At 34.9% G+C, this 57,671-nt stretch carries 57 protein-coding genes (2 of these 57 only partly in view); 30 read left to right on the forward strand and 27 right to left on the reverse strand.

From position 1 onward, the window contains the following. Positions 1 to 214 carry the end of a sulfite exporter TauE/SafE family protein gene (locus CEY12_RS21715; protein ID WP_089029648.1) on the forward strand. 674 nt of this gene lie to the left of the window's left edge, so only the last 214 of its 888 coding nucleotides appear in the window; its start codon lies beyond the left edge, outside the window; the stop codon is at positions 212 to 214. An 86-nt stretch (positions 215 to 300) separates the two neighbouring features. Beyond that, entirely contained in the window at positions 301 to 591 is a 291-nt protein-coding gene (locus CEY12_RS21720) for a putative quinol monooxygenase (protein WP_089029969.1), read from the forward strand. 82 nt (positions 592 to 673) lie between these two features. On the opposite strand, the gene CEY12_RS21725 is transcribed toward CEY12_RS21720, so the two are convergent. After that, on the reverse strand, positions 674 to 1,963 hold the full coding sequence (locus CEY12_RS21725) for a T9SS type A sorting domain-containing protein (protein WP_089029649.1): 1,290 nt from the start codon (positions 1,961 to 1,963) through the stop codon (positions 674 to 676). Between the two features lie 208 nt (positions 1,964 to 2,171). Beyond that, entirely contained in the window at positions 2,172 to 2,939 is a 768-nt protein-coding gene (locus CEY12_RS21730) for a T9SS type A sorting domain-containing protein (RefSeq protein ID WP_157676879.1), read from the reverse strand. Positions 2,940 to 3,033: 94 nt separating this feature from the next. On the opposite strand from CEY12_RS21730, the gene CEY12_RS21735 reads away from it, so the two are divergent. The 9 genes from CEY12_RS21735 (at position 3,034) to def (ending at position 12,439) form a co-directional block, all read left to right on the forward strand. Continuing rightward, a complete protein-coding gene (locus CEY12_RS21735; RefSeq protein WP_089029651.1) occupies positions 3,034 to 5,136 on the forward strand; it encodes a TonB-dependent receptor plug domain-containing protein in 2,103 nt (700 codons plus the stop codon). A 13-nt stretch (positions 5,137 to 5,149) separates the two neighbouring features. Continuing rightward, complete coding sequence (locus CEY12_RS21740) at positions 5,150 to 6,265, forward strand: HmuY family protein (protein WP_089029652.1); 1,116 nt, start codon at positions 5,150 to 5,152, stop codon at positions 6,263 to 6,265. Positions 6,266 to 6,287: 22 nt separating this feature from the next. After that, on the forward strand, positions 6,288 to 7,169 hold the full coding sequence (locus tag CEY12_RS21745; protein WP_089029653.1) for a hemin ABC transporter substrate-binding protein: 882 nt from the start codon (positions 6,288 to 6,290) through the stop codon (positions 7,167 to 7,169). Further along, positions 7,153 to 8,193 (forward strand): FecCD family ABC transporter permease, encoded by a 1,041-nt coding sequence (locus CEY12_RS21750; RefSeq protein ID WP_089029654.1) that lies wholly within the window; start codon positions 7,153 to 7,155, stop codon positions 8,191 to 8,193. Before CEY12_RS21745 ends, CEY12_RS21750 begins: the two co-directional genes overlap by 17 nt. After that, positions 8,193 to 8,966 carry a heme ABC transporter ATP-binding protein gene (locus CEY12_RS21755; protein ID WP_089029655.1) on the forward strand — a complete coding sequence of 258 codons (774 nt, stop codon included), beginning with the start codon at positions 8,193 to 8,195 and terminating at the stop codon, positions 8,964 to 8,966. The genes CEY12_RS21750 and CEY12_RS21755 overlap by 1 nt, the downstream gene beginning before the upstream one ends. A 2-nt stretch (positions 8,967 to 8,968) precedes the next feature. Beyond that, the gene (locus CEY12_RS21760; RefSeq protein WP_089029656.1) at positions 8,969 to 9,619 is read left to right on the forward strand and encodes a class I SAM-dependent methyltransferase; all 651 of its coding nucleotides are present in this window, start codon (positions 8,969 to 8,971) and stop codon (positions 9,617 to 9,619) included. 10 nt (positions 9,620 to 9,629) lie between these two features. Continuing rightward, positions 9,630 to 10,658, forward strand: coding sequence for a hemin-degrading factor (locus tag CEY12_RS21765; protein ID WP_089029657.1), 1,029 nt, complete (start codon positions 9,630 to 9,632; stop codon positions 10,656 to 10,658). A gap of 246 nt (positions 10,659 to 10,904) precedes the next feature. Next, positions 10,905 to 11,777, forward strand: a complete 873-nt coding sequence (locus CEY12_RS21770; RefSeq protein WP_089029970.1) for a ChaN family lipoprotein — start codon at positions 10,905 to 10,907, stop codon at positions 11,775 to 11,777. A gap of 32 nt (positions 11,778 to 11,809) precedes the next feature. Beyond that, complete coding sequence (def, locus tag CEY12_RS21775; protein ID WP_089029658.1) at positions 11,810 to 12,439, forward strand: peptide deformylase; 630 nt, start codon at positions 11,810 to 11,812, stop codon at positions 12,437 to 12,439. A gap of 13 nt (positions 12,440 to 12,452) precedes the next feature. Here def and CEY12_RS21780 read toward each other — a convergent pair whose 3' ends face one another. From CEY12_RS21780 to CEY12_RS21790, 3 genes are all read right to left on the reverse strand, one after another. Continuing rightward, entirely contained in the window at positions 12,453 to 13,181 is a 729-nt protein-coding gene (locus tag CEY12_RS21780) for a hypothetical protein (RefSeq protein ID WP_089029659.1), read from the reverse strand. Between the two features lie 209 nt (positions 13,182 to 13,390). Further along, on the reverse strand, positions 13,391 to 13,825 hold the full coding sequence (locus CEY12_RS21785; RefSeq protein WP_089029660.1) for a MarR family winged helix-turn-helix transcriptional regulator: 435 nt from the start codon (positions 13,823 to 13,825) through the stop codon (positions 13,391 to 13,393). A gap of 33 nt (positions 13,826 to 13,858) precedes the next feature. Further along, on the reverse strand, positions 13,859 to 14,491 hold the full coding sequence (locus tag CEY12_RS21790) for an NAD(P)H-dependent oxidoreductase (RefSeq protein ID WP_089029661.1): 633 nt from the start codon (positions 14,489 to 14,491) through the stop codon (positions 13,859 to 13,861). A 208-nt stretch (positions 14,492 to 14,699) separates the two neighbouring features. Between CEY12_RS21790 and CEY12_RS21795 the strand changes: the two genes are divergently transcribed. Continuing rightward, on the forward strand, positions 14,700 to 15,917 hold the full coding sequence (locus CEY12_RS21795; protein WP_089029662.1) for an MFS transporter: 1,218 nt from the start codon (positions 14,700 to 14,702) through the stop codon (positions 15,915 to 15,917). 96 nt (positions 15,918 to 16,013) lie between these two features. Continuing rightward, positions 16,014 to 16,766 carry an SDR family oxidoreductase gene (locus CEY12_RS21800; RefSeq protein ID WP_089029663.1) on the forward strand — a complete coding sequence of 251 codons (753 nt, stop codon included), beginning with the start codon at positions 16,014 to 16,016 and terminating at the stop codon, positions 16,764 to 16,766. 3 nt (positions 16,767 to 16,769) lie between these two features. On the opposite strand, the gene CEY12_RS21805 is transcribed toward CEY12_RS21800, so the two are convergent. The 15 genes from CEY12_RS21805 to CEY12_RS21875 form a co-directional block, all read right to left on the reverse strand. Beyond that, entirely contained in the window at positions 16,770 to 17,078 is a 309-nt protein-coding gene (locus CEY12_RS21805) for a hypothetical protein (RefSeq protein WP_157676880.1), read from the reverse strand. Positions 17,079 to 17,151: 73 nt separating this feature from the next. Further along, positions 17,152 to 18,114: a protein-glutamine glutaminase gene (locus tag CEY12_RS21810; protein ID WP_157676881.1), complete on the reverse strand. Its 963-nt coding sequence runs from the start codon at positions 18,112 to 18,114 to the stop codon at positions 17,152 to 17,154. 287 nt (positions 18,115 to 18,401) lie between these two features. Next, entirely contained in the window at positions 18,402 to 19,439 is a 1,038-nt protein-coding gene (locus CEY12_RS21815) for a serine hydrolase domain-containing protein (RefSeq protein ID WP_089029666.1), read from the reverse strand. A 272-nt stretch (positions 19,440 to 19,711) separates the two neighbouring features. Then, on the reverse strand, positions 19,712 to 20,083 hold the full coding sequence (locus tag CEY12_RS21820) for a hypothetical protein (RefSeq protein ID WP_089029667.1): 372 nt from the start codon (positions 20,081 to 20,083) through the stop codon (positions 19,712 to 19,714). A gap of 18 nt (positions 20,084 to 20,101) precedes the next feature. Then, on the reverse strand, positions 20,102 to 20,827 hold the full coding sequence (gene lipB, locus CEY12_RS21825) for a lipoyl(octanoyl) transferase LipB (protein ID WP_089029668.1): 726 nt from the start codon (positions 20,825 to 20,827) through the stop codon (positions 20,102 to 20,104). A gap of 79 nt (positions 20,828 to 20,906) precedes the next feature. Continuing rightward, positions 20,907 to 21,641 carry a tryptophan synthase subunit alpha gene (trpA, locus tag CEY12_RS21830; protein WP_089029669.1) on the reverse strand — a complete coding sequence of 245 codons (735 nt, stop codon included), beginning with the start codon at positions 21,639 to 21,641 and terminating at the stop codon, positions 20,907 to 20,909. A gap of 134 nt (positions 21,642 to 21,775) precedes the next feature. Further along, positions 21,776 to 22,954, reverse strand: a complete 1,179-nt coding sequence (gene trpB, locus CEY12_RS21835; RefSeq protein WP_089029971.1) for a tryptophan synthase subunit beta — start codon at positions 22,952 to 22,954, stop codon at positions 21,776 to 21,778. An 11-nt stretch (positions 22,955 to 22,965) separates the two neighbouring features. Beyond that, positions 22,966 to 23,505 (reverse strand): GNAT family N-acetyltransferase, encoded by a 540-nt coding sequence (locus CEY12_RS21840; protein WP_089029670.1) that lies wholly within the window; start codon positions 23,503 to 23,505, stop codon positions 22,966 to 22,968. Continuing rightward, positions 23,495 to 24,010 (reverse strand): hypothetical protein, encoded by a 516-nt coding sequence (locus CEY12_RS21845; protein WP_089029671.1) that lies wholly within the window; start codon positions 24,008 to 24,010, stop codon positions 23,495 to 23,497. Before CEY12_RS21845 ends, CEY12_RS21840 begins: the two co-directional genes overlap by 11 nt. After that, the gene (locus CEY12_RS21850; protein WP_089029672.1) at positions 24,007 to 24,660 is read right to left on the reverse strand and encodes a phosphoribosylanthranilate isomerase; all 654 of its coding nucleotides are present in this window, start codon (positions 24,658 to 24,660) and stop codon (positions 24,007 to 24,009) included. Before CEY12_RS21850 ends, CEY12_RS21845 begins: the two co-directional genes overlap by 4 nt. Position 24,661: 1 nt before the next feature. Next, positions 24,662 to 25,441: an indole-3-glycerol phosphate synthase TrpC gene (gene trpC, locus CEY12_RS21855; RefSeq protein ID WP_089029673.1), complete on the reverse strand. Its 780-nt coding sequence runs from the start codon at positions 25,439 to 25,441 to the stop codon at positions 24,662 to 24,664. Between the two features lie 46 nt (positions 25,442 to 25,487). Further along, a complete protein-coding gene (trpD, locus tag CEY12_RS21860; RefSeq protein WP_089029972.1) occupies positions 25,488 to 26,474 on the reverse strand; it encodes an anthranilate phosphoribosyltransferase in 987 nt (328 codons plus the stop codon). 38 nt (positions 26,475 to 26,512) lie between these two features. Beyond that, entirely contained in the window at positions 26,513 to 27,112 is a 600-nt protein-coding gene (locus CEY12_RS21865; RefSeq protein WP_089029674.1) for an anthranilate synthase component II, read from the reverse strand. 61 nt (positions 27,113 to 27,173) lie between these two features. Further along, on the reverse strand, positions 27,174 to 28,595 hold the full coding sequence (locus CEY12_RS21870; RefSeq protein ID WP_089029675.1) for an anthranilate synthase component I family protein: 1,422 nt from the start codon (positions 28,593 to 28,595) through the stop codon (positions 27,174 to 27,176). A gap of 266 nt (positions 28,596 to 28,861) precedes the next feature. Next, positions 28,862 to 29,506 (reverse strand): hypothetical protein, encoded by a 645-nt coding sequence (locus tag CEY12_RS21875; protein ID WP_089029676.1) that lies wholly within the window; start codon positions 29,504 to 29,506, stop codon positions 28,862 to 28,864. 139 nt (positions 29,507 to 29,645) lie between these two features. On the opposite strand from CEY12_RS21875, the gene CEY12_RS21880 reads away from it, so the two are divergent. From CEY12_RS21880 to CEY12_RS21900, 5 genes are all read left to right on the forward strand, one after another. Then, a complete protein-coding gene (locus tag CEY12_RS21880) occupies positions 29,646 to 29,861 on the forward strand; it encodes a hypothetical protein (RefSeq protein ID WP_089029677.1) in 216 nt (71 codons plus the stop codon). Next, complete coding sequence (locus tag CEY12_RS21885; RefSeq protein ID WP_089029678.1) at positions 29,861 to 30,235, forward strand: c-type cytochrome; 375 nt, start codon at positions 29,861 to 29,863, stop codon at positions 30,233 to 30,235. Before CEY12_RS21880 ends, CEY12_RS21885 begins: the two co-directional genes overlap by 1 nt. A gap of 3 nt (positions 30,236 to 30,238) precedes the next feature. Then, complete coding sequence (gene rlmF, locus CEY12_RS21890; RefSeq protein WP_089029679.1) at positions 30,239 to 31,168, forward strand: 23S rRNA (adenine(1618)-N(6))-methyltransferase RlmF; 930 nt, start codon at positions 30,239 to 30,241, stop codon at positions 31,166 to 31,168. Positions 31,169 to 31,280: 112 nt separating this feature from the next. Then, on the forward strand, positions 31,281 to 32,978 hold the full coding sequence (gene lysS / locus CEY12_RS21895; RefSeq protein ID WP_089029680.1) for a lysine--tRNA ligase: 1,698 nt from the start codon (positions 31,281 to 31,283) through the stop codon (positions 32,976 to 32,978). Between the two features lie 100 nt (positions 32,979 to 33,078). Beyond that, positions 33,079 to 33,900 (forward strand): OmpA family protein, encoded by an 822-nt coding sequence (locus tag CEY12_RS21900; RefSeq protein WP_089029681.1) that lies wholly within the window; start codon positions 33,079 to 33,081, stop codon positions 33,898 to 33,900. Positions 33,901 to 33,904: 4 nt separating this feature from the next. On the opposite strand, the gene CEY12_RS21905 is transcribed toward CEY12_RS21900, so the two are convergent. Together CEY12_RS21905 and CEY12_RS21910 are read right to left on the reverse strand one after the other, a co-directional pair. Continuing rightward, complete coding sequence (locus CEY12_RS21905; protein ID WP_089029682.1) at positions 33,905 to 34,909, reverse strand: cytochrome d ubiquinol oxidase subunit II; 1,005 nt, start codon at positions 34,907 to 34,909, stop codon at positions 33,905 to 33,907. Further along, a complete protein-coding gene (locus CEY12_RS21910; RefSeq protein ID WP_089029973.1) occupies positions 34,906 to 36,249 on the reverse strand; it encodes a cytochrome ubiquinol oxidase subunit I in 1,344 nt (447 codons plus the stop codon). The genes CEY12_RS21905 and CEY12_RS21910 overlap by 4 nt, the downstream gene beginning before the upstream one ends. A gap of 301 nt (positions 36,250 to 36,550) precedes the next feature. Between CEY12_RS21910 and gyrB the strand changes: the two genes are divergently transcribed. From gyrB to CEY12_RS21940, 6 genes are all read left to right on the forward strand, one after another. After that, the gene (gene gyrB / locus CEY12_RS21915) at positions 36,551 to 38,485 is read left to right on the forward strand and encodes a DNA topoisomerase (ATP-hydrolyzing) subunit B (RefSeq protein ID WP_089029683.1); all 1,935 of its coding nucleotides are present in this window, start codon (positions 36,551 to 36,553) and stop codon (positions 38,483 to 38,485) included. Positions 38,486 to 38,605: 120 nt separating this feature from the next. After that, a complete protein-coding gene (locus tag CEY12_RS21920) occupies positions 38,606 to 40,498 on the forward strand; it encodes a DUF3857 domain-containing protein (RefSeq protein ID WP_089029684.1) in 1,893 nt (630 codons plus the stop codon). 2 nt (positions 40,499 to 40,500) lie between these two features. After that, the gene (locus CEY12_RS21925) at positions 40,501 to 42,429 is read left to right on the forward strand and encodes a transglutaminase domain-containing protein (RefSeq protein WP_089029685.1); all 1,929 of its coding nucleotides are present in this window, start codon (positions 40,501 to 40,503) and stop codon (positions 42,427 to 42,429) included. 66 nt (positions 42,430 to 42,495) lie between these two features. Beyond that, positions 42,496 to 42,909 carry a DUF5684 domain-containing protein gene (locus CEY12_RS21930; protein WP_089029686.1) on the forward strand — a complete coding sequence of 138 codons (414 nt, stop codon included), beginning with the start codon at positions 42,496 to 42,498 and terminating at the stop codon, positions 42,907 to 42,909. Positions 42,910 to 42,982: 73 nt separating this feature from the next. Beyond that, the gene (locus CEY12_RS21935) at positions 42,983 to 43,804 is read left to right on the forward strand and encodes an RsiV family protein (protein WP_089029687.1); all 822 of its coding nucleotides are present in this window, start codon (positions 42,983 to 42,985) and stop codon (positions 43,802 to 43,804) included. A 45-nt stretch (positions 43,805 to 43,849) separates the two neighbouring features. Next, positions 43,850 to 44,701 (forward strand): diacylglycerol/lipid kinase family protein, encoded by an 852-nt coding sequence (locus CEY12_RS21940; protein ID WP_089029974.1) that lies wholly within the window; start codon positions 43,850 to 43,852, stop codon positions 44,699 to 44,701. A gap of 77 nt (positions 44,702 to 44,778) precedes the next feature. Here the strand turns inward: CEY12_RS21940 and CEY12_RS21945 are convergent, their stop codons facing one another. Continuing rightward, complete coding sequence (locus tag CEY12_RS21945; RefSeq protein WP_089029688.1) at positions 44,779 to 46,059, reverse strand: dicarboxylate/amino acid:cation symporter; 1,281 nt, start codon at positions 46,057 to 46,059, stop codon at positions 44,779 to 44,781. Positions 46,060 to 46,201: 142 nt separating this feature from the next. Then, complete coding sequence (ggt, locus tag CEY12_RS21950; protein WP_089029689.1) at positions 46,202 to 47,890, reverse strand: gamma-glutamyltransferase; 1,689 nt, start codon at positions 47,888 to 47,890, stop codon at positions 46,202 to 46,204. A gap of 226 nt (positions 47,891 to 48,116) precedes the next feature. On the opposite strand from ggt, the gene CEY12_RS21955 reads away from it, so the two are divergent. The 3 genes from CEY12_RS21955 (at position 48,117) to CEY12_RS21965 (ending at position 52,871) form a co-directional block, all read left to right on the forward strand. Continuing rightward, entirely contained in the window at positions 48,117 to 50,963 is a 2,847-nt protein-coding gene (locus CEY12_RS21955; RefSeq protein WP_089029975.1) for a TonB-dependent receptor plug domain-containing protein, read from the forward strand. 104 nt (positions 50,964 to 51,067) lie between these two features. Next, positions 51,068 to 52,033: an NAD-dependent epimerase/dehydratase family protein gene (locus CEY12_RS21960; protein ID WP_089029690.1), complete on the forward strand. Its 966-nt coding sequence runs from the start codon at positions 51,068 to 51,070 to the stop codon at positions 52,031 to 52,033. A gap of 85 nt (positions 52,034 to 52,118) precedes the next feature. Further along, positions 52,119 to 52,871 (forward strand): polysaccharide deacetylase family protein, encoded by a 753-nt coding sequence (locus tag CEY12_RS21965; RefSeq protein ID WP_089029691.1) that lies wholly within the window; start codon positions 52,119 to 52,121, stop codon positions 52,869 to 52,871. Positions 52,872 to 52,873: 2 nt separating this feature from the next. On the opposite strand, the gene CEY12_RS21970 is transcribed toward CEY12_RS21965, so the two are convergent. The 3 genes from CEY12_RS21970 to CEY12_RS21980 form a co-directional block, all read right to left on the reverse strand. After that, entirely contained in the window at positions 52,874 to 53,701 is an 828-nt protein-coding gene (locus CEY12_RS21970; protein ID WP_089029692.1) for a class I SAM-dependent methyltransferase, read from the reverse strand. Between the two features lie 34 nt (positions 53,702 to 53,735). Then, complete coding sequence (locus CEY12_RS21975) at positions 53,736 to 54,941, reverse strand: metallophosphoesterase (RefSeq protein ID WP_089029693.1); 1,206 nt, start codon at positions 54,939 to 54,941, stop codon at positions 53,736 to 53,738. Positions 54,942 to 55,009: 68 nt separating this feature from the next. Further along, positions 55,010 to 56,077, reverse strand: a complete 1,068-nt coding sequence (locus CEY12_RS21980) for a 3-oxoacyl-ACP synthase III family protein (protein ID WP_089029694.1) — start codon at positions 56,075 to 56,077, stop codon at positions 55,010 to 55,012. Between the two features lie 100 nt (positions 56,078 to 56,177). Between CEY12_RS21980 and CEY12_RS21985 the strand changes: the two genes are divergently transcribed. The 3 genes in view from CEY12_RS21985 to CEY12_RS21995 are tightly spaced (at most 3 nt apart) and all read left to right on the forward strand, a layout consistent with a single transcriptional unit that may run on beyond the window. Further along, positions 56,178 to 56,747 carry a hypothetical protein gene (locus tag CEY12_RS21985; protein ID WP_089029695.1) on the forward strand — a complete coding sequence of 190 codons (570 nt, stop codon included), beginning with the start codon at positions 56,178 to 56,180 and terminating at the stop codon, positions 56,745 to 56,747. Next, a complete protein-coding gene (gene ubiE, locus CEY12_RS21990) occupies positions 56,744 to 57,475 on the forward strand; it encodes a bifunctional demethylmenaquinone methyltransferase/2-methoxy-6-polyprenyl-1,4-benzoquinol methylase UbiE (protein WP_089029696.1) in 732 nt (243 codons plus the stop codon). Before CEY12_RS21985 ends, ubiE begins: the two co-directional genes overlap by 4 nt. A gap of 3 nt (positions 57,476 to 57,478) precedes the next feature. Further along, positions 57,479 to 57,671, forward strand: the 5' end (the start) of a protein-coding gene (locus CEY12_RS21995) for a porin family protein (protein WP_089029697.1). 590 nt of this gene lie beyond the right edge of the window; the window shows 193 of its 783 coding nt (coding positions 1-193); it begins with the start codon at positions 57,479 to 57,481; its stop codon lies off the right edge, out of view.

Consider the following 57,671-nt stretch of genomic DNA (forward strand, 5'->3'; position numbering starts at 1 on the left):
TATTTTAACCATAACCGCCGCGGTTACGTTCTTTTTTACTTTAGGAATTCAGCATTGGAATATTATTCTTGGACTTTTAATGGGAGGGATCGTTACTGCTCCATTCTCTGCGATGCTTACAGCAAGGTTGCCTGTAAAAAGAATGTTTTTATTCATTGGATCATTAGTTATTATTATGAGTTTAATTACTATCTATAAATCTGTTTTCAAATAAGCATATGATTATTGTGGAAAAATAAAGACCCTAATGATGCGTTTGATTTTGAAAATATTTTACTTTTACATCATAATAAACGGAAAATGAATTTACATATCATTGCGCTTTTCAAGTTTAATGAAAACTATTTGATGGAAGCGGTAGAATTGTTTCAGAATTTGGTAAGAGAAACAAGAAAAGAAGAAGGCTGTCTGCAATACGACCTTATCGAAGATAAAGATAATAAGGGAACCTTCTTTATGATTGAACTATGGGAAACAGTAGAACACCATAATAATCATATGGGACAGGATCATCTTCTTAATTTCCGCAGGGATACTTCAAGAATGATGGAAAGTTCAACTGAAGTGTACAAAGGGTTTAAGATCTACTAAAAGAAAGATAATAAAAGGCTGCTTACGATTGTAAACAGCCTTTTTTAGAAAAAATAGAAAGTATTAAAATTTAAAATTGAAATTATTTTACAATTAACTTTTTGGTTTCTGTGTTTCCACCATAAGTTATTTTAACAAGGTACGTTCCTGAAGTAAGGGTAGATAAGTTCAGGTCTTGCTTATAAAAACCGGATTGATTCGTTAATTCAGCCTTATAAACTTGTTTTCCTGAAAGGTCATATACTTCAATATTTCCTTTGCTGTTTGCTTTTTCTTTTACATCAAACAGAACTGTTACTTTTTTATCAGCTCCTGTTGGGTTTGGATAAATACCAAAAGATGCTTTTGTACCAATCTCTTTAACCCCTAAAGTTGCTGTAATATTTTTGTACTTGAAATACATATTACCTGTAGTAGCACCTTCATTGGAGATGAAATACATTCTGTAATATTCAGATCCTCTTTTTACATAATAAACAGCATCGTTGTAAACCCCTGAAACAGGCTTCCATGAATGACCGATGGCGGTAATTTTATTTGAAAAAGCTCCAGCTGCCGGTAAGTTGGAAGTAGGTGTTGCCTGCGTTTCAGGTTGTACTTTTGCTACAGTAACCGATGGATTTTGGATAACCCCAGCCATTTTATACATCATGGATCCCCCAGGATAAGTGTAGTCAGTCCAGTATCTTGTAAACATAAGATCCCAATTAGCCTTTGATGGTTCAAGGTTAGCTACCTTGTCTTCTGTTGCGAATGAGAAATAATTGAAGTAAGCATCATCTGCTCCGTTAGCTATAGTTTTGGTTTGTGTAGTACCCCAAGCTGTTCCGTTCCATTTTGAATACTTAAAAGTATACCCACCGAAGTAATCGGTGATCATAAATTTAATATAGGTGTTTGTATTAGTCGCAGTGGTATACTTTAATACAAAGATTACTTTTCCATCTATATGATGAGTTGCACCATTGTAATCACCCCAGCCATAGGCTGCAGATCCCTGTTCAAATGCTCCTTCCTGAATAGAAGTGGTTTGATCCGGATTATACAAAATAGGTCCCCACGACGCTATATTGGCAATATTGATATTATCCCATTCTGCTGGTACTGCAGAAGCCTGATAGACTTCTACTCTTTGGGCATCATTAATTCTTGTCCCAAAACTCATACTTGAATTTCGAAAGAAGGCAATATCCCAGGTATTAGCGGGTTGAGATACAATATTGTTTGCACTAAAATCAAAAAATACACGATTTTGGTAATCCGCTCCAGTTGTTAAATTCACGGTACTGTATCCATTAGCATCTGTTTGTGCCAGTACTGTCTGCTGAACACTCAATGCAAACATTGAAGCCAAAAGTAGTTTTGTTCTCATCTCCTTATTGTTGTTATTTAGAATTATTCTACAAAAATATGTTTTTATTTTTAATGATTCTAAATAAAAACATGATTTTTATCGTGTTTTTATTTTAATTTTTATTAACATCTCTGTATTGATGAGTGTTTCGGGTGTTTTTGTAAATAAAAAAGGCTGACTTAGAAAAGCCAGCCTTAATAAAATGTAAGGTAATATCTAATAAATCTTACTTTTTTATAAATTTTGATTGTGTTATTGTTCCTTCAGCAGTTTGGATAGCGATATAATAAATACCTGTTTGTAGTCTGCTGATATCAAATCTTTGATTATTTAATTTTCCCTCAGCTACTTTTTGTCCTGCTGCCGAATAAACCTGAATATTTTTTGGATCTTTTTTAGCTACAAATTGTAAAGCAGTATTTTCTGTGTTGACAGCGAATCTAATAATGTTATCTGGTTTAAGATTGTCAGAGATTGCTAAAGTAGAGGTTGGAGCAAAGATCACATTATCAATCTGAAATGCAGAATGTATAGTTGATGGCTGAATCTTAAATGCTATAAATTTTGCGGATGTTGCAGGAATTGTATATGTATAAGTTTGAGAAGTTGATTGTAATGCAACCGGAGTTGTAATAGCAACAAAAGAAGATGCATCACCAGCACTGTTTACAGTTCCAACCTGTATGGTTCCTGCAGCTCCAGGAAAAGAACCTGTAGAGATTTGAGAATCAAATTTTAATGTTTGTGTCCCATTAATTATGATTAGTTCTGGAGTGATGATATATGTTGGATTTACAATATCTGTAGAACTATAAGCTTGAACAAAATTATTAGGTGATACTAGCGCATATGGACTTGGTCTATTAGAAGTCCAGTTATTTTGAGGAAGAGAGGCTCCTGAGAAAGTAGAGAAATTTTCATTAATCGTTGCTACTTGTGCAGTAGCAGTAATTGTTGAAAATAGCAAAGCTCCAAAAAGTAGTTTTATGTTCATAACTTTATTTTTATTTAGAATTATTTGACAAAAGTAATAAATTATTTTTAACTGTTCTAAATAAAGCATTATATTTGTCGAAAATTTTGCGTTTATGAAGAAGAAGGTGCTTTCTATACTTTCATTATCCACGGTCTTGTGGATAAATGCACAGGAAAAAGATTCTCTAAATCAAAAAAAAATAGAAGAAGTTGTCATTACGGGACAATATATGCAGCAATCCATTAATAAATCTATTTATAAAGTTGAGGTAATTGATGCAGAGCAAATAAAAAATATGGCGGCTACTAATGCTGCTGATGTTCTTAACCAAACCTTAAACATACAAATTACACCAAATACAAATTCCGGAAATTCTACCGCGAATATTATGGGATTGGGTGGAGACTATGTGAAAATATTGATAGATAATATCCCTGTAGTAGGAGATACTGGTTTGGGAAGCAATATTGATCTTACCAAAATCAGTTTGAGTAATATTGAGCGGATAGAAATTGTGAAAGGAAGCATGGGGGTTGAATATGGTAATGGGGCGTTGGCTGGAGTTATCAATATTATTACAAAAAAGAGCAGTAGTAAAAAATTAAGTATCAGAGCAGCTGTACAGGAAGAAACAGTTAGAGATGGTTATGACTTAAGAAAGAGAGGTAAGGGTAGACACATTCAGAACGTCAATGTTGGATATAATTTTAATGATCACTGGTTTACGAATATCAGCTTCAACCATAATCAGTTTATGGGATATCAGGGAAACAGTGAGGGATATAAATATTATGGACAGGATAATAAAAGAGGTCTTGAATGGAATCCTAAAGACCAATATGAGGCAACCGGCTTAATTAAATATACTAAAAATAAGACTTCAATTTTTTATAAGGTATCCTATCTAAGTGAGAAATTTAATTTTTATAATCCAAAAGTGGAGAGAATTTCTCTCAATGATGGGCAGGGTGGTGTAACTTATACAAGTACCGACCGGGAATATAATACAGAACGCTGGCTTCATCAGCTGAATGTTCAGACTAATTTAGGTGGGATTCGTTATACAGGAGACTTTTCTTATCAGAATCAGGACAGGAAGTATTTTGATTATGTTTATGATATACCTAGCAGAGCAAGAGATACAAATTTTGATGAAAGGTCTTATTACAAAACAGATGTATTCTATTCAAGAGGGATGTTCAGTAATTTTTTAGATAATAAGAAATTTGATTTCCAGCTGGGTTATGAATTAGATCATACCAATGGTTCAGCAGCGCTAATAGCAGGTGAATTTAATGGAGAGAATATCCGAAGAAAAATTTTCACTTATGGTAATTTTATTTCAGCAGAATGGAATGTATCAGATAAATTCTCATTAAGACCGGGAGCAAGGTTATCATTAAGTAATAAATTTGATAATCAATTTAATTACTCACTTTCAGCTCGTTTAAAGACATCTGAAAATTCAAATCTCCGAGGTATTTTCGGAACAGCTAATCGATATCCTACCTATGATGAGTTATTTACTTATTTTGTGAATGTAAATCATGATATCCAGGGAAATCCGGATCTTAATCCTGAAAAAGGATATTCTATCGGGGCATTCTGGGATCAAGGTTTTCCTATAGGCGATGGATGGAAATTCAATTACAGTTTGGAGGCCTTGTATGTTGATCTTAAGGATAAAATTGAAATGGTAATGATAAAAAGGCCTTCTACATATAAATATATGAATATTGATACTTACAGAAGTCTTTTATTTGCGGCAAATGCTAACATTGTAAAGGATCAGTTTACTTTGGGGTTAAGAACTTCATTAAACGGAATCTCTGTATCAAAACAAGATATGGATATTAGTTCTCCAACTGATTTTCAATATAATTTCCAGGCAGGAGCTAATGTTTCTTACAAACTGAAAAATAGTGGTACAGGATTCAACCTTTATTATAAATATACAGGTCCCTCAAGATTATATGTATTAGAAGAAAACTCTTTCCGTTTGGGAAAAAACGATGGATTCCACATGATGGACTTTATTGTAAGCCAGCCGTTTTGGAAGAATCAGCTTGAACTTTCTGTAGGGGTTAAAAACATCTTTGATGTAACTTCAATTAATACTACTGCCAATGGGGGGAATGCTCATAGTGCTGGTTCTGATCGTCTGAACTTATATTACGGAAGAAGCTATTTCGCAAGATTAATGTATCAATTCTAAAAATAAACATATCATGAAGTTTTTAAAGATATTTTCATTTCTATTCATCATAATTGCTGTACAATCATGTCTTTCAGCAGATGAAGATCCTGTTCAAGTGCCACCAATTACAGGTTCAGTAATTGATGCTGATGTCGGTGGACCGACAGAATCTGATCAAGTCTGGATAGATCTTAGCGATTCAAAAAAGCTTACTACCAACAAAAGAACAGACTGGGACATTGCATTTTACACAGGAGACGACTATAGAGTCATTTTAAACGGTTCTTTGGCGATGGCGGTTGCAAAAATTCCTAATGCAACTAATATTAATGCCGTGAAAGAATCTGATGTCGCTAATCTTAAGGGAATTGTTCAGGTGGGAACATTTAATCCTGCGAATATGCAATATGTGGATAATCCTAATGGTAATTTTTTGACTCAATCTTCGGGTATTGATGCCATAAAAGAAAATGATGCTGATAATCCCATTTATCTGGTTAATTTAGGTCGAAACTTAGCTGATCCAAATTCTAACATCGCAGCAGGTTCTGTTTCATTGTCATCTGATCCAAGAGGATGGAAAAAAATTCAAATTTTAAGAGCTCCCAATGGATATAAAATCAGATATGCAGATTTAAATGATTTGAATTATCAAGAATATATTATAACGAAAGATACTGAGTATAATTTTAATTTTTTCAATCTTAAGACTGGAACTCCTGCTAATATTCAACCAAAGAAAAAGAATTGGGATTTGGCTTTTACTACTTTTACTAATGAAGTGGTAGATCCTGCAACAGGATTGAGTGCAGGAAGTTATTTCTATGCTGATTTTATTATTACCAATATAACTAGTGGAGTAAGTGCTTATCAGGTGACAGTTACGGGTAGTTTAGATCAGGCATATAATTCATTTAAGCTAAGTAACGTAGATCCTACCAAGCTTGTTTCTAATGATCAAAGAGCAATCGGAGATAAGTGGAGGACGACTACCGGAACCAGTGACGTTGCAGGTGCTTTCGTTTATGCTGATCGTTTCTTTGTATTAAAAGATGCTGAAGGTTTCTATTTTAAACTAAGGTTTAATAAAATGAAAGACCCTCAAGGAAACCGTGGACATGCCAGCTTCGAATTCGAACCTTTATAATAAATCAAATAAATAGTATATCATGAAGAAAATAGTTTTAGTGGTATCCGTGCTTTTAGCAGTATATTCTTGCAAAAAGGCAGAAGGAGCTAAACAAGAAAATACAACAGAGGCTGTTTCCTCTGAAACACCAAAAAGCAATAACAAAATTGTAACATTAAGCGGTGGAATTACGGAAATTGTAAGTGCTTTAGGTCACGAAAAAGAAATTGTAGGAACCGACGTTACAAGTACATATCCTGAAAGTTTAAAGACAACAGCTAAAAATTTAGGCCATGTAAGATCAATAACGATCGAGCCTATTATGGCGGTAAATCCTACATTAATATTGGCGTCTGATAAAGATATCAATCCTGAATTAATGGGAAAAATTAAATCATCAGGGATTAAAGCTGAAGTTTTCAAACAGGAATATTCTGTTGAAGGAACTAAAAAATTAATCGAACAGGTTGCAAAAGCTATCGGTAATACAGATTATCAGAAATTAAATGATAAAATTGATGCTGATTTGAAGCAGGTTCAGCCTCTTGCTAAAAAGCCTAAAGTATTGTTTATCTACGCGAGAGGAAACATGTTGATGGTTTCCGGGACAAAAACACCCATGGATGCTTTGATTACTCTTGCAGGAGGACAAAATGCTGTGACAGAATTCGAAGATTTCAAACCATTGACTCCTGAGGCTGTTGTAAAAGCTAATCCGGATGTATTATTCTTCTTCTCATCAGGATTAGAAGGAGCTGGTGGAAATGAAGGGGCTCTTAAAATGCCAGGTGTTTCTCAGACAAATGCCGGTAAAAATAAAAAGATTATTGCTATGGATGGAGGCCTGGTTTCAGGTTTCGGACCAAGAGTAGGAGAGGCTGCAGTAGGATTAAACAAACTATTAATTGAAAACACAAAGTAAACTATACTTTTATTTAACTATAAGTACCATACTGCTTGTCATTATAGCAGTATGGTCACTTAATACAGGGGTTTATAATTTTAACGGAGCTTCTCCGTATAAAATTTTGTGGGAGGTTATAAAAGGAAATGAAAATGTATCGCTTAGCGATAAATATGTGATATGGGATGTTCGTGCTGCAAGAATCATCATGGCAATCTTAATTGGAAGCATGCTGGCAGTCTCAGGAACAGGTTTGCAGGGGCTTTTCAAAAATCCATTAGCGACGGGAGATTTAATAGGACTGACTTCCGGAGCAACACTACTTGCTGCTATTGCCATTGTTTTAGGAGGGTATTTCAAACAATATCTTCCTGAGGTAATACAATTTTCATTGGTAGGTATTTCTGCTTTTATAGGAGCTTTTCTATCCATGATGCTGGTGTATCGGATTTCTACAAGTGGTGGAAAAACAAATGTGGTCATGATGTTGCTTACAGGAGTAGCTATCACCGCCATTGGATTTTCAATCACGGGTTTTTTGATTTACATTTCAAAAGACGAGCAATTGAGAGATTTAACTTTCTGGAATCTGGGAAGTCTGGCAGCAGCCACCTGGACGAAGAATATTGTTTTAGGTATTGTTTTGATTATTTCTTATGTAATTTTAATACCAAAAGGAAAAGCATTGAATGCGATGATGTTAGGAGAGAAAGATGCTCAGCATTTAGGGATTAATGTCGAAAGACTTAAGAAACAGATCATCGTTATTGTTGCATTAATGGTTGGAACTTCAGTAGGATTTTCCGGGACGATAGGCTTTGTGGGTCTTATTGTACCGTACATTTTAAGGTTGTTGTTCAAGTCTAATTATGCATTTATACTGCCATTGTCTGCGGTATGTGGGAGTGTTTTGCTTTTAACAGCTGATACATTCAGCCGAAGTATAGTAGAACCTTCAGAATTACCGATCGGCATTCTTACTGCATTAATGGGAGGACCGATCTTTATAGCTATTTTAATTAAATTTAAAAAATCACTTTAATGATAAAGGCACATCAGATCAGCTATAAACATAAAGAATTTCATATTCTTGATGGAGTGGATGTCTCATTGGGATATGGTGAGTTTTTAGCTATTGTAGGACCCAATGGTGCAGGGAAATCCAGCCTGTTAAGTGTTTTAGCGAATGAAATAAAATCAGGAAAACAGAAAGTTTTATTCAAAGACAAATCCATTTCTGAATGGAATGTTATAGAATTAGCAAAACATAAAGCCAAATTTTCTCAACACAATAGCAATGATATTCCTCTGGAAGTAAAAGATGTTGTGATGATGGGGAGATATCCTTATTTCGATGCACAACCCCGAAAAGAGGATTTGGAAGCGATGAATAATATGATGTATGAAACAGATGTTTATCATTTGAAAGATAGAGAATATAACACTTTATCTGGTGGTGAAAAGCAACGGGTTCATCTTTCACGAGTGCTGGCACAATTGCAAAATGAAATTGCTCATAAGCTATTATTCCTGGATGAGCCTCTGAATAATCTCGACGTTAAGCATCAGTATAAAGCACTGGAAATAATAAAGAATTTTACTAAAAAAGCAAACAGTGCCATTGTCGTTTTACATGATTTAAATTTAGCAGCTCAGTATGCTGATAAAATATTATTAATGAAATCAGGACGGGTTTCAGCTTATGGAACACCACAGGAAGTTTTTACTGCTGAAAATATAAGCAATGCTTACAATTTCCCGTGTACCATTTGTGATCACCCAATTACGAATAACCCAATGATCATTTTTGGATAACCATGGAAAAAGATGAACTTAAAATTCTGGCTCAAAACTTAGCCAATCCTCAAGGAGAAAAAGGCATTGAGATAGGCGAAATGATGAATGCCACCAATATCAGTATGACATCGGAAAGTATCAAGACACTACTGATAGAAGATGATGAATATATTCTTGAAATAGGACACGGAAATGCAGGTCACCTGAGAAATATTTTTGATAAAGCAAAAAATATCAGGTATACGGGGATTGATATTTCTGAAACCATGCATGAAGAAGCTAAAAGATTAAATAAAGAATTTGCGAACGAAGCTGAATTTGTACTATACGAAGGGAAAAAGCTTCCATTTAAGGATAAGATTTTTGATAAAATATTTACGGTCAATACCGTATACTTCTGGGAAGACCCCGTAACATTTCTTAATGAAATTTATAGGGTTTTAAAAGATGACGGAACCTTCGTACTTACTTTCGGACAGAGAAGATTCATGGAAACTCTGCCGTTTACAGAATATAATTTTACCATGTACAGCAATAGCGAAATGGAAGAATTAGTTTCCCAAAGCCATTTCAAGAGAATGAAGATCTCAGAAAAAGAAGAAGACATACAAAGTAAATCAGGAAACGAAACAATACATAGAATTTATACAGTTTTAACCATAAAAAAATAGAATAAATAAAATGAGCACATTAGTTAACGAATTAAGAGAAAAGTGGGACGCTCTAAAAGCAGAAAATCCACATATAAGAATAAGAAATGCTGCTTTACAGTTGGGTGTAAGCGAAGCTGATTTATTGGTAACTAATATCGGTGAAGGAGTAACGGTTTTAAAGCCGGAGTTTCAGAATGTCCTTACCGAAGTAGAACAATTAGGAAAAGTAATGGCACTTACACGCAACGACGAATGTGTTCATGAGAGAAAAGGGACTTATTTAAATGGTGATTTCAGCAGCCCTCATGCCCAGCTTTTTGTTGGTGAAGACATCGATCTTAGAATTTTCCTTAATTCTTGGAAATTTGCTTTTGCTGTAGTAGAGGGAGATAAGAAAAGTCTTCAGTTCTTTGGAAAAGACGGCTTGGCTCTTCACAAGATCTATTTAACAAAAGACAGCAATGAAAGTGCATTTGAAGCTATTGTTGAAAAATATAAGGCAGAAGATCAAAATGAAGTTTTCACTTTTGAGGCGATCGCACCAAAACCAGCTGAAAAACCAGATTCTGAAATTGATGCTGAAGGGTTCAAAAAAGCTTGGATTGAATTAAAAGATACTCATGAGTTTTTCATGATGACAAGAAAATTCGGGGTAAGCAGAACTCAGGCTTTAAGATTAGCTCCGGAAGGATTTGCTAAAAAAATAGATAATGCAAAAGTGGTAAACATTCTTGAAGATGCTTCTGAAAAGAATGTTCCAATCATGGCTTTCGTAGGAAACAGAGGGATTATCCAGATCCATACCGGAAACGTGAAAAAGACCCTTTGGCACCAGCAGTGGTTTAATGTAATGGATCCTGATTTTAACCTGCATTTAGATGTAACTAAAATTACAGAAGCCTGGATTGTTAAAAAACCAACTGAAGATGGAGAAGTAACAGCTATTGAGGTGTTTAATAGTGAAGGAGATTTCATCGTTCAGTTCTTTGGAAAAAGAAAACCTGGAATTCCTGAATTACAAGAGTGGAAAGACCTTGTAGCAGGACTGGAAAAGTAATAGTTAGATGATTTGATTTAGACCGTTTTGTTTTTTGTAAATCAGAGCGGTCTTTTTTTTAGTTGTTAAATTGCTAAATTGCTAAATTGTAAAATAGTAAAATCGCGAAAGGCGAAATTGCAAAAAGGCTAAAAGCAGATCGACAATTTTGTGATTTTACGATTTTACAAATGAGTGGTTTCACGAATCAGCAATTTAGCGATTTTGCCTTTCGGCCCTTTCGCCTTTAACCAAAAATTAATTAAAATGAAGAATATTTTCATCGCACTTCTACTCATAAGTTTTAGTATCGCTAATGCTCAAAACTTAAAGGCTTATCAGTTCTATGATAAAAAAGGAAATGAAATAGAGACAGACAAGTTAGTAAAAGAACTGGCGGATTATGATGTGGTTTTCTTTGGTGAAAATCACAACAGTTCTATTAATCACTGGCTTCAGTTGAAACTAACAGAAGCTTTATATGAAAAGAAAAACGGACAGATTATCTTGGGTGCTGAAATGTTTGAAAGAGATAATCAATCACAGTTGAACCAGTATTTAAGTGGAAAGTTTGATGCTAAGACCTTGAAAGATTCAGCAAGATTATGGAATAATTATGCAACTGATTACAAACCGTTGGTTGATTTTGCTAAAGATAAAAAACTGAATTTCATCGCAACGAATATTCCAAGACGATATGCTTCACAAACGGCAAAAGAGGGATTGGAATCTTTAAATAAATTAACGGCAAAGGAGAAAACCTATATAGCCCAGCTCCCGATCAAAGTAACTTTGGACACCCCCGGTTATCCTGAAATGAAAAAAATGATGGGTGACCATGCAGAAGGTACCAAAGTAATGAACTTTATCTCAGCGCAGGCTACCAAAGATGCTACCATGGCTGAATCTATTCTGAAAAATATTCAGGCAGGAAAAACCTTCATCCATTATAATGGGAACTATCACAGCAAAGAATTTGGAGGAACCTATTGGTATATCAAACAAAAGAATCCCAAATTAAAAATGGCAGTGATCTCTGTTTTTGAATCTGAAGATCCTGCATTGAAAGTTCCGGAAAAGGAATACATCCCAACAGATTTCAATCTGATTATTCCAGCTGATATGACGAAAACTTTTTAATTTTGATTATTAAAAGCTGTACAATGTAAAAAATGAAAAAACTATCTTTCCTGCTACTTTATTTCGCTGTTTGGACGAATGCTCAAAAAATAACACCAAATGAGCTTGCCATAATCAATCAGGGGGATATCAATGCTGCATTACCCATTTATCAGACGACAGATGCTGTTCAACATAAAACATTGCTTAACCTTTCTACTGAAATTGATCCGGTTGATCCCAATACGGTAACATTGGTTAAAAGAATGAAAGAATCACTTCTGACAACAGATGGAGGAGTAGGAATTGCAGCCCCACAGGTTGGAATTAATCGTAAGATCATATGGGTTCAGCGTTTCGATAAGAAAGATAACCCATTAGAATATTTCATAAATCCTGTGATTGTATGGAGATCGGAATTACAAAATCTCGGACCTGAGGGCGATTTATCAATACCTGAATTCAGAGATCAGTTTTACAGAAGTAAAGTGATACAGCTGGAATATGCGGATCTGAAAGGTCAGAAGTACTCAGAAATTGTAGAAGGTTTTACAGCGGTTATTTTCCAGCATGAGATTGACCATCTTTTTGGAATCTTAATTTCTGATAAAAAAGAGAAGGATAAAAATAATTCTTATTTGAAAGTGGATACTTATAAAAAAGATGATTCAAAAATAAAATAGGAATTACGAGGTTTTAAATGCTTAATATATATGAAAAGCAATCGATTCTATATGTTTTGATTTTAAATTTTAATTCACCCCGTTTTCTAGAATCATTTGTAAATTCATAAACCCTGCCATTTTCAGAATCTAGAAAAAATTGATTATATTGAGGTATTTTCTTTGATTCATCCATTATATGATTGAAAATTTTCTTTGTTCTGATCATACAGGAGTCTGATTCATCAATTTTATATTTGTCAACTCTGTATGTAGAATAAATATAATTTTCAAAAATTTTTGGCTTTAAATAAAGATTAGTTTCCGTGTTTAAAATGTTCCCCATTAACTCTTTTATTATCAACTGAAATTCTTCTGGTCTTAGATTTAATTCTTTAACCAAGGTTTTCATTTGCTTTTCAAAAGTTGTATTTGTTTTCGGGTAAAGTTGAGGTTGAGGTTCGTTTGTGAAATGCCAATAATCAAAATACATATTTGAAAAAAATGGGATTGAATAAAATTTTTGTTTTTTTTCGAAAACTAAGATTTCATCATAATCTTCTTTTTCAGGATTTTTATAAAGTGTTATAGATAAGGAATCTAGATCTAACTTTCTTACTTTTTCTAGTTTTTTATCAATCATTGGGAATTTTTTCAGTACCGATTGTGTACTTTCTTCAGAAGAATTAAAACCTAGATTATTTTCTTTTCTGCAGGAAATTAGTGTAAATAATAAAATTAGAATTGAGGTAATTCGTTTCATAATAGTTTAAGGGAAAAGTAATTTGTATTTTTAATTTGAATGAAGGATATGTTTTAAGAAATATTTTTAATATAGCTAAAGTATTAAAAAAAGCAATTGGTATATTGATTGAGAAAAATAAGTAGATTAAAGTGGATGCTTTTCAAAAAGTAAAATAAAAAATGGCTGCCTTACAATGGCTGCCATTTTTTATGATGTACCTGTTGATACTATTTTTCGATCTTGCTTAAAATCTTATTGATTGAATCTTTCAGCTGTAATAGATCTTCAGGCTGAACATTTATTTTTTTCATGATCTTATCGGGAACACCGCACGCATTTTCTTTCAGTATGTTTCCTTTTTCCGTTAGAAAAACCTGTACCACTCTTTCATCCTCTTTTTTTCGGTTTCTTGAAATGAAGCCTTTATTCTCCAGCCTCTTCAGTAAAGGAGTTAATGTGCCACTATCAAGAAGAAGTTTTTCTCCGATATGAGTAACGGGAAGACCATCCTGTTCCCAAAGAACCATCATTACCAAATACTGTGGGTAAGTAATATCAAGTTCATCCAAAAAAGGGCGGTAAAGTCCTGTAATCTCTTTTGCTATCGCGTAAAGAGGAAAGCAAATCTGATTTTCTAATTTTAAAGATTCTGAATTTTCCATGATAATTAAAACGGGAAAGTTCGGGATTTTTATTTATTTTTTAATGATAAATTCTTCCATAGGAATACGTACCTTCTTCATCGAAGATAACCAGTCCTTTGCTTCATCCCGGTATCCGAGATATAAAAGACTGACACTCTTTAATCCTAATTCTTTTAACCCAAGAATTTCATCCACTACTTCATTACTGAATCCTTCTGCAGGAGTGCTGTCAATTTTTAACTCTGCAGCCTGCGCTAAAGCAAGTCCTAAAGAAATATAAGTCTGGCGTGCAGTATGTTGAAAATGCTCCTCAGGAGTTTGAGCATTATACATAGTTTTTAATTGATCGGTATAGCTATTAAAACGTCCTCTTGGCAATTCTCTTACATCAGTATGAAGATCATAAACCTGATCTATTTTTTCAGTGGAGTAGCTATCCCAGGCAGCAAATACCAGGACATGAGAAGAATCTCTCATTACTTCAGGATTTAAAGCGCCCTGAACCATTTTCTCTTTCAATTCCTGATCTTCTACAACAATAATACGAAAAGGCTGTAAGCCTGATGAGGTAGGAGCAAGTCTAGCTGCTTCTAAAATTGTATTTAAATCTTTTTCAGATACTTTTTTTGATGGGTCATATGCTTTTACCGCATGTCTCCAGTTTAAATTTTCTATTAATGACATTGTTCTACTTTTTTAATGAAATAATTTTGTAAGATTAATTTTTCATCTTTTATCTTGACAAAGGTAGTGTAAATTAAATTGCGTACAATATTATTTTAAAAGATTATATTTTACAATATGATAGAGAGTGTCTATAGACAATAAAACAACAAAATAGTTGTTTTATTGTTGTTTTACTTTACCTTTGCCTTTAATCTAAAAGAATAACATGATAGATCATCACTGGAAAAGGAAATTTGCTTTTTTATGGACCGGACAATTTTTTTCGCTGATAAGCAGTTCAGCTGTAGGTTTTGCAATTATTATATGGTTAAGTTTGAAGACAGGATCTGCAGAAGTATTAGCCTATGCAGCCATTGCAGGGTTGCTTCCTCAGGCTTTGATTGGTCCATTTGCAGGAGTTTATGTGGATCGTTGGGACCGGAAGAAAACAATGATTTTTGCTGATGGATTTGTTGCTTTATGTACATTGGTGATGTCTATAAGTTTCTATTCAGGGTATGAAAATCTGCAGCTGGTTTATATAATACTTGGATTACGCTCTGTAGGTTCAGCATTTCATATGCCGGCAATGCAGGCAACCATACCGCTTTTAGCTCCAAAGTCTGAATTGCTGCGTATTGCAGGAATCAATCAGATTATAAAATCTGTGTCCAATATTGCCGGTCCGGCTCTTGGGGCCCTAGCTATCGGATTATTGTCTATTGGAAATGTATTGCTTCTGGATATTGGTGGAGCTGTTTTGGCTATTTCCTCTCTGCTTTTCATTTCAATACCTTCTCCCCAAAAAGAGAGTGACAAACAATCAAATGTACTCCGTGTATGGAAAGACATGGAAAGTGGGCTTAAAGAAGTGATCAGAAATAAGGGATTAACTTTTCTCTTTCTATATTCGATTATTGCTGGGTTTTGTATTATGCCCATTTCTGTTCTGTTTCCTCTGATGACCATTGAACATTTTCATGGCGGAAAATTTGAGATGAGTATTGTTGAAACGGTCTGGGGAGTAGGAGCACTGATAGGAGGTGGGATATTGGGAATATGGAAGTTTTCCATCCATAAAGTAGTCATTGTAAATCTGTCTCATATCCTGATTGGAATTGCTTTTCTTTGGTCAGGCTTGTTATCGCCGGGAAGTTTCGTATTTTTTGTTTTGCTGACCGGTCTTGGAGGTGTTGCTGCTTCTTTTTACAGTGCCGGATTTACGGCTATTGTACAGGAAGAAGTACAGCCAGGTCATTTGGGCCGTGTGTTTTCAATGTATTTCAGTATTGAAGTTTTACCAACGGTCATAGGTCTTGTATGTACAGGGTTTGTTGCCGACTCGATAGGTGTCAACAGTACTTTCGTTATATTAGGATCTGTTATTTTCGTAGTAGGTATAGTTTCGTTTATGACTCCGTCTTTGATGAGGCTAAAGAAATGAGTCAATTTATTTAAAATAATCTCAACTCCGCAAGTTTCGGATTTCCTTAAACAATGGATATTCCAATCTTTGTCTTAGAATTTTAAACAAAATAGTATGCAAAGATTTAAAGACAAATTTGCCTTAATAACAGGCGGAACAAACGGAATGGGATATGCAGTTGCCCGGCAATTTATTGACGAAGGTGGAAATGCGATCATAACGGGAAGAAGTGAAGAAACAGTTCGAAAAGGTGTAAAGCAGTTAGGAGATAAAGCCTTTGGAATTGTATCCAATGCAGGTAATATGAAAGACCTGATGAGCTTGCAGGATGAGGTAAGAAAATACACAGAAAGAATAGATCTTGTGTTTGCCAATGCCGGTTATGGAAAGTTTAAGCCGATTGAAAATGTTGATGGCGAGGATTTCGATGAACTTTTCAACATATTGGTAAAAGGACCCTTTTTTACCGTTCAACAGGTTTTGCCATTGATGAAAAGGGGAAGTTCAGTTATTTTTAATACTTCTGTGGCCACTGAGATCTCAATGTTTAATTTCTCAATTTATTCTGCTGCAAAATCTGCTGTACAGTCTTTTATTAAAACTTTTGCAACCGAATTAGTAGAAAAAGGAATCCGGGTGAATGGAGTGAGCCCGGGACATATAAAAACCAATATTTTTAATAATACGGGATTAAATGAAGAACAAATTGAAGAGGCTGTTCAACATATTATTCCAACAATTCCTTTTAAACGACAGGGAGATCCTTCGGAAATAGCCAACACCGTACTCTTTCTTGCTTCAGAGGGAGCTTCTTACATTCATGGAGCAGAAATAAAAGTAGATGCAGGAATTTCTGTAATAAGATAGGGCTTATTTAATTTCATCCACCTGTCTAATTATATTGGTCTTATTCTCAATACCAATATTAAATGTTTTACCCTGTTTTAAACTCAGATTTAATTTCGCAAGAATAGATTCGTAGGAAGGATCTTTTTTTGAGATATAAAAAACCTGTGCACTGATTCCAATGGAAACACGAAGAAAAGTTTCCGGATGATCAGGGTCTTCGGTAATTTGACTGATGGTGGCATTTTTGTACCAGGTTAAGTTCTGCGAACCTGAACTACCAGAGCAAGATGTTATCATAAATAGGAATAATATAAATGTCCATGCTTTCATAAAAAAGAGATTAAATAACAGCACCTATTCATTCTTCTATGAACTGATAGGTGCTGTAAAATTATTAAATTGACTAGAATCCACAAGCTGACACATCCGGAGCCGGTGAAGGAGAGCAGCCGGAAAGTGATGAAAACTTAGTCAGTACACAGTTCGTATTGATTAAATTGTTATCATACAGGTAAGAATTGCTAGGACTTCTGTAGTATACATTTCCAGCAGTGTTGGTATAAGAAGAAACTGATGCTGAACCACAAGATGTGTTAACACATGCATTTCTCCATGCCGTGTCCGTTACAGGACCGCTTGAAAATAATGAGGGGTCGATAATTCTTTTTTCAGTCACCCCTGAAGCATTTTTATAGCTTACTAAAATAGCTACGTGATAATTCCACCCTACACAGCAGGTACCGGTAGATGCTTTTAGGTTTCCATATACAAACTGTTTTTCGCAGTCGTAACCATTATTGATTAAAATTTGTCTCATTTTATGAGCTCTTGCATAGCATCCATCTACCGGATATCTGAATGTGATACAAGGTGAAGAAGCAGTAGAAGTACCACAAGACTGATTTTTGATCTGGTTAAATAAAGAGTTTAATGTAGCTACATCTGGAATAACGCTGGCCAGCTTGTTAGTTGTAACCCTTTCTTCTTTTGTTAAGATCGATTTGAAATATCTTACATCTTCCTGACCCACTGATTCTACTTTCCCTATTTCATTGGTATTCCCTTTCAGGAAAACTTGTATCGGTGATTCAGTTTTTACCGCTTGTCTGATCATACCGATGTACTGTTCATTTTCTTTTGTAGGCTTAATCTCGTAGAATTGTGCACTTAGAATAAATGATACTTTCAGGATTCCGTTTTCCTCTTCTATCCCTACCGGAACAGTTTTTCCGAAATCTTTCAAAGAAGCATTGTTTAAGGTCGTTTTTTCTTTTCCGTTTACGTCCTGGGCATCTTTAGAATCCGAGCACGAATTAAATGTTAAGATGGTCACGAAGGCCATCATTGATAAAAACAAGTTTTTCATAGTAATTGTAATTTGTGGTTGAACAAAAAGTTTTTTTAATTTGACTATTTTTTTGTGAATTACTTCACTTTTTGGTGAAAATAAAATTAACAAAAAATTGAATATAAACAAGTTATTTTTGAAAAAAAACAAATTATCTGAAACAATTGTATTGTTTTTTTATCAAAAAAATGCTGTTTCGTTAAGTGATAATAGTGAATTTGTCTTTTTTATATCTCAATAAAAAAGTGATAGGTTTAGGAAATCAGAATCTTCAATTGTACAATATATAGGGTATGATCTGTTTATTATTTCTTAATCAGATTACTTTGTAATATGATATCTCTGATTGATTTTTCAAAATAGTAGTACAGATCGCTGCTTTCGCTCATTTGATTTTCCATGATAACGATGCTGATATCCGAAGAGGGAATATAAACATTTAATGATGCAAAACCATCTCCTAAACCGGTATGCCCAAAATAATTGATTTCATGATCCTTTACAATGCGGATTGCATATCCATAACCCATTTTTCCTTTTCCGAATACATCATGTTCTGACATGACCGATGGAGTGGTCATTAATGCATAGGTTTTAGGACTTAAGATTTTGCCCTTATGAAGCAGGCTGTTCCAAACAGCTAAATCTTTTGTGGTAGTAATTACTCCGTCTGCCGGCATATTTTCATCGTTGATAAATGAATTTTCAACTACCGTCAATCCTTTATCATTACTGATATGTCCTGAAACAAGACGTTTTATATTTGCTTTGTTATAGCAAAAAGTATCTTTCATTTGGAGTTCCCGAAAGAGCGCATTGGCCAATTCAGAATACGTTTTGTGGCTTGTATTTTCAATGATTTTACCTAGAAGGATATTCGAGAGGTTACCATATTTGAAATCGCTGCCAGGTTTAAAAGCTAATGGTTTGTCAAGATCTACAATTCCGTGGGTATGATTCAATAATTGATGGACCGTAACCGAATCTGCCCATGGCTGGGTTAAAGAAGGAAGATATTTTTTTATGGGAGACTGTAAATCAACTTTTCCTTTTTCCACTTCTTTCAACAACAGAACTGCAGTGACTTGTTTGGTATTGGACATGATTTCAAACTGGTCATCCAGCTTCAAAGGAGTTCCCTTTTTAATGTTAGTTACGCCATGTGCTCTGGAATATTTGATTTTCCCGTTTTGTGTCACTAAAATAACACCATTGAATTTTTTGGGACTCTTGATCTCAATTAAACTGTCAATCTTTTTTGTGTAATCGTCTTTTTGTGCGTAGATATAAGAAGGCGAAAAGAATACTAGAAAGTAAAAAAAGAATTGAGCAGCTGGTTTCATTAAGTTTTCGGATTTAAGATTAAAGTTTATTTAAAATAGGTTACCAAAGAAAGGTACCAATATTCAAAAATAAATTTTAAAATTAAAATGACACATAAAATTTTCAAAATTTTATTGAAGTGTGAAAAAAGCTGATGGATTTAAGTTGGTGGATTTAATTAATGTGTTACAGTTTCAACTACACCTTGTCATTCCGCAGGAATCTCAGCTTGTCTTAGATATAAAAGTCTAGATTCCTACAGAATGACAAAACGAACGCAATTAATCATTCTTTAAGGATCAAACCTTTTCCTGTATCTTTCAAATAAATTATTTTCAATTATTTCTCCATTTCTGAAAATATACTCGATAGAATCATCTTTGTTTTTTGAAATGGAATCACCAATTTTATAAGAAAATTCTAGAGGTTCTCTTTTTCCGTTGGAGTATTTTACATATGGAAAGTTATGTTGTTCTTTGTTATTATAAATATCAATGACTTTTACGTGATTTTCCCAATACAAAATCTGTCTTTTTGTATCTTTTTCTCCATAAAAATATTCATAAATAGCAATGAAACTAATAATAACTGCAAAGAAAACAGCAAAGGAAATTTTAATTTTCCTCTCGATTCCAGCCTCTAATTCGATGTGATTGTTTTCCACGTATGTAGAAAGAGATTATTAATTTTTAAGCTCAGCTCCAAAAACATCAGCAAAATGCTTCGTGATCTTAGATTTTATATCTTCCATTTCTTGTGCAGAAAGTTCTCTTTCCAATTCTCTTTTTAAAGAAGTGACCTGTTTGTCTTTAATACCACAAGGAATGATATATTCAAAATAACGCATGTCGGTATTGACATTCAGAGCAAAACCATGTAAAGTCACCCAACGGGAAGCTTTTACCCCCATGGCACAGATCTTCCTTGCATAAGGTTTTCCAGGATCCAGCCAAACGCCTGTTTCTCCCTGAGAACGCTCTCCCTTAAGTCCATATTCGGCGATGGTTCTGATAATCACTTCTTCCAGATTTCTCATGTACAAATGAATATCTGTGAAGAAGTTTTCAAGATCTAAAATAGGATACCCCACAACCTGACCAAAACCATGATAAGTAATATCTCCACCACGATTGACTTTCACAAAAGTAGCGTCAATCTCTTTTAATTTATCGATGCCCGCAAGCATGTTTTCTTCATGTCCACTTTTTCCTAAAGTATAAACGTGAGGATGTTCAACTAAAAGTAAATGATTGGGAGTGATCATATGCTGTTCAGCAGGTAAATCACGATTTTTTATTTTGGTATCAATGATATCTTTCATCAGTTTTTCCTGGTAATCCCATGAGGACTGATAATCTTTAATACCTAAATCTTCGAATTCTACTACTTTATTTTGATTTGTATTCATGTGTGGATGTCGATTTCTTTTTAATGATTATAGGGAATCATAATTCCAACCATTTTTTGACATACAAATTTAGTGATTTTTAATTCTTTATTGAATTTATAAAATCTATGGCATCGATCTTCCAATCTTTACTTTGCAGTAAAACATTAACGAATGCTGTTCCTATAATTCCACCATCTGCTTTTTCGGTTACGTTTTCAAAATCTTCTTTGGATTTGATTCCAAAACCAATCATTACCGGATTTTTTAATGAAAGAGATGCTATCCTTGAAAGGTAGTCTTCATTTTTTAATACAGCATTTTTATTTCCTGTTGTGGATGAGGAACTTACAGCATAGAGAAAGCCTGAACTTAAAGAATCCAGATATAAGATCCTTTCATCTGAAGTTTCGGGAGTAATCAAAAATGTGAAATTGAGATTATATTTCTTCAAGATCTGTTGATAGTTCTTTTCAAATTCAATAGGAGGGAGATCTGGTATAATTAATCCTGAAACGCCGCTTTCTGAACATTCTTTACAGAAATTTTCAAAACCAAAGCTTAAGACCGGATTAATATAGCCCATTAAGATGATCGGAATTTTAATTTCGTCTTTAATAGATTTTAATTGTGACAAAAGCTTTTCGATGGTCATTCCGTTTTGTAATGCCAGTTCATGCGCTTTCTGGATAACAGGCCCATCAGCAACGGGATCCGAATAGGGCATTCCGATTTCCATCATATCAGCTCCGGAATTCTGTATCAGTTGTATAATATCGGCAGTATCTTCCAACTGTGGAATACCTGCGGTGAAGTATATGTTGAGTTTTTTCATAGGGGGTTAGAGTTGTATTAGTGTATTCACGTAAAATGTATTCTTGATTGTTGATGTTGTATCTGATAAATAGGTTTATTACTTCCTTACAACTACCAAAATCATTTTACATAAATACTTTTACATTTTACAAATTAAAGATTAGCTAAATACGTTTCCATATCCTTGTCACCACGTCCGCTCAGACAGATTACAACAATATCGTTTTCATTAAATTTCTTTTTATCTAAAACAGCGAGAGCGTGAGAGCTTTCCAGTGCTGGGATAATTCCTTCCAGTTTTGTAAGTTCAAAAGCTGATCGTAAAGCTTCATCATCATTAATACTGAAAAATTCCGCGCGTTTTTCTTTAAATAAATGGGCATGAAAAGGTCCTATTCCGGGATAATCCAAACCTGCAGAAATAGAGTGGGGCTCTATCACCTGACCATCATTGGTCTGCATGACAAGGCTTTTGCTGCCATGTAAAACACCCAAAGTTCCAAGGAAAGTAGTCGCTGCTGATTTTCCTGATTCGATTCCAAAGCCTCCTGCTTCTGCGGCGATAATTTTTACATCTTTTTCCTCTACAAAGTGATAGAAAGTTCCTGCCGCATTACTGCCACCACCGACACAGGCAATCACATAATCCGGATTTTCTCTTCCGGCCTGCTCATAAAGCTGTTCCTTAATTTCCTTTGATATAATACTTTGAAATCTTGCGACTAAATCGGGAAAAGGATGGGGACCAACCACACTTCCTATTACATAATGGGTGGTTACAGGATTGTTGATCCAGTCTCTTAAAGCTTCATTCACTGCATCTTTCAGTGTTTTGGATCCGGAAGTTGCAGGAACGACTTCGGCTCCCAGCATTTTCATTCTTGCAACGTTAGGGGCCTGTCTCTGGATATCGACTTCGCCCATATAAACAATACATTCCAAACCAAGCAAAGCGCAGGCTGTAGCGGTAGCAACTCCATGCTGTCCGGCTCCTGTTTCAGCAATGATCCTTGTTTTTCCCAAACGTTTTGCCAATAAAACCTGTCCCAGAGCATTATTGATTTTATGAGCTCCGGTATGATTAAGGTCTTCTCTTTTTAAATAAATATGGGTTTGATATTTATTACTTAAATTTTTGGCAAAATAAAGCGGAGTAGCTCTTCCCACATAATTTTTTAACAAATCCTGATATTCCGTCTGGAATTCTTCGGACTCAATAATTTCAAGATAGTTCTTTTGAAGTTCTGCTACATTGGGATATAGCATTTCCGGGATGAAAGCACCGCCGAATTCGCCGTAGTATCCGTTTTGATCAGGATTTTTATAATTCATTTTCATTGTTGTTATGGTATTAAATAAGCAGGATTTTGTGAATCAAGCTTCTTGAAAAGGGTTTTGTTTTCTTCAGACAGGTGAATGATAAGGATGTCATCATCTTCAGAAGCTATCCAATGATTTCCTTCTCTTTCCAGGATATTCTTGGCTTGATCATATAATATTTCAATATGGCATTTCTCATAGAACGGACGTAAATCTGAAAAGCAAAAACCTATGATCTGCAATTTTCTTTCAGTACTGTTTTCCAATGAAAACTGCAGTAATTGGGTTCCATATCCTTTCCCTTTTTCATCGGAAGCGAAGCCACCCATTTCGACAAAAGGATATAAGTTTCCAGATATTTCTAAAGTAAAATCGAAATTCAGACGCAGTACTGAAGCAATTTTTCCATCGATATCCAGGAGTAAATGAAATTCAGAGTCTTTGAATAAGTTCTTAAAAGCATCTGGAGTCATTCCGGCCCATGCATCATTTTCCCAAAGCCTTATAATTATTTCTATTTCCTGATCGGTAAGTTCTTCAGGTTTTTTAATGCTACAAACCATGGTTTAAGTTATTAATGTATGACATGTTTTGATCAAATTGCTGTCGGGTTATCTGTTTATTTTGATAGAGAAATTTTATTTTGCTTGCAATGCTGATTAAAGTTTCCATATCCAGTTTTGAATGATACATTTTGAAGATCAATTCCAGATTATCCAGTAAATAATAGGAATCCAGTTTTTCATAAGATAAAAAGATCTTAAAGTATATTTTCCCCAGATCGTAATTGACATTCTCTTTGACCTTTTTTTCCATCAGTTTGTCTGCAATGATAACCAAATGATAGCCGTCCCATAAATGAATTGTTTGGAAAAAATATTGAATATCATCTTCGTTGAAATCCTCAATGATCCTTATGAATTGAGATAATAAGCCACCCATTTCCCAGAAATCTGTGGTGCTGTCATTTTCGGATATAAATTCGTACAGTTTTTTTACCTTCTCATTTTCAAAACGGGGTGGAAATAATGTCCGGTAAAACTGTTTTTTTAGTGATTTTATATTCATAACGCTAAGGTTAATAGGTTCAACTTAAATGCGCTTATTTTGTTCAGATCCTTAATTCCTGGTTGAATTTCAAATTTTGAATTGATATCCAGGGCGAAAGGCTTTTGATGCAAAACTTCTATACCTTTTGTATTTTCTTCAGAAATACCTCCACTTAATAAATAAGGGATTTCTATCTTCAAATCATTTAATAATGACCAGTCAAATTTTTTTCCCGTTCCTCCAAAAGATTGACTGTCTGTGTCAAACAGTAAATAATCAACAAGAGGTTGTAGGTGTTCAATTTTAAATTTCAGATCTTCAATTGTCTCACCAATTCGAAAAACCTTGATGATTTTGACCTTAGGATCCATTTCCCTTTTTAATGCTGAAATGTAGTCCTCATTTTCATCACCATGAATCTGAATAAAATCAAGATCAGCGCTCTTAGTGATATTTAAAATATCTTCAATACTCTCATTGACGAAAACACCCACTTTTCTAGGATGATTAATTTTCGAAATATCCTCTAAACTTAAACGATTAAGTGCATATCTAGGCGATTTTTTATAGAATATAAATCCAAGGAAATCAATATTCAAAGAAATTAATTCCTGAATTTGATTCAATTGGGTAAGACCACATACTTTTAATTGCAACTGTTGGTTCATTCTATTGTTTTATACGGTCTGTGAATATTTCAAACGCCTGGGCCGGATTTTCATTCTTCATAAAATATTCCCCCATTAAAAATCCATCAAATCCTTTTTCTTTCAGATAAGTAAAATCCTCAATAGTATAAATTCCACTTTCAGCAATTGATAAAGCTTGGGTGGGTAACTGGTTTTTTAATCTGACAGAATGCTGAAGATCTACTTTAAAATCTTTTAAATTCCTGTTATTAATTCCGACCAGATCAATAGCAGAATGATAATGCTCCAATTCTTCTTCAGTGTGAATCTCAAGTAAAACTTCCAGACCGAGCTCATGTGATAAATGGGTAAATTCCGCAACTTGTGAAGGGGAGAGACAGGCTGCAATCAACAGGATAACATCAGCTCCCATATTTTTCGCTTCATAAAACTGATATTCATCGATCATGAAATCCTTTCTTAGAATAGGAATCGTAATCTGATCCCTCACACCAAGGATGTCTTTAAAACTTCCTCCAAAAAAATCGGCATCCGTTAAAATAGAAATTCCACTCGCTCCGAAATTTTCATAAGCTGAAACCACTTCTATAGGAGAAACGCTGTTATTAATCACTCCCTTGGAAGGAGACTGTCTTTTGAATTCAGCTATGATCCCACTTTTTTCCTTGATAGAAGCCTTTAAAGAATTGGTTTTTCTTCCAAAAAAAGCAGAATCTTTTAGTTCTTCTATAGAAATGTTTGCTTTTGAAAAATGAACTTCTTCTTTTTTTCTCGATATAATTTTATCTAATATGGTCATTTGTTGTGTGTTTTTTATTTCTTTCCCGTATGATATTTTATAAGAATTATTCCAATAATAATTCCAGGCTTCTTAAAGCTTTTCCACTTTGCAGACTTTCCTGCGCTAATAGAAGACAATCATCATAGGTGCCAAATTTTTCGGTATGATAAAGTGCTACTGAAGCATTTGCTAAAACAACTGCATTTTGAGATTCTGTACCTTTTCCTTCTAAAATATTCCTGAAAATAGCAGCAGCTTCCTGAATCGTTTTACCTGCCTGTATGCTTTCCGGGTTTACCGGATCAAATCCTAAATCTTCAGAGGAGTAGATACGCTCTCCCTTTTTTGTAATAATCTTGCTGTCATGGGTTAAACTGATCTCATCATATCCATCTAAGCCATGAACCAGAATAAATTCCTGCTGTTCTTTTTGTAAAAGATACTGGTAAATTCTCGCGATTTCCAGATTGTATACCCCAATTACAGAAAATTTTGGCTTCGCAGGATTCACCAATGGTCCCAGTAAATTGAAAAAGGTTCTAAGGCCTAAAGACTTTCGCAATGCTCCGACAGACTGAAGGGCAGGATGGAAGTATGGGGCATGCAAGAAGCAGATATTGGCTTTTTCCAGATCCCTGTTCAATTTATCTGAATCATTATTCATCTGATAGCCGAGCTCTTCTAAAACATTAGAAGAACCGGTGACCGCAGAAGCTCCATAATTTCCATGTTTTGTTACTTTCTGTCCTGCTCCTGCAATTACAAAACTTGCTAAAGTTGATATGTTGATTGTATTTTTCCCATCACCTCCGGTTCCCACAATATCCAAAGCATCACTGGCATCTATATGTACAGGTACTGCCATTTGCAATAGAGCTTCTCTGAAACCTTCCAGTTCTTTCAGTGTAATATTACGCATCAGAAAAACACTGATGAAAGCAGTGACTTCTGTAGAGTTAAATTTATTTTGAGCTATTTCAATCATGATCGCCTTAGCCTCTGATTTTGATAAGGTATGATGATTGAATAAATATTGCAGAATTTCTTTCATTTGAGGTGTTTTTATGGTTGAGGGAGTTTCTAGTGTTTTCAATGTAAAAGGAAGTTTTTAATGATTATTTCTCCATCAGGAGTTAAAATACTTTCAGGATGAAATTGAACACCATGCACATCATAAGTTTTATGTTGCAGCGCCATAATCATTCCATCTTTATCGACCGCAGTCACTTCCAGCTCTTCTGGAAATTGATCCGGATCTACAGCCCAACTGTGGTATCTTCCTACCTCAAGACCTGACGATAGATTTTGAAAAAGTTTTGTTTTTCCTTTTACCAGTTCAGTAGTGGTTGCCACCCCATGAAAAATTTCTGACAGATTGATTAATCTTCCGCCAAAAGCTTCTGCAATAGCCTGCTGTCCCAGACAAACTCCAAGAATACTTTTGGTAGGCGCATATTTTTTAATCAGATCCAGTAAGATGCCAGACTCTTCAGGAATTCCGGGACCGGGAGACAAAATGATTTTATCATATTTGTTAACTTCTTCCAGACTGATTTCATCATTGCGGTAGACATCTACTTTTTGATTCAGTATTCTTTCAATTATCTGTACAAGATTATAAGTAAAGCTATCGTAATTATCAAAAACTAAAACTTTAGATGTGGACTGTTCTTCTTTATTTTTATTCATTTTTTGTTCTTTTAGTGATTCATATCCTGATATGTTACTTTGTAAAATAGATCAGTGATCATTAATAATTGAGTTTATCTGCCTTTTCTACTGCCTTTTTTAATGCATTAAGCTTATTGTTCACCTCCTGCAGCTCACTTTCCGGGTTGGATTTAGCCACTAAACCTGCACCTGCCTGATAGAAAAGGGTATTGTTTTTACTTAAGAATGTCCTGATCATAATCGCCTGATTACAGCTGCCATTTAATCCTACCATACCGATACAGCCCCCATAATACCCCCGGGAATCTTTTTCATATTGATTAATCAGTTGAAGTGCTTTATGTTTTGGTGCGCCACTTAAGGTTCCCTGAGGAAAAGTAGAGGCTACGACTTCAAATGGATTGGTATTTTCCGGTAAATCCGATGTCACTTCACTCACCATGTGGATAACGTGAGAAAAGAGCTGGATCTCCTTCAGTTTTGTTACGGTAATATTTTTCCCCATTTTTCCAAGATCATTTCTTGCCAGATCTACAAGCATTGTATGTTCTGCATTTTCTTTAGGATCATTTTTGAGCTCTTCGATTGATTGAAGATCTATATCAAAGTCACCGGTTCTCTTGAATGTTCCGGCAATTGGGTGAATGATCGCTTTTTGATCTTTAATGATCAGCTGGCTTTCAGGGCTTGAACCGAATAATTTATAGTCTCCGTAATCGAAAAAGAATAAATAAGGTGAAGGATTGATGTTTCTTAAAGCACGATATACATTGAATTCATCTCCTAAAAATTTCTGTTCAAATCTTCTGCTCAATACCAATTGGAAAACGTCTCCACGCATGCAATGTCTCTGAGCTGTTTTTACCAATTCCAGATATTCTTCATCGGTAATATTTGAAGTTTCTTCACCTGTTTTCTCGAAAGGGTAAACAACGGAGCTTTTGTTTTTGATTAAATTCTCTAATGTATACAGTTCAGATTTTATCCCTTCAATTTGATTTTCAATAAAATGCATCTCATCATTATAGTGATTGATCGCAATTACATATTGGTACAGCCTGTATCTTACCAGAGGAATTTCAACTTCTTCACTTTGTGCTTTAAAATTAATATTGTCAAAAAACTGAACGGCTTCAAAACTGGTATATCCAAAAAGATTCTGTGCTGTTTCCTCAATAGGATCTTTGGCTTTTTCACAATCAAATACTGAAGAAAATTCATGAAGGATATCAGCCACTTTATGATTGATAATAAACTGTTTTACAGGTTCTGAGTTTGGAAATTTAATTTCAAATTCATTAAGATTCTTTACCTCAATTCCCGCTATTGCATTCACTGCGATGAAAGAGAAATTATTATCTATATTTTTAGAATCAGAACTTTCCAAGAGGATCGTATCCCTGAATTTATCACGAATCTGAAGATAGATGTTCATCGGAGTCTGGAGATCTCCCAACGTTTTCTTGGATACGGTTTTTACTTTTATTTTTTTATTAAACATTTGATGTTTTTTATTTTATTTGAGATTTAATCATAAAAAAAGACTTCAACGGAATCCGTCAAAGTCTTTATATTTTGTTTTTATCTTATTCTGTTGTAAGAGTAGCTTAGCATTTAGCAACATGATAATAACTTCAGACCCGACGAAGAGTTTGAATGCCACCACCAAAAATTATTGCTCGTATTAAACATGGGACAAATGTAGATAATAATTTTAATACAAAAAACAAAAAGAACCGAAAATAAAAAAACTTAAGATAAAATTAACTATTCCGCTTGTTTTAATGCAGTCTTTAATTCTTCAATTTTTATTTTGTAATTCTCATCATCATATACTTGTACATAATCCTCTAAGGCTGAGATGTATTCTTCTATAAACTCTTTATTTCTGGGATCAGCTTCATATTTGATCTTTGCACTGTTTATGGGAGCTTGCATTTCATATTGGCGCAACCTTTTACCTTCTTCAGACTTGTTGTAGAGGATTACTATATTCTTTTCGTATCCGGGAATGTATTTTACGGGAAAGGGCTGATTCACCTGAGGGATCCGTATCGCATTTTCAATTGGATATATTGAAGCGGAGGTGGTCGAAAAGTTGGTTGAAGTGTATTTTCCATTCTGGTTCTTTACAATAGCTTCATAATCATGGATATACTGTTCATTTAAAGTGGAGTTTGTTTCAGTATCCGAAGTGATAATGGCAGTACTTTCGATGCCGTATTTATTTAAAAACCATGCGTTTAAAAATTGTCCGGCAACTCCGTTAGCAATTCCTAAAGGAAGGATAGGAAGCAGCATCCACCATTTTTTTGTAAGAAATGACAGAAGACAGAAAATAACAAACAAAAGAACCACAGTATAAAAACCGTGATGGCTTGTGAAAAATAAGATTTTAGAAATGAGAATCATAGTTTAAAATTAAAATTTTTATTTAAATGAGCCTCCATTTAGTGATTATATTCCATATAAATTATTATTAAAAGGGATATTTATCATCACTTTAAAAATTTATTTTTTATACTTTTGCTTAAATTTTATAGAAAAAATAATGAAAAAAGTATTAGCACTTGCATTTATTGGAGGTTTATTCGTAGTAAACTGCTCTAAAAAACCGGATCATTCTTTACAAGACAGCAACACCATGCTGGAAGAGCCGGAAGCTCCTGTTGTTGTAGATTCTACAAAAGCTAAACCTGCTGCCGCTGCACCTGTTGCTGCAACACCAGCACCAGCAGCTAAAACAGATTCTACGGCAAAGAAATAATGAAGAAATTATTTTTGACAGGATGCGTAGGATTTTTGATCCTTTCCTGTTCCAAAAAAGAAAATACACCGGTTGATACTGCTTCTTCGGAAACAGCTGTTGTTTCCGAGCCTGTAAAAACTAATCTTTCAGGAAGTCAGATGATTGAAACATTAGATTGTACAGGATGTCATACGGTTAATGAAAGAATGATAGGACCTTCTTATCAGGAAATAGCCAATAAATATTCTGAAAAGGATGTTGAAGTATTGGCTTCCAAGATTATTGAAGGCGGAAGCGGGGTTTGGGGAAGCGTACCTATGCAGCCTCACCCTCAGGTATCTAAAGAAGATGCCAAAAAAATGGTAGAATATATCTTAAGTCAGAAGAAATAAAATATGTCTGCTGAAAAATCCAGTCTGCACACAAGAAATCCTCATCGTAGTCCTTATGATTTTGATCAGCTCATTTCTTGTGTGCCAGAACTGAAACATTATGTTTTTGTAAATGCCTACGGAACACCAACCATTAATTTCAGTCTTCCAAAAGCAGTGAAACTGCTTAATAAAGCCCTTTTATTACACTTTTATAATGTTCATAGCTGGGATATTCCAGAATCCAATTTATGTCCGCCGATTCCTGGAAGAGCGGATTATATCCATTATCTTGCCGATCTACTGACAACGCAATCAGGTGGGATTCCAACAGGAGCTTCCATTGTTGGGTTGGATATAGGAGTGGGGGCTAATCTTGTTTATCCTTTAATTGCCCATAACTCTTATGGATGGACCATGTTAGGAACTGATATCAATAAAGATTCACTGAAAAATGCCCAACAGATCTTAGACCATAATCCGGATCTTTTGCCAGCTATTCAGCTGAAGCATCAACCTGATTCCAATCATATATTTAAAAATATCATCGGTGTTGAAGACCGGTTCATGTTTTCGATGTGCAATCCTCCTTTTCATGATTCTGAAGAATCTGCGATAAAGGGAAATGTCAGAAAAACTAAGAATCTCAACAAATCAAAAGTTAAAAAGCCCCTGTTTAATTTTAGTGGGCAACAGTCTGAACTGTGGTGTGAAGGCGGGGAACTTGCTTTTATTACAAAAATGATCAACGAAAGTACATCTTATGCTTCTCAGGTCTTATGGTTTACGTGTTTGGTTTCTAAAAAAGATAATTTACATTCCCTTACGAATCTCTTAAAAAAAGTAAAAGCCGTAGATTTTAAAACTATTGAGATGGCTCAGGGCCAGAAAATAAGCAGAATCCTTGCGTGGACATTCACTCCTCAGAAGGATCAAAAAGATCAGTTCTCATAATCTCATTTTCCCTTTAACTGCATTTTTACGGAAATAAATTATATTTCTGGGAAAAGTCATTGACAGTCAACTCAAAAATGCCTAAATTTGTAGGCTTTTAGAAAAATAAGAAATGCAATTATCAGAACAAGAAATCATTAGAAGAGAAAAGCTTAACAAGCTTGTTGAAATGGGGATCAACGCATTCCCGGCAGATGAATACAAAATTACAGATACAACAGAATCTATAAAACAGGATTTTTCTGAGAGTAAACAGGTGAAGATTGCTGGAAGATTGATGTCCCGAAGAATTCAAGGGAAGGCTTCTTTTGCTGAATTGCAGGATTCTACCGGTAAAATTCAGGTGTATTTCAACAGAGACGAAATCTGTACCGGAGAAGATAAAACGTTATATAACGAAGTATATAAGCACCTTTTAGATATCGGGGATATCATCGGTATTGAAGGTGAGCTATTCACTACGCAGGTAGGAGAAAAGACGGTATTGGTGAAAAATTTCACACTCCTTACCAAATCTTTACGTCCGCTTCCACAAGCTAAGACCGATGAGAATGGGGTAATACACGATGCATTTAATGATCCTGAATTAAGATACAGACAACGTTATGTTGATTTAACGGTAAATCCACATATTAAAGAGATTTTTGTAAAAAGAACAAAACTGTTCAATGCCATGAGAACTTTCTTTAATGACGCAGGATATTTTGAAGTGGAGACTCCGATTCTTCAGTCGATTCCTGGTGGGGCTGCGGCAAAGCCGTTTATTACGCATCATAATGCTTTAGATATTCCATTATACCTAAGAATTGCTAATGAGCTTTATCTTAAAAGATTGATTGTTGGTGGATTTGATGGAGTGTACGAATTTTCCAAAAACTTCAGAAATGAAGGAATGGACAGAACGCACAATCCTGAATTTACAGCAATGGAGATTTATGTTGCTTATAAGGATTACAACTGGATGATGGATTTCACTGAGAAATTATTGGAATTCTGTGCAAGCCAGGTTAATGGAGGTGCAGTGTCTACTTTTGGTGAGCATACAATTAACTGGAAAGCACCTTACCCAAGAGTTTCTATGACAGAGGCTATCCTAAAATATACAGGTTTTGATATCACAGGTAAAACTGAGCAGGAATTGTTCGTTTTTGCTAAATCTATCGGAATCGATGTTAATGAAACAATGGGGAAAGGAAAATTAATTGATGAAATCTTCGGTGAAAAATGTGAAGGAAACTTTATCCAGCCGACTTTCATTACCGATTATCCAATTGAAATGTCTCCATTGACCAAAAAACATAGAAGCAAAGAAGGCTTGACAGAGCGTTTTGAACTAATGGTTTGTGGAAAAGAGATTGCTAATGCTTATTCAGAGTTAAATGATCCTATTGATCAGAGAGAACGTTTTGAAGCACAGATGACCCTTTCTGAAAGAGGGGATGATGAAGCGATGTTTATCGATCAGGATTTCTTAAGAGCTTTAGAATATGGAATGCCGCCAACATCAGGATTAGGAATCGGTATGGACAGATTGATCATGTTCTTAACAGATAATGCATCGATCCAGGAAGTATTGTTCTTCCCTCAGATGAGACCTGAAAAAACGGTTCCACAGATTGAGTTAGGAGAAGATGAAAAAGTGATTCTTGAAATCTTAAACTCTCAGGAAGAAGCATTCTCACTAGCTGAAGTAAAAGAAAGAAGTCAGTTATCCGGTAAAAAATGGGATAAGGCTTCTAAGACCTTAACTAAGAATAATTTAGTCAAAGTAGAAAAAATTGATGAGCAGGTTTTAATGAAACTTGCTTAGAAATTCTCAAACAATAAATTAAATCCTGAAATGTTTTTCAGGATTTTTTTTTGATAAACTATACTTTGGTATTTTTCGTTATTTAGAAAACTCAGTTTTGATGAAATTCTTTATTTTGTTTTTTGTGCTTTTCTTTGGGATCATTCATGCACAAATGATCCAATCTATCTATTTTGAGCATGATTCATATAAATTAAATCGGGAATCTGAAAAGAAACTGGATAGTCTGGCTCAATTAAAAGGTAATTTGAAATTCAGGATTTTTGGAAATTGTGATTCCATAGGAAATGGAAATTATAATAAAATATTGTCTGAAAATCGTGCCAATACAGTTAGTAAATATTTACAGACAAGAATTAAAAGCAATATTACTTTAGAAAACGTTATAGGTCTCGGTGAAGAAAAGCAGATCAATGATAACAGCTCAGAAGAATTACGGAGGAAAAACAGGAGGGTAGATATTTTTATTGATAGGGTATTGATGACGGGAGAAAAAATTTCAGGGGAAACCCGTTTGAGCTTTGTAGATATGAATGTTTTGGATATGAAGATTCAAAATACCTATTCTCTTCCTAACGTTAATTTTATTGGCGGCCGTCACGTCTGGCTTCCTACAGGTAATGAAACAATTGTTAAATTACTTAAAATACTCAGAGATCATCCAACCTTGGAGGTTGAGTTACAAGGGCATATTTGCTGCGACTACGATAATTTTGATGGTAAAGATCTTGATTTGAATACTTTTAATCTTTCCTACACCAGGGCTAATGCAATAAAAGAATTTCTTCAGATGCAGGGGATAGATTCCAGCCGGATAAGGGTGAGTGGCCAGGGACATCTTGATCCGGTCGCTTATCCAGAAGAAACGGAAGCAGACCGGACCAGCAACAGAAGGGTTGAAATCGTTTTACTGAAAAAATAAGCTCCTATTTTCTCAACTTACTAAATGAAGCCATCAGATAAAATAAAAACGGAAGAATAAACAGCGAGCCAAGCATTAATGCCCATGCTAACGCTGAAATTGTCTTGGGAGCTGCTACATGCTCTATTAAGGAAAGATGTTGCCCGTTCCCTAACAGGATTATATTAGGGTTATGCTGATAAGTTGCTGCAATTAATATCATAATAACCTGAAATCCTGCCAGCGCCCGAACAGGTAGTAATTTTCGTTGGCTCATTGCCCGGAAAATTAGTAATAAGGCAACAGTTGCAAAGGCAATAGCCATAATTCCTAATGGTTTTGAGAAAACCCAGGTTATTAAAGGGATTCCGGAAAGATAAGCTGAAAGAAAAACAAGTGCACCGGTAACGACCACAAAAATCATGGTTTGCTTTGATTTTCGGATCATTAAATTTAATTCCAATCTATCCGTTGTTTCTCTTAATGAAAAGATAGAAGCCAGATAGGCACAAAGAGATACGGTAAATAAACCAACGCTAACTCCAAACCAGTTAAGCCAGCTAAATATGTATAAATCTAAAAAGGTGGTTGCATCCGGATTTATCGACTGTGAAACAGTTGCAGCTGCAATTAAGCCTAAGAAAAAAGGAGTCAGGAGGCTTGCATAATAAAAGATTTGAGTATATAAAAATTGCCAGTCATCTTTTACGGCATCATAGTGTCTGAATGTAAAAGCGGTACCCCTTGCTATAATTCCTACAAGCATCAATACTAAGGGAATATGCAGGTAGGTTGACATGGTGGTGTAGATTTCAGGAAATCCCACAAACAAGATTACAATAGCAATAATCAACCACATATGATTTGCTTCCCAGACAGGAGCTATAGACTCGTACATGATCTCTTTTGTTTTATGGCGGGATCTTTTATTGGTAAATAATTCCACAATCCCGGCCCCGAAATCAGCTCCTCCCAAAATGACATACAAACAAATTGATAGCCAAAGAAAACCTATAACAACGTAGATCATGATTTTGTATTTTTAGAATTAAACTGAGCGTCAGTAGGGTCATAAAGTTTCGGAACCATTTGTATTTGTCTTTTTAAAAGAAAAACTAAAATTAATGATAAGGAAACAAAAATTGCAGTGAAGAAATAAAATGAATATTGAATTCCCGGCATTGGAGTAACGGCATCAACAGTTCGCATGATTCCATAAATGATCCAGGGTTGTCTGCCAACTTCAGTTACTGTCCAGCCGGCTTCCAATGCAATATACCCAAAAGGGGTAGCAATAAGGAAAGTTTTTAATAGCCAATTTTTGGTAAGCCATTCTTTCCTGAAGAAAAAGGAGTATACATATAAAATACCAATACAAATCATCACTACACCGAAGAAGATCATAATCTGGAATGAATAGTGCACGACGGCAACGGGTGGCCATTCATCTCTTGGAAAATCTTTCAGTCCTTTTACTTCTGCATTGAAGTCATTACTCACCAAAAAGCTTAATACTTTGGGGATTTTTAATGCATATTTTATTTCGCCTTTCTTTTCATCAGGAATTCCTCCAATGACAAAAGCAGCCCCTTTTTCTGTTTCAAAATGAGCCTCCATAGCGGCTAATTTGATAGGCTGTCTTTTTGCAACAGATTTTGCTGCAACATCTCCACTTAAAGGAGCTCCGAAAGCTCCGATTAATGCAAAGCCCGCTGCAATTTTAAAAGCTTTAGTATGGAATTCTACATTTCGCTTTCTCATAATTAAAAAAGCATGAACCCCGGCTACAGCGAATCCGGTTGCGCAAAAAGCAGCTACGGTCATATGCAGTGCCTGTGGAAACCAGGCCTCATTGAACATTGCTTTAATGGGGTCTATATTTACATATTGTCCGTTGATGTAATCAAAGCCTGCCGGAGAGTTCATCCATGCATTGGCGGCAACCACTAAAATACCGGAAGCCAGTCCGCTAAGTCCTACTAAAAAGCCACAAAACCAATGGAACCATTTGTTGAACTTATCCCATCCATAAAGGAAAAAACCAATGGCTATAGCCTCTATGAAGAATGCAGTTCCTTCAAGTGAGAAAGGCATTCCGAAGATAGGGCCGGCGTGTTTCATAAACTGTGGCCACAGAAGGCCTAATTCAAAAGAGAGCATTGTCCCCGAAACCGCACCCGTTGCAAATAAAATGGCGACCCCTTTGCTCCATGCCTTCGTAAGCCCTTTATAGACTTCATTTTTGGTTTTAAGATATTTCCAGTGGGCAAAAGCCATTAAAAAAGGCATCACCATCCCTACACACGAGAAAATAATGTGAAAGCCAAGTGACATGGCCATCTGGGCACGAGCTGCAATGAAATCGTCCATAATATCAATTTTTGAGTAAATAAATTTAAGCATTAATTATAGAAGAGCATATGATTTAAAACAGCCCGTATTGTTGAAATACATAATAACTTTGTATTTTTTTAAGATAAAATTCCTTTCTTGAGTCTTGAAAACTCCAACTTTTTTGACATATTTTAACTTTCATATTTCGAAAAAAATCACGATATTTGTAGGTCTTTGCGAAAGATGAAAAAGGAGACATTTAGATGTGCGATAAGAGACTAAAAATCAATTATTAAATCTCAATCTCAGATCTTTCAATCTCAAATCTAAAAAAAATATGAGTCAGAAACAATATACAGCTAGTAGTATTCAGGCATTGGAAGGAATGGAGCACGTTCGTATGCGTCCTTCAATGTACATTGGTGATGTAGGAGTAAGAGGTCTTCATCATTTGGTTTATGAAGTAGTAGATAACTCTATTGACGAGGCGTTAGCAGGATACTGTGACACCATTTTTGTCAGCATTAAGGAAGGGAACGGAATCGAGGTTATGGATAACGGTAGAGGTATTCCGGTTGATTTCCACGAGAAAGAACAAAAATCTGCTCTTGAAGTTGTAATGACGAAAATTGGAGCGGGAGGTAAGTTTGATAAGGATTCTTACAAGGTTTCTGGAGGTCTTCATGGTGTAGGGGTGTCATGTGTGAATGCACTTTCTAACCAAATGATCACTACTGTTTACAGAGACGGAAACGTTTATCAGCAGATATATTCCAAAGGAAAAGCGCAAACTGAAGTTGAAGAGATAGGGAACAGTGACAAAAGAGGAACAAAGCAGTTTTTCCAGCCTGATGACACTATTTTTTCAGAGTTAGTATATAACTATGATACCTTGGCAAGCCGTCTGAGAGAGCTTTCTTATTTGAACAGGGGAATTACAATTACCCTTACTGACGAAAGAGAAGCATTAGAAGATGGATCTTTCAAAACTGAAATTTTTCATTCTGAAGGAGGGTTAAAAGAGTTCGTTGCCTATATTGACGGAAACCGTGAATCTATCATGGAGAACGTTATTTTTATGGAAGGTGAAAGAGACGAGATTCCAGTTGAAGTAGCAATGCGTTATAATACATCTTTCAACGAAAATCTTCACTCTTATGTAAATAATATCAATACCCATGAGGGAGGTACTCACCTGGCAGGTTTTAGACGTGCTTTGACGAGAACATTAAAGAAATATGCTGATGATCTGGGTATTCCTCAAAAAGAGAAAGTTGAAATCACTGGAGACGATTTCCGTGAAGGTTTAACGGCTATTATTTCAGTAAAAGTAATGGAGCCTCAGTTTGAGGGACAAACAAAAACTAAATTAGGGAACTCTGAGGTTTCTGGTGCTGTTGATAAAATAGTAGGAGAAATGCTTACTAACTTTTTAGAAGAGAATCCTAATGAAGCAAAAATTATCGTTCAGAAAGTTGTTTTAGCAGCAAAAGCAAGACAGGCAGCCAAAAAAGCCCGTGAAATGGTTCAGAGAAAATCACCAATGGGTGGATCTGGACTTCCAGGGAAACTGTCTGACTGTTCATCAAAAGACCCTGAAGAATCTGAACTTTTCTTAGTAGAGGGAGATTCCGCAGGGGGAACTGCAAAGCAAGGAAGAGACAGACATTTTCAGGCTATTTTACCATTAAGAGGTAAGATTCTGAATGTTGAAAAATCGATGCTTCATAAGGTATATGATAATGAGGAGATCAAAAATATTTATACGGCTCTTGGGGTTTCTGTAGGAACAGAAGAAGACAGTAAAGCGTTAAATATGGCTAAATTAAGATATCATAAAGTGGTGATCATGACCGATGCTGATATTGATGGTTCTCACATTTCTACTTTGATTCTTACATTCTTTTTCCGTTTTATGAAAGAGCTTATAGAGAATGGCTATGTATACATTGCTCAACCACCTTTATATTTATTAAAGAAAGGGAACAAAAAGGTATATGCGTATAATGAAAAAGAACGTGAAGAGTTTACTTTAGATATGTCTCCGGATGGAAAAGGTGTTGAAGTACAGCGTTATAAAGGTCTTGGAGAAATGAATCCTGAACAGCTTTGGGAAACAACATTAAATCCTGAACACAGAATTTTGAAGCAGGTAACTATTGATAATGCGGTAGAAGCAGACAGTGTATTCTCTATGTTGATGGGAGATGAAGTTCCACCAAGAAGAGAATTTATCGAGAAAAATGCAAAATATGCGAAGATTGATGCATAATCAATTTTTCAAGTAGATATAAAATAAAAAAAGGTTTCAGAAATGAAGCCTTTTTTTATGATGAAAAATTAATTTTAACATTTATTAAGATTTCATTACATTTGCTAAATTTTTATAATAATGATGAAAATATTGACTATAGGAGCTTTATGTATAGCTTCGGTCTACTATGCACAGAATTATCCTGTGTCAGCAATTCCTGAAAATTTGAAGAAAGATGCCAATGCAGTTATCCGGAAAGATTTTACGACGATCCAGATTAACAAGATTGATGAGATCAAATATCAAATGAATACGGTAACGACTGTTTTAAATAAAGGAGGAGACTCTGAGGCACTAACGTATATTCCTTATGAAAAAGGAGATCATATTTCAGATGTTAAAGTTATAATTTACGATGAATCCGGTAAAAAAGTAAAATCATATTCAAAATCAGATTTTGGAGATTTTGCTAATAACTCTTCTGGAGTTTTTTATTCAGATAACCGATATCTAGCATTAACTTATACCCCTACACAATATCCATATACGGTTGAGTTTTCTTACCAGATAACAAATGAAAATACGATTTTCATCCCAGATTTCGTACCATTCACTAATACTAATGTCTCACTGGAAGAAAGTCAATTTAAAATTGTCAATAATTCGGGGATTGAACTCCGTACAAAAACGTATCCTTCCCTATACAATTATACATCAGTGGTAGAAAGCAGCGATGGAACGGGAAAGGTATTTGCGTATAAAAATGTTCCTGCTATTGATGATGCTTTTTTACTCCCTAAACCTGTGAAAATTTTGCCCAAAGTAAGTTTCTCACTTGCTAAATTTAATCTGGAGGGAAAACAAGGCAGTATAACGAGTTGGAAAGATTTTGGAGTGTGGTATTATGAAAACTTAGTGACGCCAGCGTCAGTTTCTACCCCGCAGATTAAGGCTGAAATTGCATCATTAAATTTATCCGGAACTAAAGAAGAAAAAATTAAAAAGATCTATCAATACATGCAGAGCAAGACCAGATATATCTTTGTTGGATTAGGAATCGGCGGATGGTTGCCTATGATGCCAGATGAGGTACAGAAAAAAGGGTATGGTGACTGTAAGGGGCTTACAAATTATATGAAAACGCTGTTAGACGTAGCGGGAATACCGTCTTATTATTCGGTGATTAATTCAAGTTCTTCACAAGAATCTTTTGATCCTGATTTTCCTAAGATGGGTGGAAATCATGCTATTCTTATGGTTCCAACTGAAAAAGGGAATATCTGGCTGGAAAATACCTCTCAACAGATCGCTTTTAATCATTTAGGTTATACGACTACGGATCGTAATGTACTTTCCGTAAAAAAAGAGGGGATAGAACTTATCAATACTCCTGTCTATTCTGCAGATCAAAATAAGGAGAAGCAAACGCTAAAAATTAAGCTTAACGAAGATAACAGTATTAACGGGCAGGGGCAGTTTGCGTTTACCGGAAATCAATACGATTACAGTTTGAGGTTTACCACATTGTCTCCTAAGGAAAAAAATGAATTCATAAAAAATCAATTAAATGTTTTACATTTTGAGAATATTGAAATGAAGGATTTTGTAAATGATAGAGAGAATGCGGTTGCTCAATACAATTTGGATTTTAAAGCGATTAATTATTCTAAAAATGCTGGAAGTAGTATGGTCTTCAGAGCAGTTCCTATTTTTTCAGATACAAATTATAAAATAGAGGAGAAGAGAGATTTACCGTTCGAGATCATGCAGTCTTTTGAAGATGAATATAAGATTACTTTCGAGATCCCTAAAAACTATAAGATCGAAGAAGTTCCGACTGACGTTAAACTACCTTCTGAGTTTGGAACATATCAATTGAGTTTTGTGAAAAATGGAGAAGAGCTTACGGTTACCAGAACAATCAGAGTGAATAAAGGAATGTATCCAAAAGAAAAATACAATGATTACATCAAGTTCAGAAAAAAAACGCTAAACATGGACAATTCTAAAATTTTAATTTCTAAAATCTAAACATGAAAAAATTAGTATTAATCATTATAAGCTCAATAAATTTTATTTTTATTGGTGCTCAAAAGAAAGAATTTCTTGATCCTCCAAAGTTTAATGATGCGGATCTTTCAAAACAAAAATCGACACTGGATGAAAATGCTCCAGCTGAAATATTATACAAGTCTGTACATTTTAATGTTGATTATTCTACTATAATGCTTCATAAGCAGGTCTTTTATAGAGTGAAAATCTATGATAAGGATAAGGCTGAAGATTTACTTAATCTTGAAATTCCTCTTTATGAAAGTGGAAGTGATAAAGAAAGTGTTTCTAAAATGAGAGCTTATACCTATAATTTGGAAAATGGAAGTGTAGTAACAACAAAAGTAGATAAAAGCTCAAAATATAAAAGTAAAGAGAATAAATATGTTTCCGTCACTAAGTTTGCGTTTCCTAATGTGAAAAATGGTTCCATTATCGAATATCAATATGAGGTAATTTCACCTTTTTTATATTCTGTCCCGGAGATAGTAATAGAATCTGATACTCCTTCTCTATACACTGAATATGTTTTGGATACTCCTTCTAATATTGCTTATAATGTTAATTATACAGGATCACTTGATCCTAAATACAGACAGGTTGAGGAAAAAATTCTATATGGAAGAGATTATAAAACCTACAGATTTGGGTATGAAAATCTAAAAGGGTTTAAAACTGAACGCTTTATAAAAAATGACAGAAATTTTAGAACTAAAATTAGTGCCGAACTGCATTCAACAAACTTTAGAGAACTGAAACTGTATTCTTCATCCTGGGAGCAAATCAAAGAAAGGCTGTACGACAGCGATGATTTTGGATATGAATTAAAAAAGACAAGATTAGCAAAAGATAACATGCCGGCTGATATCTCTGGATTAAGTGAAGGTGAAAAGGCTAATGCTATTTTTAAGTATGTTCAGAAAACTTTTACATGGAATAAATATTCGGGAGTAACAACGAGTGATGGAATAAAGAAAATGCTTGAGACAAAAACGGGAAATGCGGCCGAAATTAATCTCTTTTTGATTATGTTGCTAAGAGAAGCTGGAATAAAAGCTGATCCTTTAGCAATTTCTACGGTCAATAACGGAATGATCAACCTTGCATCTCCAAATGTTTCCAATTTAAATTTTGTCTTAGCTGCCGTAAAAATTAAAGATCAGTTTCATTTGTATGATGCCACATCAAAGCAGTCTTCAATGGATATGTTACCTATGAGAGATTGGAATCAATTTGGGATCTTAATATCCAAGGAGAAGGTACAGCAATTGTCGATGGTCAATACAAAACCAAGTTTTACTTATCTGACTGCTGTAGCAAAAATAGGAGAAGATGGAAGTATTTCGGGAACGTATTCTGATAAAGACACAGGAAGCTATGCTATGTTTGCTAAAGAAAATTATGATGAAAATGCAGAAAAATATAAAAAACAGTATAAGGAAAATTATTCTATAGATTTTACAAATATAGATTCTAAAGTTCTTGAAAATGGTGATTTTGAAAGCACAATGAATTTTTCTTCGGAAAACTTAATTGATAGGATTGGTAAGAAAATGATTATCAACCCAATGTTATTCCTGAACAAAAATTCTAATGAGTTTGATCAGACGGAAGTTAGAAAATATCCGATAGACTTCATATCTGCTTATACCAGAACAAAGAAAATAACTTTTGAAATTCCTGAAGGCTACGTTATTGAGGAAATGCCTAAGAATAAAAAGATCGTTACGGATGATAAGGAAATAGAATATAGCTATATTGCCGAGCAGAAAGGAAATAAACTGGAAGTTACTTCCATGACCAAAGTGCTTAGTCCTGATTACGATAAAGAATATTACCCTGCATTTAAGCAGATTTGGGGTGTTGCCTCAAAAACTGAAAATCAAGTCATCAGTTTAATTAAAAAATAAACTAAAAAGCTTCTAGAATATAGAAGCTTTTTTTTATATTTGACCAAACCAATAAAAATTAATAATATGTTAACTATTTTACAAACAGATCCTTATGATGGGATGGATTCTGCAGCTGCGGCAGGTGTAGGAATCGGAATGTTATTCTTTTACTTAATTATATATCTGTTCTATGGATATTGTATGTACAAAATATTTCAGAAAGCAGGGCGCGAAGACGCATGGGCAGCTTTTATTCCTATTTATAATATTATTGTCCTTCTTGATATTGTGAAAAAACCGACATGGTGGATTATCTTGTTCTTTATTCCATTTGTGAACTTATTTGCTTCGTGGATGGTTAATGACGGACTTGCAAAAGGATTTAGTAAAGAAACACCTTTATATACAATCCTATTATTTTTCCTAGGATTTATATTTATTCCGGTATTAGCATTTAATGATGATAAATTTGATGGACAGAAGATTCCTGCAAATTAAAAAAAAATAAAAAATTATATAAAACCATTCATCTTTTGAATGGTTTTTGTATTGACATCAGAAATCAAAAATTATGAAAAATATCCTTGCAACAGTCTTACTTTCCTCATTCTTTATTTTTTCAGCCTGTAAAAAAGATGAAAAAAAAGATGTGCCTACCGGAAAAACAGAAAATAATCAATCAGAAAAATTTGTAATCGATTCAGTTAAAGTGAATGATTCCATAAAGATTAATGACTCTTTGGGAGTAAAGTACACTTCCAGACTTCTTGTATTTCCATCATTAAAGGACCAGAAACTATTAGACAGTATTTATTTTATTAGTAAAGGAGCTAAAGATTTTTCTAAAAACGGGCTTCAGTCTTATCTGGAAAAGGAAAAAACAGATTATTTCAATTCTATGAAAAAGGAAGCTAAAGATCTGAGTGTAACATTTCCACAGGATTGGTATACCAGTACTTATATGAACTGGAAATCTACGACCAATGAATATATGCATATAGAATACGTAGGAAGTTCATATGAAGGTGGGGCACATGATAATTATGGATTTTCAGAGAGGGTATTTGATCTGAAAAATAATAAAAAACTTGAACTGGGAGATATTACCACTATGCCTAAAAAACAAATTGAGGGGATTCTGATGAAGAATGTTAATAAGATCAATAGTGGAACAACGGATGAAAAAGGAGAAGTGAAAAACTCTGATATGCTTTTGGTTGAAATAATCCCGGCGACCAATAATTTCTATTTTGATGATAAAAACCTGTATTTCCATTACAGTCCTTATGAAATTGCTGCTTTTGCTGCAGGAGATATTACTGTTCCTGTATCATGGGAAGACTTAAAGGGGACCTTAAAGCCTGAATTTAAAGAAAGAATGAAAATTAAATAACAAAAAATGCTTCCAAATCAGGAAGCATTTTTTAATTTTGCCATAATGGAAAAAGTAGCATTTATCATCAATCCGTTTTCTGCCAAAAAAAATTATCAGCCATTTCTCAATGAGCTGAAGAAAAAGGTAGAAAATCCTCTTTATTATATCTCAGAATCCATTCAGGGGACAGATGATTTTATTGAAATGCACTTTAATGAAATTGATATTTTTGTAGCAATAGGAGGAGATGGAACGATTTCTACGGTAGCGAGAAAATTGATCAATACAACTAAAATTCTGGCTATTTTTCCTGCAGGATCAGGGAATGGATTTTCCAACGAAACCAAGTTTAGCAAAAATTTGGATGAATTACTCGCTAAGATAAAAAGTAAAAAATCCAGAAAAATTGATACGTTCACAGTGAATGACCGTCTTTCGATTAACGTTTCAGGGACAGGGTTTGACGGCAAAGTTGTGAAAGAATTTGAAAAGACGGATCGTGGCTTTAAAAATTACATTAAGGTTTCTTTAAAGACATTTTTTAATTATAAACCGATTAAAGTTAAGTTTGTTGATGAAGCCTATCAGCAGTATAATGGAAGGTATTTAATGTTAAACATTGCCAATACGAGGCAGTTTGGCAATAATGCTTATATAGCTCCCAATGCGAGTAAAAGCGATGGATTAGTTGATATGGTTTTGGTTAAAAAATTTCCATTGACCTATTCAGCACTGTTTGCCTATAGGATGTTTACTAAAAAACTGAAAGATGACGACTATGTTACCTATCTTCCGGTTTCAGAGATTGAATTTAGTGTCAATACCAAAAACTGGCATTTGGATGGTGAATTTAATAAGATAAAATCTCCGATCCATGTTAAAGTTCTTCCCGCAAGCCTGACTATTTTAATCTAGGTGACACCTCGTCAGTTCGAGTGTTTTACGGAGCGAAGCGAAGAAAAATGATCGAGAATCTGTGACAGGAAAACCTACTAAATCTCCAATTTCTTTTCAACCTCCTGAGGATGATTTAAGGAATACTGCAGCTGGTTCTTATCCAATTGTTTTTCCCAATTGGCTACAACTACAGTAGCTACAGAATTACCAATAACATTGGTAAGTGCCCTGCATTCACTCATAAACTTATCTATTCCAAGAATCAGGGTCATTCCCGCAATTGGAATTTCAGGAACTACTGCCAATGTAGCTGCCAAGGTTACAAATCCTGCTCCTGTAACTCCAGCAGCTCCTTTCGAACTTAGCATGGCAACAAGAAGGAGTATTATTTGTTTTTCAAGCGGTAAATGTATATTGAGGGCCTGGGCTATAAATAATGAAGCTAACGTCATATAAATATTAGTACCATCCAGATTGAAAGAATAGCCCGTAGGTACAACCAATCCTACAATTGCCTTAGAGCATCCTGCCTTTTCAAGCTTTTCCATAATTCCGGGTAATGCAGATTCTGAAGAACTCGTTCCTAATACCAAAAGAAGCTCTTCTTTAAGGTAAAACATCAGTTTAAAAATGCTAAAACCATTGTACCAGGCAACAGCACCCAGCACTAAAATAACGAACAGGATGGAAGTGATATAAAAAGTCCCTACTAAAAAGATGAGGTTTAGAACAGAATGAAGACCATATTTTCCAATTGTAAATGCCATTGCTCCAAAAGCTCCGATGGGAGCTAGTTTCATCAGCATATGAACTATTTTGAATATGGGTGTTGAAAGATCTTGAAGGAAATTTGTTATTTTTTGACTTTTTTCTTTGGTTAAAACAAGAGCAATTCCCATTAAAATGGCGACGAGTAAAACCTGAAGAACATTTTCGCCTACCAATGGACTGAATAATGTTTCAGGAATAATATTCATCATAAATCCTGTAAGGGTAGAATCATGTGCCTTTTGCTGATATTGGGAAACATCACCTGAGAGCGTAGCGGGATCAATGTTTAATCCGGAACCGGGTTGCAAAACATTTCCAACGATCAGGCCAATAATTAACGCCAACGTTGAAAAGGTAAAGAAATAGATCATTGCTTTTATAGCAATTCTTCCAACTTTCTTAAGGTCGGTCATATGAGCAATTCCCAACGTTAGGGTAATGAAGATTACCGGAGCAATGATCATTTTTACCAGTTTAATAAAACCATCACCTAGTGGTTTCATCTTTTCTCCCAGTTCGGGATAAAAGTTACCTAAAAGTATACCTGCGATAATAGCAATAATTACTTGAAAATAAAGTTGCTGGTAGAATTGTTTTGCTTTCATTAAGGTGTTTTAATTTTTAAAAATATAATAATGGGAAAACATTGTGATTTATGATAGATTCACTAATGAAAATCTATTCAATATTTGATTCTAAGAATAAAATAGATATTGAAAATATTTGCCATATATTTCGAAAATCGAATTATTCTATGGCTACGGAATCATCACCCCGTCCGTCAGCAACCGCATGAATATTCCCATTACCATCGATGACAATCACTTCCATTTTGCCGAGTTGTTTTACTTTTTCGATAACGTAATTTTTAGCTTTAAGGTCAGAAATGGTAGATTCCGGGAAATTGTTTTCCACAGATACGGTTTCCGGAAGCCACTGATGATGGAATTTTGGGGAATTTACAGAGATATTCGCATCTAGTTTAAAATCGACTACATCTACAATAGATTGGTAAACAGAGGTCGCAATCGTTGTTCCACCAGGAGTTCCAACCACCATAAAAGGTTTACCGTTTTTCAGTAAAATAGTAGGAGTCATTGAAGAAAGCATTCTTTTATTAGGCTGGATAGCATTAGCTTCGCCACCCACAGCACCAAACATATTTGGTACTCCAGGTTTTATGGAGAAATCATCCATTTCATTATTTAAGAAGAATCCTGCACCTGATACAAGAACCTTGCTTCCATAATACCCGTTCAGGGTTGTGGTGACCGATGCTGCGTTTCCTTCTTTATCAATTACTGAAATATGGGTTGTTTCTGTAGATTCCTTCGGTTGTTTTATTATTTTTCCAACTTCAGAGCTTGGTGTTGCTTTAGAAAAACTGAAACTCTTCCATCTGCTTTTAAGATAATCATCAGAGATTAAATAGCTTGTTTTGTCTTCTATAAAATCTGGATCACCCATGTATTCCGCTCTGTCAGCATAAGCTCTTCTTTCAGCTTCCACCATAATTTGCACAGCGGGAGTAGAATTCAACTGGTACTTTTCAAGATTCTCATAACTTGCCATTTTAAGCATCTGAGCTAAAAGAATTCCGCCGCTAGAGGGGAGTGGCATAGAAACTACATTGTTTCCTTTATAGTCAAATTCCAGTGCTTTTCTTTCAGCAACTTTATAGTTTTTCAGATCTTCATAAGTGATGATACCATTTCCTTTTTTCATCTCAGAAATAATAAAATCAGCAGTTTTTCCTTCATAAAAACCTTTAGATCCTAATTTTTGAATACGTTTCAGGGTTTCTGCAAGTTCCTTCTGAATGAGAAGATCTCCTGCTTTCCACGGGGTTTCTTTTACAAATAAAATATTGGATGTATTATGTTTCTGAAAACTTTCCTTATGATTATTAAGCATATCTGCTTCCTTTTCAGTAATTGCAAAGCCTTTTTCAGCCAAATCTATTGCCGGCTGGATAATTTTTTCCATCGGCAGTTTGCAATATTTTAAAGTAGCAAAAAATCCGGCGATACTTCCGGGAACTCCTACGGCTAATCTTCCATTTTGAGACCAGTCGGTATTGGCTTTTCCATTTTTATCAAGATACATGTCTTTGGAGGCATGTTTTGGAGCGGTTTCCCTGTAGTCTAAAGTGAATTTCTCACCATTGTTTTTTACACCTACTAAAAAGCCACCACCACCGATGTTTCCTGCCTGAGGATAAACAACGGCTAATGCATATTGGGTTGCAACAATGGCATCATAAGCATTTCCTCCCAATTTCATCATTTTTGTACCTGCTTCACTGGCTAATGGGTGCGCAGAAACGACCACTCCTTTATTTTTTACTTTGACTTCTTTTACAATGTTGAAATCAGTAAACTGTCCCGAATAAAGGTGTATACTTAAAAATGCAGCCGCAAATAATAGGTTCTTCATATCATTTTGTTTTTTCTAAGAAGCAAAAGTATATATTTTTTTCATGAAAATCTGGGTCTCTGAATTGATAAATTTAAAAATTATCTAATTTTTAGTAAAAACGAACAAGTGTTAGTGTATGTTTATTTATTAGTTGTATTGGTTAAGTATAGTTTAACAAAATTGACATTTTTTTAAGTTTAAATTGTTTTTAAAAGATAATTCATTACTTTTGGAAAAAAAGCATATGACCAAAAATTACCAAAAGGCTACTTCTCTGGCTGCGTTATTTTTAGTTTCCATGTACGCTCACGCGCAGACGGATTCTACAAAGACGAAAAATATAGAGGAAATCAAAATTACATTAGGTTCCAGAAACAAAGCAAGAGTGGCAACGGATACGCCAGTACCTGTTGATGTCATCAATATCGGCTCTCAATCCGTTATGACACCGCAGATGGACCTGAATCAGATTTTAAATTATGCCGCACCCTCATTTACATCAAACTCAACAACCGTTGCCGATGGAACCGATCATATTGATCCTGCTCAATTGAGGGGGTTAGGACCAGATCAAGTATTGGTTTTGTTAAACGGTAAAAGAAGACATACTTCCTCTTTGGTCAATGTTAATGGTTCTCCCGGAAGAGGCTCTGTAGGTACAGATTTAAATGCACTCCCTGCTTTTGCAATTGAACGTCTTGAGGTATTGCGAGATGGAGCATCTGCCCAGTATGGATCTGATGCCATTGCTGGTGTTATCAATGTGATCATGAAAAAAAATACCAATGCATTTACCGCTGCAATCACTGCGGGAGGTTTCAATTCTAAAGGGTCGAATGATCATGATGGAGGTTGGGATGGAGGTAAGTATCAGGTAGATCTTAACTATGGTACAAATATAGGAAAGAAGGGATTTATCAATTTTACCGGAAGTTTGATGAAGAGGGATGATACCCGAAGAGCTAATGCTGCTACAGGAGGGATTTTTCGAGCATATAATGCTATTGAACGCAGAGCATTGGAGGATGGAGTCAATATTTCTTCTCTATTTAGTAATATTAATAATACTCCTAATTCACAGCAGATTATTAATTATATCCATCAATATGCGCAAAATGTGAATTATTTTAATCCTGCTTTCCAGTCGCAGATTCAAAATGAAAACACTATTTCCGGCTTGCAGACTCTTTTATTTACTGATGTTACAGAGAATGAGTTAGCATACAGAGGGCTTGATAGAAATGATTTTAACATGAGGGTCGGGCAGTCCAGGTTGACATCTGGACAATTCTTTATGAATTCTCAATTTGACTTGTCATCCGCTATGCAAGGATATGCTTTTGGAGGGATTTCATACAGAAGTGGAAATGCAGGTGGATTTTTCCGTAGACCAAATGATGTAAGGACTTCTACCTCAATTTACTCCAATGGATTCCTTCCGGAAATTGCATCCGATGTTATTGATCTATCTTTTGCTGCTGGTGTCAAGGGGAAAGTTGGAAATATTAATTATGATGTGAGTAATACATATGGCCGAAATACATTTGATTACACTATCAAAAATACAGCAAACGCTTCAATGCTTTTTCCCAGTAAAACAGAATTTGACGCGGGAGGATTAAGTTTTTCGCAGAACACTATTAATGCTGATTTTGATACCAGGCTTGATTGGCTGAAAGGTTTTAATATTGCTTTCGGAGGTGAAGCCAGGTTTGAAAGATATAAAATTACAAATGGAGAGCAGGATTCTTGGGCACTATATGATATTAATGGTAATATCCAGGATGCTTTAACTCCTGCAAGTTTAAAACCAACTGATTTTTTTGGAGCTGTAAGACCTGGGGGAGCACAGGTTTTTCCGGGATTCAGGCCTGCGAATAGTTTAAATAAGGAAAGGAGTTCTGTGGCAGGATATGTGGATACTGAGCTTGACGTTACAGATAAATGGTTGATAAGTGGTGCGGTGAGGTTTGAAAATTACTCTGATTTTGGATCTACATTTAATTATAAGATTGCAACAAGATATAAACTTACGGATCAGATTAACGTCAGAGCGGCACATTCAACGGGGTTCCGTGCACCTTCTTTGCAGCAGATTTATTATAATGCAACATCAACTCAGTTTGTAGGAGGCGTTGCTTATGAAGTGGGAACATTCTCTAACGATTCTGATATAGCGAAGAATTTAGGAATTCCTCAATTGAAACAAGAGGAATCTGTAAGTTATTCTGCGGGATTTACGGCTAAAATACCTAATGCTAACCTTACTTTCACAGTGGATGGATATTACATTAAAATTAAAAACAGAGTCGTTCTTACTGATCAGTTTTTAAGACCAAGCGGAACATATCCAGATGGAAGTCCATTGTATAAGCTTCAAAGGGAATTTGATAAAGCCAATGCGAATGCGGCTACTTTTTTTGCTAATGCTATTGATACACAGACCAAAGGGTTGGAAGGGGTAGTTTCTCACAGGGCTAAATTCTCTCCAACGGTTTCATTGAATTCTGATTTAGCAGTAACGGTTTCTAAAACAAATAGAGTAGGAGAGATTCATGGCTCTGATCTTTTAATTAATGCCGGACAGATCAACCGTTATTATTCTGAAACAAGTCGGGTGTATGTTGAGGAAGCTGTTCCCAGATTTAAAGCATCATTGAATAATGGATTGGAAATTGGGAAGTTTAGTGTATTAGTCAGAAATGTGTATTTCGGAAAAGTAACGGATCCCAATACAATGGATGCCAATGGGGACGGTAAAATTGGTTACGAAATAATCAATGGAAGTGTAGTGGAAAATGAACATCCGGTTTGGGGAGCGAAAATAATAACCGATCTTTCGGTGGGGTACAAGTTCAATAAAAATTTTATTTTGACAATTGGTGCGAACAATCTGTTTGATATTTATCCGGATAAGAATTATGGGCCGACAACAGTGCAGAGGCCTTCTATGGATGCTTCGGGTAATATTATATATACGCCAGCTTCGATTGATTTATCTAATCAGAACCAATTTGTATATTCCAGAAATATCTCGCAGTTCGGGATGAATGGAAGATTTCTTTTTACAAGGCTTAATTTTAATTTTTAGAAAACTTTATCAATCTTCTACAGGTGTGTTTTTACACACCTTTTTTTATTATGATAAGCATGATTTTTTTACTTTTGTAAGATTCAAACCTAAAAGAAATAAAAATGGAATCCTATACGGAAAAAATACTTATTACCGGGGCTTTAGGGCAAATCGGAACTGAACTTACCAATAGACTTGTTGAAATTCACGGAGCAGAAAATGTAGTAGCTTCCGGCCTCGACAGATGGCAGAAAGGAATTACGTCAGCCGGATATTATGAAAGAATGGACGTTACTAATACGCAACTTGTAAGACAGATCATTAAAGATTATGATATTACTACAGTGTATCACCTGGCTTCATTGTTATCAGGAACTTCAGAGAAGCAGCCAATTTTTGCATGGAAGCTAAATCTTGAACCCCTTCTTCATTTTTGTGAGATGGCTAAAGAAGGATTGCTTAAAAAGATCTTCTGGCCAAGTTCAATAGCTGTTTTCGGAAAAGGGATTCCTAAAGAAAATGTGGAGCAGGATGTAGTATTAAACCCAACTACCGTTTATGGGATTTCTAAAATGGCAGGTGAGAAATGGTGTGAATATTATTTTGATAAACATGGAGTAGATGTAAGAAGTATCCGATATCCTGGATTGATTTCATGGAAAACACCAGCAGGTGGTGGGACTACTGATTATGCTGTAGAGATTTTTTATGAAGCGATAGAAGAGGGCAAATACACAAGTTTTATTTCTGAAAATACAGGAATGCCTATGTTGTATATGGACGATGCTATTAATGCAACCTTGAAATTAATGGAGGCTCCGAAAGAAAGTTTAACGATTCGTTCCTCTTATAATTTGGGTGGAATGTCTTTTACTCCGAAAGAACTGGCAGAAGAAATTAAGAAAGAAATTCCAGAATTTACGATCGATTATAAACCTGATTTCAGACAACAAATTGCAGATTCATGGCCAGCTTCAATTGATGATTCAATTGCTAAAAAAGACTGGGGATTAACTTATGATTTCGGAATTTCTGAAATGACAAAGGATATGATCAAGAATTTGAAAGTAAAATTAGGTAAGAATTAATCTACCTTAAGTAAAACTTTAATTAAAAGTGTTTTTAACTTCTCATTTTTAATTAATTATGAAATTTATATAAAATTAAGTTTAAATGATATTATTGACTTTTAACATTCTGAATATCGAAGCAAAAGCAAAAAATAGCGCTCAGATTTCGGATGATGACCAATTAAAAATAACCGTTGATAATGCAAAAGCTATTCTCAGAATTTTAGATATTCATGATACGAAAGCTACTTTTTTTATTGAGATTTCTATCGTTGAAAAACTTCATCATCTTATAAAAGCAATTTCAGGCCGTGGGCATGAAATTGCTTTTTATAATAAAAACTCTTCCCTTCCGGAAATTGAAGGAGTGAAGAAAAATATAGAGGAATGTTTCGGAAAACAGATCCGGGGTATCCGACAAAAAGACCTCAAGCTTCCTCAGGAAAATTTGAAACTATTGGAGTTTAATTATGTTTCGAATATTGATAACGCCAATATTCTTTTTCCTTTAAAACGATTAAAAAGAGATACGGAAATTACAGAAGAAGATGGATTGAGCATTGTTCCGGAAAGTATATCCCCATACAGCCAGTTACCATACAATGATTTTGTATTTCAAATATTGCCCATGAGGTTTTATCAGAACATGGTTTTTGAAACGTTGAAGAATGATGAATTCGTTTTGATCTACCTTGATTCCTGGCAGTTTACAGATTTTAAAGAGCACCCTTTTGAGATTCCTTTTTACAGAAGTCTGTTTTCTGGAAAAAAAATGGAGGACAAATTAAATGACCTCCTTACCTGGATTAACGAAAAGGAAATGGCTACTTCCCGTATGAAAGATTATATTTTTTAGTCTTATTCTTCATTCTTGCAGATCGCCAACAAATCTGTAGAGTATTGCATTTCTTCCTTAAAAAGAATGTCTTCAAAAGAATATTCTGATGAAGCATCGCTTTTAGTAGTATTTTGTACAACGTTTTGCTGATTACCGGATTTTATTTTTTTTAAGAAATCGAATAGATTTTTTTGAAGTTTTAAGAGAAAAACCCTTAAGGAATAGGGATAAAAAAACAGAGTTGACGGCAATGTGATTGTTCTTTGTTTTTTGGTTCGTTTGATCTCCTCCAAAACCAGGTCCGACTCAGAACCTATTTTTAAAAGTTCTACTTTCTTAAAATGTTTTAGAAGCATTTTTTGCAGACTATCAGGAGTATATTCTTTGAGATGGAAAATATTCCAGGGTTGTTGTATGTATCTGAAAAGTCTGTGTTTTTTATCCGGAGTTGAAATCATCAGGATGCCACCGGGATTCAGCATCTTTTTTAAATGGGCAGTGTATTCACGATCGTTGGGAACATGCTCTATAACCTGAAAAGATGTTATAATGTCAAATTTTTCATTTTCCAATTCAGAAATTGTCATAAAGCTTAAATTAGAAGCGCGATATTCCTTTTTTGCATAATCAATAGCTTCAGTGCTTATATCAATACCAATAATGCTTCCTGCGTTCTCTGACAACATATGAGTGCCGTAACCTGAACCACATCCGAAGTCCAAAACCTTTTTGTTTTTCACAAAGTTTCTGGCATATTCGTAAGTAGCAATATGCATCAGATGAAGATATAATTCAGATTTATTGTTGAAATTTTCACTTAAAATATGCCTTTCACCAGTGTCTTTCATCTTGTATTATTTGATTTCTGCTAAAATACAGAATTTAAGACAGCTCAAAAAGCGTAATTTCCGGTAATACACCCACTCTTCCCGGGTATCCTAAAACCCCAAATCCTCTGTTTACATAAAGGAATTTTCCTTCACTTTCATAAATGTCGGCCCATTTTGGGTACCGATACTGAACCGGTGACCATTTTATGTTTTTTAGATCTAATCCAAACTGCATCCCGTGGGTATGGCCGGATAGTGTCAGTTGGACGTTTCCTGGGTGCTGTTTGACAATAGAATCAAAATGTGTGGGGTCATGACTCATTAATATTTTTGCTGCCGATTCCGGCACGTTTTCGAGTGCTTTATCGATGTCGCCAAATTGCGGGAAAGGTTTAAGCCCCCAGTTTTCAACTCCAAGAATGTACAGCTTCTCACCGTCTTTTTCAATGATTCGATGCTCGTTTCTCAACATGTCAAATCCTGCCTGTCTTTCATATTCTATCAGGGTATCCAGATTCTTTTTCTTGGCATCCAAAGACGACCATGTCACATAATCACCATAATCATGATTTCCAAGTACGGCAAATTTACCATCCTTGGCTTTTATTTTTGAAAATAAAGGGATAAATGGTTTGAATTCTTCCGAAACATTATTAACCATGTCTCCGGTAAATAAGACAAGATCAGGTTTCTGTTCATTGATCAGCTCTATGGCGTGTTCCAGTTTGCTTGGATCGGCAAAACTTCCGCTGTGGACATCTGAAATTTGTATGACTTTATAACCCTTAAAACTTTTGGGTAAATTGGCTATTTTTACTTTTACCTTCCTCACTTTATGACGGTATTTTCCAAAAGTAATTCCATCGATAAAAAGAGCGGAAAGGACACCTCCTAAGCCTAAACCTACTAAACTAAGGAACTTCCTTCTTTCAGGGAAGAAATTTTCTGCCGGGTTTCGGAATCCCAAAATATAAGTCCCGGTTCGGAAAATATCATCAATCAAAAGGAATAATACAATGAAAATTTTAGGGAGAATGAAAATCAGAAAAAGAGACATCATCCACTGGATTCTTACGGAACTCCGGTCAGCTTTTTGAAAATGCATCACTTCATAAGCGAAGATCCCATAAATAGCTAATGATAGCACACAATACCCAATTTTCACCCATGAATTGTCTGTCAGCGTTCTTATTGCCTGGTAGATGTAAATTTCCAGGAACAGGAAAATAGCGGCAATAATTAAAAAGTTTTTTTGCATAATCAGGTTTAAAAAAAGCACAAAAGAAATTTCCCTTTGTGCTTCAATATTTTAAATTATTTTATTGTTTAAGGAAATTTATAAACGATAGCATTGATGTTCATTCCGGCACCTACCGAAGTCATAACAACGTTACCTTTTTCTTTAAACGAATGACCAGCCATTTTTCCTTTAATTATTAAATCATACATCGTAGGAATAGTTGCTACAGAAGAGTTTCCAAACTCCTGAATGGTCATAGGCGCAATGCTGTGATCATAATCCTTAACGTCATAGAGTTTATGAAGTCGCTCTATCATCGCATAATCCATTTTTGCGTTAGCCTGGTGGATTAATATTTTGTCGATATCTTCAATAGAAAGCCCGGCGCTGTCTATGGTTTCTTTAATGGCTGCAGGTACATTTTTCAATGCATATTCATAGATCTTTCTTCCCTGCATTCTTACGAATAAACGGGTTTGATCTGAATCTTTATTGATAGATGGTCCGTTGGCCAGATAATTCAATTCAATTCCATTATCACAAATGGTATTGTGAGCGATGATTCCTACATTTTCTTCTTCAGTAGCTCTTACAACTACTGCTCCGGCACCATCCGCGAAAATCATCCTGTTTCTGTCGTGGGGATCTGTAACACGGCTCAATGTTTCAGCACCAATTATTAAAACTGTTTTTGCTGCATGAGCTTTAATTAGATTGTTAGCAAGGATCATTGCTTCTACCCATCCCGGACATCCGAAAAGCATGTCATAAGTTACACACTTTCTGTTGGTAATCCCTAGCTTGTTCTTTACCCTGGCAGCCATTGTAGGCATGAAGTCTGCATATCCGTTTACAGTAACTTCTCCGAAATTACTTGCATAAATAATATAATCCAGTTCTTCACCATCAATCTTAGCATCTGCAATAGCAAGTTTAGCAGCTTCATACCCGATCTGTGAGTTGGAAAGACCTTCGTCAATGAATCTTCTATTTTCTATTTCAGTAATTTCTACAAATTTTGCAATCGTTTCTTCAGCAGGTTTGTCAATCTTTACCCCATCTTCTGTATAAAACTCTGAATCAAGAAAGAAATCTCTTCCGATAATCCTTTTAGGAAGGTATGATCCAGAACCAATAATGATCGTATTCGGCATTCGTTTAAATGATTTTTTAAAAATGCAAAGTTAATAATTAATCTTAATAAGAAAGAATTAAAAATATTATTAAATTTGCAAAAATTGTACTTTACAGTCTATGAAAAATAACCCCTCCTTAAAAGGTTTACTTATTGCCATTGTGGCGTTTATGATTGCCTTTGGGATTTATTTCCTTTTTTTAGCTAAGAGAAACTATTACTTAGTAGATAACCCAACTCCCAATACCTATTATTACAGGATTAACAACGGTTCTGAGGGAATTATTTCCGCAGGACAGTCGGTGTCGGTTGATTTAAATAAAGGAAAAAATTCTATTAAAGTTTTCGATCAAAATAAAAAAATACTTTACGATTCTGCCTTCCAGGTAAATAAAATTCGTGGACTTTTGAATATTGCCCATCAGGATTATTACATCAACCGACAATATTATGGATACAATCTTAAAAAAGATTCATTACTTTTGGAGCTCAATAAGACTGTAATCGACGGAAAAGAATATTTTGGCGGAGCTAAGCATTTCAATAAATTATTTACGGATGATTTTTATTACAATGTAGATGAAGATTATGACAGGATAATCAAAAATATTGATAAAGTGGAATCCCGATCAAAAATTTTCAGAAAACAAGATTACCTTAATTACTATAAAGAATATTACAAGTTTTGACAAAAGATATCAACCAAGTAACTCCCTACAATTCTGAGGCTACAAAGAAAAGCCAGGTAGAGGATATGTTCGACAATATTGCACCCAAATATGACCTTTTAAATCGGGTTTTATCAATGAAAATTGATATCATCTGGAGAAATAAATTGGTAAAATGGATGAAAAGTGATAACCCCCAGGAAGTGCTGGATGTGGCTACAGGAACGGGAGATCTGGCAATCACCATCGAAAAAGGAACCAGTGCAAAAGTAATTGGTTTGGATTTATCGCAACAAATGTTAAATGTTGGCGTTATTAAAATAAAAAAACTTAATTTAGACGGCAAAATTTCCATGCAGAAGGGGGATGCAGAAAATTTACCCTTCGAGGACAATAGATTCGACTCTGTTTCCGTTGCATTTGGAGTAAGGAATTTTGAAAATCTTACAAAAGGTTTATCAGAGTTAAGAAGAGTAGTTAAAGATAACAAAAGTGTTTTTATACTTGAGTTTTCAAAGGTTGAGGGGTTCTTGGGGCCATTTTATATGTTTTATTTTAAAAACATATTACCTGCCATAGGGAAGTTGGTTTCTAAAGATAATAGGGCATACACATACCTTCCGGATTCTGTAAATGCTTTTCCTTTCGGGGAAAAGATGAGACAAATTCTTTTAGATACAGGATTTAAAAAAGTTGAATATAAAAAACTAAGTTTAGGTATAGCCACAATTTATAAAGCAACAAAGTAACCTATGAATAAATTTTTATTAAAAGCACTGGTTTTAGCCTCAGTAAATATTGCAATCTTTGCGGATGCGCAATTCAGAACCCGAAACAGAATGGATAAGTTGGAGGAATTCGATCAACAGACGTTCAGTTGGGGTTTTTATCTGAATGGTAATATACTAGACTACCGTATTGTACTTAACCCAAGATATGGTATGA

The sequence above is a fragment of the Chryseobacterium sp. T16E-39 genome, assembly GCF_002216065.1.
Taxonomy (GTDB): Bacteria; Bacteroidota; Bacteroidia; order Flavobacteriales; family Weeksellaceae; genus Chryseobacterium.

Excerpts from the sequence above, each read along its gene's own strand:
- CEY12_RS21985 (WP_089029695.1), top strand. The coding sequence starts at position 56,178 with ATGAAAAATAACCCCTCCTTAAAAGGTTTACTTATTGCCATTGTGGCG.
- CEY12_RS21740 (WP_089029652.1), top strand. The coding sequence starts at position 5,150 with ATGAAGTTTTTAAAGATATTTTCATTTCTATTCATCATAATTGCTGTA.
- CEY12_RS21810 (WP_157676881.1), bottom strand. The coding sequence starts at position 18,114 with ATGAAAAACTTGTTTTTATCAATGATGGCCTTCGTGACCATCTTAACA.
- CEY12_RS21785 (WP_089029660.1), bottom strand. The coding sequence starts at position 13,825 with ATGGAAAATTCAGAATCTTTAAAATTAGAAAATCAGATTTGCTTTCCT.
- CEY12_RS21765 (WP_089029657.1), top strand. The coding sequence starts at position 9,630 with ATGAGCACATTAGTTAACGAATTAAGAGAAAAGTGGGACGCTCTAAAA.
- CEY12_RS21900 (WP_089029681.1), top strand. The coding sequence starts at position 33,079 with ATGAAATTCTTTATTTTGTTTTTTGTGCTTTTCTTTGGGATCATTCAT.
- CEY12_RS21805 (WP_157676880.1), bottom strand. The coding sequence starts at position 17,078 with ATGAAAGCATGGACATTTATATTATTCCTATTTATGATAACATCTTGC.
- CEY12_RS21730 (WP_157676879.1), bottom strand. The coding sequence starts at position 2,939 with ATGAACATAAAACTACTTTTTGGAGCTTTGCTATTTTCAACAATTACT.
- CEY12_RS21885 (WP_089029678.1), top strand. The coding sequence starts at position 29,861 with ATGAAGAAATTATTTTTGACAGGATGCGTAGGATTTTTGATCCTTTCC.
- CEY12_RS21930 (WP_089029686.1), top strand. The coding sequence starts at position 42,496 with ATGTTAACTATTTTACAAACAGATCCTTATGATGGGATGGATTCTGCA.
- CEY12_RS21845 (WP_089029671.1), bottom strand. The coding sequence starts at position 24,010 with ATGAATATAAAATCACTAAAAAAACAGTTTTACCGGACATTATTTCCA.
- CEY12_RS21910 (WP_089029973.1), bottom strand. The coding sequence starts at position 36,249 with ATGGACGATTTCATTGCAGCTCGTGCCCAGATGGCCATGTCACTTGGC.
- CEY12_RS21755 (WP_089029655.1), top strand. The coding sequence starts at position 8,193 with ATGATAAAGGCACATCAGATCAGCTATAAACATAAAGAATTTCATATT.
- trpB (WP_089029971.1), bottom strand. The coding sequence starts at position 22,954 with ATGAATTATAAAAATCCTGATCAAAACGGATACTACGGCGAATTCGGC.
- def (WP_089029658.1), top strand. The coding sequence starts at position 11,810 with ATGAAAAAACTATCTTTCCTGCTACTTTATTTCGCTGTTTGGACGAAT.
- CEY12_RS21875 (WP_089029676.1), bottom strand. The coding sequence starts at position 29,506 with ATGATTCTCATTTCTAAAATCTTATTTTTCACAAGCCATCACGGTTTT.
- CEY12_RS21920 (WP_089029684.1), top strand. The coding sequence starts at position 38,606 with ATGATGAAAATATTGACTATAGGAGCTTTATGTATAGCTTCGGTCTAC.
- rlmF (WP_089029679.1), top strand. The coding sequence starts at position 30,239 with ATGTCTGCTGAAAAATCCAGTCTGCACACAAGAAATCCTCATCGTAGT.
- CEY12_RS21790 (WP_089029661.1), bottom strand. The coding sequence starts at position 14,491 with ATGTCATTAATAGAAAATTTAAACTGGAGACATGCGGTAAAAGCATAT.
- CEY12_RS21795 (WP_089029662.1), top strand. The coding sequence starts at position 14,700 with ATGATAGATCATCACTGGAAAAGGAAATTTGCTTTTTTATGGACCGGA.
- CEY12_RS21780 (WP_089029659.1), bottom strand. The coding sequence starts at position 13,181 with ATGAAACGAATTACCTCAATTCTAATTTTATTATTTACACTAATTTCC.
- CEY12_RS21815 (WP_089029666.1), bottom strand. The coding sequence starts at position 19,439 with ATGAAACCAGCTGCTCAATTCTTTTTTTACTTTCTAGTATTCTTTTCG.
- lipB (WP_089029668.1), bottom strand. The coding sequence starts at position 20,827 with ATGAATACAAATCAAAATAAAGTAGTAGAATTCGAAGATTTAGGTATT.
- CEY12_RS21720 (WP_089029969.1), top strand. The coding sequence starts at position 301 with ATGAATTTACATATCATTGCGCTTTTCAAGTTTAATGAAAACTATTTG.
- CEY12_RS21975 (WP_089029693.1), bottom strand. The coding sequence starts at position 54,941 with ATGCAAAAAAACTTTTTAATTATTGCCGCTATTTTCCTGTTCCTGGAA.
- CEY12_RS21945 (WP_089029688.1), bottom strand. The coding sequence starts at position 46,059 with ATGAAAGCAAAACAATTCTACCAGCAACTTTATTTTCAAGTAATTATT.
- CEY12_RS21850 (WP_089029672.1), bottom strand. The coding sequence starts at position 24,660 with ATGAACCAACAGTTGCAATTAAAAGTATGTGGTCTTACCCAATTGAAT.
- CEY12_RS21880 (WP_089029677.1), top strand. The coding sequence starts at position 29,646 with ATGAAAAAAGTATTAGCACTTGCATTTATTGGAGGTTTATTCGTAGTA.
- ggt (WP_089029689.1), bottom strand. The coding sequence starts at position 47,890 with ATGAAGAACCTATTATTTGCGGCTGCATTTTTAAGTATACACCTTTAT.
- CEY12_RS21980 (WP_089029694.1), bottom strand. The coding sequence starts at position 56,077 with ATGCCGAATACGATCATTATTGGTTCTGGATCATACCTTCCTAAAAGG.
- CEY12_RS21770 (WP_089029970.1), top strand. The coding sequence starts at position 10,905 with ATGAAGAATATTTTCATCGCACTTCTACTCATAAGTTTTAGTATCGCT.
- CEY12_RS21960 (WP_089029690.1), top strand. The coding sequence starts at position 51,068 with ATGGAATCCTATACGGAAAAAATACTTATTACCGGGGCTTTAGGGCAA.
- CEY12_RS21840 (WP_089029670.1), bottom strand. The coding sequence starts at position 23,505 with ATGGTTTGTAGCATTAAAAAACCTGAAGAACTTACCGATCAGGAAATA.
- CEY12_RS21870 (WP_089029675.1), bottom strand. The coding sequence starts at position 28,595 with ATGTTTAATAAAAAAATAAAAGTAAAAACCGTATCCAAGAAAACGTTG.
- trpA (WP_089029669.1), bottom strand. The coding sequence starts at position 21,641 with ATGAAAAAACTCAACATATACTTCACCGCAGGTATTCCACAGTTGGAA.
- CEY12_RS21905 (WP_089029682.1), bottom strand. The coding sequence starts at position 34,909 with ATGATCTACGTTGTTATAGGTTTTCTTTGGCTATCAATTTGTTTGTAT.
- CEY12_RS21955 (WP_089029975.1), top strand. The coding sequence starts at position 48,117 with ATGACCAAAAATTACCAAAAGGCTACTTCTCTGGCTGCGTTATTTTTA.
- CEY12_RS21865 (WP_089029674.1), bottom strand. The coding sequence starts at position 27,112 with ATGAATAAAAATAAAGAAGAACAGTCCACATCTAAAGTTTTAGTTTTT.
- trpD (WP_089029972.1), bottom strand. The coding sequence starts at position 26,474 with ATGAAAGAAATTCTGCAATATTTATTCAATCATCATACCTTATCAAAA.
- CEY12_RS21965 (WP_089029691.1), top strand. The coding sequence starts at position 52,119 with ATGATATTATTGACTTTTAACATTCTGAATATCGAAGCAAAAGCAAAA.
- lysS (WP_089029680.1), top strand. The coding sequence starts at position 31,281 with ATGCAATTATCAGAACAAGAAATCATTAGAAGAGAAAAGCTTAACAAG.
- CEY12_RS21935 (WP_089029687.1), top strand. The coding sequence starts at position 42,983 with ATGAAAAATATCCTTGCAACAGTCTTACTTTCCTCATTCTTTATTTTT.
- CEY12_RS21800 (WP_089029663.1), top strand. The coding sequence starts at position 16,014 with ATGCAAAGATTTAAAGACAAATTTGCCTTAATAACAGGCGGAACAAAC.
- CEY12_RS21940 (WP_089029974.1), top strand. The coding sequence starts at position 43,850 with ATGGAAAAAGTAGCATTTATCATCAATCCGTTTTCTGCCAAAAAAAAT.
- CEY12_RS21745 (WP_089029653.1), top strand. The coding sequence starts at position 6,288 with ATGAAGAAAATAGTTTTAGTGGTATCCGTGCTTTTAGCAGTATATTCT.
- gyrB (WP_089029683.1), top strand. The coding sequence starts at position 36,551 with ATGAGTCAGAAACAATATACAGCTAGTAGTATTCAGGCATTGGAAGGA.
- CEY12_RS21735 (WP_089029651.1), top strand. The coding sequence starts at position 3,034 with ATGAAGAAGAAGGTGCTTTCTATACTTTCATTATCCACGGTCTTGTGG.
- CEY12_RS21925 (WP_089029685.1), top strand. The coding sequence starts at position 40,501 with ATGAAAAAATTAGTATTAATCATTATAAGCTCAATAAATTTTATTTTT.
- CEY12_RS21970 (WP_089029692.1), bottom strand. The coding sequence starts at position 53,701 with ATGAAAGACACTGGTGAAAGGCATATTTTAAGTGAAAATTTCAACAAT.
- CEY12_RS21760 (WP_089029656.1), top strand. The coding sequence starts at position 8,969 with ATGGAAAAAGATGAACTTAAAATTCTGGCTCAAAACTTAGCCAATCCT.
- trpC (WP_089029673.1), bottom strand. The coding sequence starts at position 25,441 with ATGACCATATTAGATAAAATTATATCGAGAAAAAAAGAAGAAGTTCAT.
- CEY12_RS21725 (WP_089029649.1), bottom strand. The coding sequence starts at position 1,963 with ATGAGAACAAAACTACTTTTGGCTTCAATGTTTGCATTGAGTGTTCAG.